The organism is Sphingomonas sp. LH128 (assembly GCF_000293195.2).
In the GTDB taxonomy this organism is placed as follows: Bacteria; Pseudomonadota; Alphaproteobacteria; order Sphingomonadales; family Sphingomonadaceae; genus Novosphingobium; species Novosphingobium resinovorum_A.
Map to the genome: position 1 here is coordinate 1 of NZ_ALVC01000177.1, position 53,945 is coordinate 53,945.

Consider the following 53,945-nt stretch of genomic DNA (forward strand, 5'->3'; position numbering starts at 1 on the left):
ACTTGCGCTTGTTGAACCACTGACGGCGGATGCGGGTCAGCGTCTTATTCGCGGCGGTCTTGTCGAGCGCGATGAAGCGCGTGGTCCAGCGATAGGCGAAATCCTGATGGTTGAGCGCGTCGAGGATTCCGGGCCGCGTGGCGCCCGGAAATCCCATTACCGTTACCGTGCGAAGATGACTATCGCCCAGCATCGGTTCGATGCCGCCAGACAGCGGCGTATCGACCAACAGGCCGTCCAGATACATCGGCGTGTCGGGCGTGGCGACGGGATGCCGCTTGGTCGAAATGCAGCCGTGCAGGAAGGTCAGCGTCTCGCGGTCGTCCAGCGCGCGGACCTCCGGCATGATGCCGGTCAGAAGATCCGATAGCCGCTCGGTTTCCGCGATGAAGGCGCGCAACTCCTGCCGCCAGTCACGCCCCTCTTGTGGAACATCCCGCTCCAATAGCGCGCGTTCCGCCCGGCTGACCTGATCGGCGGGCGGCAGGTAGCAGATGGTCAGATGATAGCGGCTCTCGAAATGCTGGCCCTTGCGGCCGTCGAAATTCGCCCGCCGTTCCTCCTCCACCAGCCAGGACGCGGGATCGAGAAAGGCGCTTTCAGGATAGTCCAGCGCCTCGATCCGCTCGGCATCGAAGAACAGCGCCCAGCCGCTCCCCAGCCTACGAAGGGCATTATTGGCGCGAGCGCAGACCGAAATCAGTTCGGCTTCGGTCGCGGATTCCAGGTCGGGTCCGCGAAAACGGAAGGTGCGCTGGAACGAGCCGTCCTTGTTCAAAACCACGCCCGGCGCGACCAGCGCCGCCCAGGGCAGATGATCGGCCAGCCGATCGGCGGCATTGCGATATTCGTGCAAGTTCAGCATGTGAGGTATTCCCGCTGGCGAAGGTGACGGGCGATCACGGACGCGAAATCCGGGTCGCGCTTGGCGGCGAACACCGCGAGGCTGTGTCCGGCGAGCCAGAGCAAAAGCCCGGCAATCCATTGCTGGAGACCCAGCCCCATCGCGGCGGCCAGCGTGCCGTTCAGGATCGCGATGCCGCGCGGCGCGCCGCCCAGCAGAATCGGCTCGGTGAGCGCACGGTGAAGCGGCACCTCGAAGCCGTCGATATGGCCGGCGCCATAGCCGCCCGACGCGATGGAACTGGTTCCCGCCATCAGACCAGCGCTCCCCCGCCGAAGCTGAAGAAGCTGAGGAAGAAGCTGGACGCGGCAAAGGCGATGCTGAGACCGAACACGATCTGGATCAGCTTGCGGAAACCGCCGCTCGTCTCGCCGAAGGCCAGCGCCAGGCCGGTGGTGATAATGATGATGACGGCGACGATCTTGGCGACCGGACCCTGAACGGATTCGAGCACCTGTTGCAGCGGCTCTTCCCAGGGCATGCCCGATCCCGACGCCAAGGCGGAAGCCGGTATCAGCACGGAGGCGGTGGCGAGAAACAGCAGCCGGTCGCGGGAGCGACGGGCGGCAGACGTGATTGTGGTGTTCATGGGGTCAATCTCCTGAGCTGGTGGGGATGGCGAGGTCGGTGACGGCGTAATCGCCGTCGCTGTCGAGACCGCGGACCTCGGCCACGCTCTCGATCCTGCGGCCGGTTCCCCGGCCGGAGATGAACACCACCATGTCGATCGCGTCCGCGATCAGGCGGCGGGGCACGGTAACGACGCCCTCGGACACAAGCTGCTCGATCCGGTAGAGCGCGGATCGCGCGCTATTGGCGTGGACGGTGGCGATGCCGCCCGGATGCCCGGTGTTCCAGGCTTTGAGCATGTCGAGCGCTTCCGGCCCGCGCACCTCGCCGACGATGATCCGGTCCGGGCGCAGGCGCAGCGTAGAGCGGACAAGATCGGTCATGCCGACGACGCCGTGTTTGGTCCTGAGCGCGACGGTATCGGGCGCGGCGCATTGAAGCTCGCGCGTGTCCTCGATGATGATGACGCGCTCGTCGAGCGTCGCCATCTCATTCAAAAGCGCGTTGGCCAGCGTGGTCTTGCCGGATGACGTTCCGCCCGCGACCAGGATGTTCCTGCGATCGACCACGGCCATCGACAGCGTCAGCGCGACTTCGGCGCGCATGATGCCGTCCGCCACATAATCAATGAGCCGATGGATGCGCGCCGCTGGCTTCCTGATCGAAAAACAGGGCGCGGCCGATACAGGTGGCAACAGCCCCTCGAACCGTTCGCCGCCTTCGGGAAGCTCGGCGCTGACGATCGGCGCACCGGCATGGACCTCGGCGCGGACATGGGAGGCGACAAGCCGGATGATGCGTTCGGCTTCGGCCGCTTCCAGCCGCGCACCGGTATCGACGCGGCCTTGCCCCAGCCGGTCCAGCCGAAGCGCGCCGTCCGGGTTCACCATGATCTCGATGACAAGGGGGTCGGCCAGCGCAGCCGCGATCTGCGGCCCCATCGCCGTTCGCAGCATGGCGTGGCGGCGGCCCTGCGCTGTCGCATTGACAAAACCGCTCATGGGCGGGCCTCGCTCGCATGCGTGAGAGGCTTGGGGCCTGCGACCATCTGGCGGCCGATCTGCGCTATGAACCTGTCGAAGCGATCACGGCCAATGGCTCGCGCGGCGGCGTCAGGTTCGGGAAGCTGCGCGGTCAGGCAATGTTGCTGGTGGACGAAGAGCGAGAGGCTTTCCAACAGAACCTGAACGTCGCGATTGAGGCGGCCAAGCTGGAGGCTCATTCGATCCAGCCGTCCGCCGAAACGGTCGTCCAGTTCGTGACTGCCCTGCCGGGTCACCCAGGCGTCAAGCGCGGCCACCAATATGTCGGAGCGCGCGACGCCGGGCTTGGCGGCCATTTCTTCCAGCCGCTCGGCCAGCTTCGGCTCAAGGAAAAGCTGATAACGTATCTTGTCGCGGTTCCGCATCACCTGTCCCCTCCAAAGCTGGGAAGGATGTCGCTGCCGCGCTGCTTGCCCTCGTTCATCGCGACGGCGCGGGCGACATTGCTGAGGCTGGTCATCGCGCGCCGGTCGGCGGCCGGATCGCTGTCGTCATCGTCGCCGGGCGCGGCGTCCTGCTCGCGCTCGACCGGCTTTTGGGCCTGTTCTTCGGGAAGGCCGGGATGGCGCTGCTGCTGCAAACCGCCTTCCGCTTCTTCATCGAAGGCCGCGCCTTCCGCTTCGGCGGCGGCGGTCAGTCCTTCATGCAGGCCGCGCACTTCGCTGCCCCAGTCGTCGGGGCGCGGGCTGGGACGATCGACATAGACGCCATCGCCGCTGTCGAGGCTGGGCGGCGGCAGCACGCGCGACGTGAAGTTGCGGTCCTCGAAGTAGCGCAGTTTCTTCGCCCGGATCGGCGCGAGGCCGGAGACAAGCACAAGCTCGTCGGCGGACGGTAGCTGCATGACCTCGCCGGGGGTCAGCAGCGGGCGAGCGGTCTCCTGACGGCTGACCATGACGTGTGACAGCCACGGCGCGAGGCGATGGCCCGCATAGTTGCGCTGCGCGCGCAATTCGGTGGCAGTGCCAAGCGCATCGCTGATCCGCTTGGCGGTCCGCTCGTCGTTCGAGCTGAACGCGATGCGGACGTGGCAGTTGTCGAGGATGGCGTTGTTCTCGCCATAAGCCTTCGAAATCTGGTTGAGCGACTGCGCGATCAAATAGGCGCGGATGCCGTAGCCGGCCATGAAGGCGAGCGCCGTCTCGAAGAAGTCCAGACGGCCGAGCGCCGGAAACTCGTCCAGCATCATCAGCAGTTGATGCTTGCGGCTTTTCTTCGGATCGCCTTCGAGCCGTTCGGTCAGGCGGCGGCCGATCTGGTTCAGGATCAGGCGGACCAGCGGCTTGGTGCGCGAAATGTCCGACGGCGGAATGACCAGGTAGAGCGATACCGGCGACTTGGCATCGACAAGATCGGCAATGCGCCAGTCGCAGGCCGCCGTGGTCTGTGCCACCGTGGGGTCACGGTAGAGACCAAGGAATGACATCGCGGTGGAAAGGACGCCCGACCTTTCGTTCTCGGACTTGTTCAGCACCTCGCGCGCCGCGCTGGCGACGACCGGATGGACCTGCGGATGCTCTTTCGTCCCGAGATGATTGGTTGCCATCATCCGGCGCAGCGTGTGGGCGAAACTCCGCTGGGGATCGGACAGGAAGGTGGCGACGCGCGCCAGCGTCTTTTCTTCCTCCGCGTAGAGAACGTGGAGGATCGCCCCTACCAGCAGCGAATGGCTCGTCTTTTCCCAGTGCGAACGACGCTCCAGCGCCCCTTCGGGGTCGACCAAAATGTCCGCGATATTCTGAACGTCGCGGACCTCATCGGGGCCTTTGCGAACTTCTAGCAGCGGATTGTAGCGCGCCGAACGCGGATCGGTCGGGTTGAACAACAGGCAATGCGAGAAGCGCGAGCGCCAGCCGGCGGTCAGTGTCCAGTTCTCGCCCTTGATGTCGTGAACGACCGCGCTGCCGGTCCAGGAAAGCAAGGTTGGCACGACCAGCCCGACGCCCTTGCCGCTCCTTGTCGGCGCGAAAGCCATGACATGCTCCGGCCCGTCATGGCGCAGATAGTCGGCGCGATAGCGGCCGAGGAAGACGCCCGCGTCATGGAACAGGCCCGCCTTGGAGATCTCGGTGCGCGAAGCCCAGCGCGAGGAACCATAGGTGGTGACATTGCGGTTCTGCCGCGCGCGCCAGAGCGAACCGATGATCGCCGCCGCGCAGCCGAGAAAGCCGCTGGCCCCGGCCAGCATCCCGGCCTTGTCGAACACCTGCGGGGCATAGGCCTCGAAATGATACCACCAGCGGAACAGGTCCCAGGGCCGATAAATCGGAATGTCGAGGACGATGATCCAGGGCAGGCCAAGCTGCGCCTGATAGCCAAGCATCGACGCGGCCCATTGCGTTGCGGCCCACACGCCCAGGATGACGATGGCGAAAACGACGAAAATCTGCCCGACGAGCAGTTTGGTGGGGGTCATGATGCTGGCTCCGACTCGCGGGCCGCGACAGGCGGCGCGAACGAAGCGAAAGCTGGGTCAGATCAGGGATCCGACGTGATACCCCTGATGGTCCTCAAACATCCTCGAATGTCCCTCCCGGTCCTCGTAGCGAGGACGCGAAACTATGGGCGGAAGGACAATTCGCGCGCGCTGATCGGCAAGTCGGTCTTCGCATCGTAGAGGATGATCCCTGTCGAATCGGCTGATACATCGACCGTCAGCGTCACCGGGCGACGCGCGCCGATCACTGACGCGATCAGCCTGCGCGCAAAGCGCCAATGCGCCTCATCGGCGCATTCAGGCAGGTTCACCGTGATGCGGAAATCATAGCCTGCGATCGTTCCGCTATCGGCGGTTAGGTCGGCGCAAAAACCGATCAGCTTTATGCTGACGATCCGGCCAGCAGCGGGCATGTCTGCCTCGCCATAGCCGAAGGCAGCGCGCAGTATCCGGCTAATCTGCTCGATGTCCCGCTGAGCTTTGCACGGAAGATGATCCACGCGTCTCCGAACGGCGGCGGGATCGTAACCATCGTCAAGGAAGTCCGGTAGTTCGCCCATGGCAAGCCCCCGACCAGACAATTGCAACCAAATTGGGTCAATCGGAAGATACGATGTGCAAAAGCTCCGAACTCCCGCGCGCCAAACGCGGGAGCCGCCGGAGCTGGTAACATGCCAACGACATGCGCCGCCGTTTGTGGCTTAGCTGCTGCCCGGCTCGCGACGCGAGGGTATCCTTTTTTGGCCAGGTATTGGCAAGAAAGGAGTCGGTCATGTCGAAGAAGATCGTGGCGCCGTCCTATGTAGCGGCGATGGAGCGGGCGGAGGCCGATCCTTCGGCGGCCCGCTTCTGGGTAGGTCTCGATATCGGGTTCAAGAGCACGGCGGTCTGCGTTCTCGATTGCGACGGCGCGATTGTTCACCAGGTCTCGATGAAGAGTAACGCCACCGAGATGGGGCGGTATCTTCGCAAGAACTTCAAGTCGCATGTGACGCTGATCGGGATGGAGACCGGCAGCCTGTCCCCGCATCTGGCGACCGAGCTGCGCGCGCAGGGCTTCCAGGTGGCGGTGCTCGATGCGCGGCAGGTGCATCGGGTGCTGTCGGTCAAGCGGAACAAAACCGACACGAACGACGCGCGCGGCATTGCCGAGATCACGCGGACGGGCCGGGCCTATCTGACCGAGGTCTACGTCAAGTCGAACCTGTGCTTCGAGATCAGAGCCTATCTCACCATGCGCGACCGTCTGGTGAAGCAGCGGCGTGAGACCGAGGCGATGATCCGCGGTCTGGTGCGGGTCTATGGCGGGCGGATCGAGGGCGGAACGGAGACCGCGGCCAGCTATCGTAGCCGCGCCATCGACCAGATGTGCCTGATCGCCGATACTGAAGGCGTGGATCTGCGGCCGCGCGTCCTGCCGCTGCTCGACCTGTGCGAAGGCTTCTACGTCGAGGCCAACCGCATCGAGCGCGAGCTGGAACTGGTGGCCGCGTCGAACCCGGTCTGCAAGCGGTTCATGGAGATCCCCGGCGTCGGCACGATCACCGCCGTGTCGTTCTACAGCGCGATCGAGGACCCGACGCGCTTCCGGCATGTCGACGACGTCGCGGCCTATCTCGGCCTGACCCCGCGCGTCTACCAGTCGAGCGAGAGCCTGACACATGGCGGCATCAGCAAGATGGGCAACCAGCTCACCCGCACGCATCTGGTCGGCGCCGCGACCGTCATGCTGGCGAACACCCGCTCGTTCAGCACGCTCAAGGACTGGGGCCTCAAGCTCAGCAAGCGGATCGGCTTCAACAAGGCGAAGGTCGCGCTCGCACGGAAGCTGGCGATCATCATGTTCAGCCTGTGGCGCGACGGCACCCACTTCATGGCCAAGGCGGCCGACGTGCCGGCGCATCGGGCGCTGATGCAGAGCAGGCTGTCGGCATAGGCGCAGGATCACACCAGGTTCGCCGCACAATGGCGGCGAAACAGTCCTCCCGGGAGGCGGAGGGATCGGAGACTTCGGGTCTAAAGGTGAGGTGGCGACAACCTCGTGACGTTTGTTGAAGCTCCACCCTTTGCAAGTGAATGCCCATACTGCGGCAGGCGATCGGCCCAACGGCCAGCCAAGGCGCTCGACCGCGAAGAGACTGTTGCACTCCGGGACGGATGATGTGGACTTGCAATGATCGACGGAGAAGCAGATCATGAGATAGCCTAACAAGCCCCGGATATCCTCCACCGAGGGGCAGCAGCTAGAGACTTTAACCCGAAAGTCTGGACATGCACGACAGCACCCCGGAAATCGAGATTTCCGAGTTGCTTCGTTGGCGGGGTTACCAGTCCCGGCGCTGCCCTTTGCGCAGCGCGGAACCAGCCTAACAGGCTCGCGCCGTCAGACCAAGACAACCGGTCGCCATATCGCCAGTGGCCAAATTCGGTGAAAACACACACGTTCCTACATTGCTTAAAGATCAGGCGCCCCATCTCGCCAGCATTGCGGACATCTCGTGGCGAGCGCCGTCTGTCATGAACTCCCAACCGTTCAGCTGAGCTATAAAATTATGTTTTTGAGGGTCTTCTTGAGATTTTGGTCAATCATGAAGGTCTTCTTAGAATTGCCTATCTTACGTTCACTCAACGTAGACGAATCATTCGGAGATGACGGATCCGAGCTGATCGGCTAGGCATGCCTTCCATCGGTGATTTTGAATCGGCGTGCTTTGAGGGGGTTAAGTTTGGCTGGTCACGAGGAAAACGGGGCGCGTAGCGTACCGGCGTTGCGTTTCAAGCAATGGCTGGATGACTGGAATGCCTACGATTTCAGCGAGAGCGCACATAGGCGCCGGCCGCCTGAGCACCTTTACATGTTCTCTATGGCCGCATCCGAGCTGCGGAAGCTCTGCGACGTCTATAAACGAGAGCGCGAGGGCGCGGAGGCCGAAGGTATTCAGCGGCTTCGCGATGCATCGCGCACCGGTCGGATTCAGCGTTATGTGCGTTTCGGCTATCCCTACGGAGACCTGAAGCCACCTCAGCAAACGGAAGAGACCCTTCCGCTCCGAAAGCCAGGATGGTTGCCCACGGCGATCGTCATCAACATCCTGGTAGACGGCGATGAGCGCCGCGGCCGAACCCTGCAAAATGAGCATATCGTCTCAATTACGGAGGAAGATGGTGCGCGTTGCTCGCTCAATCTTCCTGATAACACAGATTTCGGAGAAGACGGTCTCGCGCCGTTCGAAGTCATCGATGGCCAGCACCGTCTTTGGGCATTCGATGCCGACAAAGACAATCTCGCCATTCCGGATGATTTTGAGCTTCCTGTGGTGGCATTCCACGGTCTTGATATCGCTTGGCAAGCCTACCTTTTCTGGTCGATCAACGTCTCGCCCAAGCGGATCAACCCCAGCCACGCATTTGACCTTTATCCTTTACTGCGCACGCAGGATTGGCTCGATCGCGTCGGCGAACTCACCGTCTATCGCGAAGCACGGGCGCAGGAGCTCACCGAGTTGGTCTATTCCCATCCCAAGAGTCCTTGGCAGGGGCGGATCAACATGCTGGGCGAGCGCGGCGCCGGCGGTGTCAGCCAGGCGGCGTGGGTTCGCGCCCTGCTCACCACGTTTTTGAGCACAGGCCGTGGCCAGGGTCGTCCCGGCCTGTTCCAATCCAACTTGGGCGAAGACGGCGAACCTTTGGAATGGACCCGCCCGCAACAGGCGGCTTTTCTGATCCAGACATGGATCGATCTTCGTGAGGCGATCGAGCGAAACAACACCCAGTTCTGGATCCGCGCTTATAAAAAGGACGCCGTCCGAGCCTTTACCGACAAATCCTCCTGGCTGAATCAGGATCAGGGGGTCCGGGCGGTTCTGACAGTCGTGAATGACATTTTCTACGACTCTGCGGCGCAATGGCGCTTGGATAGATGGCTTTTCCCTGAGCATAGTGAGAACGAAACCTCTCCCGAAGAGGTAGACGCGGCCCTCACCAGCATAGCCAACGCGCCCTTTCGCGCTCGGATGGTCGAACTTGCAAACGGCCTCGCGTGCTTCGATTGGCGGTCCCTCGAAGGACCGGAAGTCAAGGGTGACGAAGATGTCGAGGTGCGTAAGCGGTCCTATCGCGGCAGCGGTGGCTATGCCGCTCTACGGGAGGATGTGTTACGAACGATCGCGGAAGACGACACTACAGTTGGTCGTGTAGCCTCTGATCTTCTAGCTGCGAATGGCTAGAATGAGTATCATTCCCGGTGTGCTCAACACCGCAGATCGCGGCCATTTGCTCGGTGCTTTGGCTTCGTTCGCCAATAAAGTCCCGGATCAATGGTGCCCGACCGGGCATCCCGCAAGCGATGGTCAACTGCCTGACTGGCGGACGTTGCCTTCTGTCCCTGCGGCGCAGGCTATTGAAGCGGTAGCTGCCGCAGGCCCAAATCATTGCATCGATGGCTGGAGCTACGCCTCCCGCGCCTTGTCGGCAGTCCTCGCGGGAGATGGACATGCCGCCCGCCATTTGGCTTATTACGCCCAGTTGCGCGCAGGTCTTAGCATTCTGTCAAATCTCGGCGTCGGTATCTTCAATCGTACCAATTTCGTCGTTACGGCCGCTGGAGCCATCGTCCGGTTGGATACATCTGCCCCGCGACGTCCGAATGGTCCGGGCATGGGCACCCATGACATCGTGTGGGAGGCTTTGAAGGAATGGGCTCTTGGTGCCCACACGTCCCGCACATTTCTTGAACTGGTCAAGATACGCGGCACATCTCTGAAGGAATGCCTCGACGCGATCTGGCCAGGCATTCCCGCGACGGGTGCCGCGACGACCCTCATAGAGGCTTGGGGCGTCGATCTGCGGCGCGGCAAAGACGAACACAAACATCGCAATATCTCCAGCTACTCACCCCAGGCGATGAACCCGCTGGGAGCGATTGCGCCTGATGGGCTGCGGTTCGTGCAAGGCTTCTGGAACCTGTTTGAGCCCACATCAGGATCGAGCTTCGATAATCTCGACCGATTTCTTCTGCGATCGCTTCTGCTCAAGCAGCACCGGACGATCTCCAATAATCAGGATTATGCCAACGGCGCGATCGCATCACGCTATCATGAACTTCCGGCGGCGATCCGTGGTCTCGCTTCTGTAGAATTTCTGACCAACGCCCAGCAACCACGAAATCCAGAACTTTTGCAGAGAGCGAACACCAGGACTCAGCCCGCGCAAGCTACTGAAATGCTCGCCAGAGCATTCCTGCTTCTTCGGGCGGCGACGGCGTTTACGCATACATCCCTTGTGGAAGCTGGCGTGAGTTGCGCCGGTGGTGATCTACGTCCCTGGATCGATCCGTGGGCGGAGGCTCGTGGGTTCTGGTCACCTGCAAATCCGCTCGCCGATCCAATAGATCTTTGGGCGGATGTCGAACTCGCGATGATCGATTTTCTCGACTCCATCGATCCTGAGCCGACATCAATGAACGACTGGATGGTGCGGAGCGCCAAGGGTCTCCCTACGGTCTACGAAGCCGAGCGTGTTGGTGTTTGGAGTCTGTGCGCATGATGTATTATTTGGCTCCAGCCCGCGAAGACCACCGAGATGACTGAACCATTCCTAAAATGGGCAGGTGGCAAGCGCTGGCTCGCCAATTCGAACCAGCTCCCCCGCCCCGCGACATTCGAGCGCTACATCGAACCGTTTCTGGGTGGCGCCGCGATCTTTTTCCATTTGCGCCCAGAACAGGCCATTCTGTCAGACATCAATTCTGAGCTGATCGAGCTTTACTGCGTCATCCGCGATCATCCCGAAGATCTGATGGGGCTGATGCGAACCCACCATGATGCACACAGCCAGGATTACTACTACGAGGTTCGAGCTTCTATTCCCGAAGCCGCGATCGAAAGAGCGGCGCGGACGATGTATCTCAACCGGACGTGCTGGAATGGCCTGTATCGCGTAAATCTCAAGGGCGTATTCAACGTGCCGATAGGGACAAAGTCCACCGTGGTCTTCGACCATGATGACTTTGCCGGTATATCGGAGCGGCTACGTGCCGCAGAAATTCGCTGCTGTGACTTTGAAGAAACCGTTTCAGAGGCGCAACAGGGGGATTTTCTGTTTGTCGATCCGCCCTATACCGTTCGCCACAACATGAATGGCTTCATCAAATATAATGAGAATCTGTTCAGTTGGAACGACCAGATTCGGCTTCGTGATGCCGTGGCCGACGCGATCGAACGGGGTGCGGCCGTCGTTGTCACGAATGCCGATCATGACTCCGTTCGCGAGTTGTACGAAGATGTCTGCGATTATCGCTCTGTGGCTAGGGCGAGCGTCTTAGCCAGCGAAACCGCGCGAAGAGGGCAAACGACCGAGGCGCTGTTTTCAGCAAATATCTAATTTAGCATCATCCCACACTGCTTTAGAGTTCACCAGCTTTGCTCTCAGGCGGCATCAATTACGTGCGACTTGCCGCCGGCCCATTTGAGACCGAGGCTAGTTATAGGGCTTTGAGCTCCTGTTCGACTCGGGGCGCTACCTCGCTCCTAAGCCAGTCGACAAATTCAAGGTCCTCGTCGGTATATGTGCGAAGCGAGTTTTTGTGCGCCGCAATATTCCGGATCTCCGAGAATTTCGCGATCCAAGCGGTGTGGTACTTTTTGCTACCCTTCTTCTCGCCAGGCAGCGCCACGTTGAATGTGGGTTCGAAGAAGAGCCAGTTGTCGGATGCCTCGACGATCTCTTTGAGGTCGATGATATCCAAGTATGCTTCTTTCGGTTTGCGTCGGCTGGCTGAGTCCGCGAGCTGCTTCTTATAGGCATTTTCTAGCACGCGGCGGTTAGTCACGCCGAGTTCCCAGTAGGCCGGTTCGCCGGAGTCAGTCCGTCGCTCGCCATAACGGGATTTGAGGATTTTGATGACGCAGTCCATCAGCGTCTCGGAAAACGCCATAATAAAGCGGTTCGCTTCATCGATGACGTTGGACTCTTTCTGCGCCATGTAGCGCTTAAATTCTTCGGAACCGAAGTCCGGATTCTCTCCAATGATCAGCTCACAAAGATTATAGAGATACTCTTTGACGCCGCCCTCGCCGAACTTGCGGGAGTAATTCTCTTTCACCTCTTCGTCGCCCGCATCGCGAAAATAGTCGAATATCGGCTTAGCAAGGTCGATCAGTTCCTGGATAAAATCGTCTTCTGAAAGCGTCAGGAAATCGATGCTCTTCTTGTGCGCGAGATAGCTGATGATCTCGGGGATCAGCATGAGGTGCGCACGGATGCCTGGGTTCACACACACGAACGCGGCGCGTCCTGCCTCCCAGCGCTGCGGGTTGGCTAACCGCAACGCTTCGAAATAGCCGTTTAGGATTCGACGTGCGCGCTCGATCGTTTCATCGTCTGTGCCGCCCGAAAAGGCGGCCGGGGCGATCGCGCCATGAACGACACGACCAAGCAGACCCGAACGGTTGATGCCGTTTACCGCCTCGGAAATCGTGAGATTTTGGCTCGGTGTCGGCGGGACGTCCGGCATTGCGAACCGAAGAGACAGGGGACTGCTCTTATCGATGTTTAGCCTTCGCACGACCGCCGACGCCAAGGCCGAAAGTGCTGTCTTTGGATCGGCGTCACCCATCCGCAAGTCGGCGAGCAACGCGACGAGCAGGCCTTTAGGAACGCTCTTCTGCTTATGGTTAATGGTGATGAAGAGGTCTGCTTCTTTGAATGTGTCCATCTTGTCGAAGGCGAGCACGAAGAGGCTCTGATCGAGATATTTGTCACTCAGGCCTGAATATCCGTACAGCCGGTGCTGGCCGTCGATGATCCACGCCGAGCGGTAGACGGACGGCAACGTCAACCAGCCAAACTTGGTGCTGGGGTCCGTATTGTCCTTGTTATTGATAAGGTCGAACCGGGGAGAATCCACGAAATTGATGAGCAGGTTGGTGGGAAAGAAGCCGCCCTTCTCGCTGATGAACTCGCCAATTTCCTTGACGCGGCTGGAGGAAACCATGCGTTGATAGGCGGGCCGCCCGTCGGGATGGTTCAGCGCCTGGTGGTTGACGAACGCTATCTTGAGGAGGTTGCGTGCAGAGATCACGAACGAATAGAATTTTTGGCCGCCGAGAGTGCCGCGGATCGCGGGCACTTTCGTCCCGGTCATGGCGGGGATCTTCTGCCCCTTCAGGAACTCGCCCAAGATTTGATAGCGGCCAGCTGGTCCCATGTGTTTGAGGAACGCTTCGAAGTAATTTAGCTCGTTCTCCGTAACGATGTAGATACCGGCGTCCCGCGCCCGCTCGATATCAGGCTCGCTCCAGATTATGTTGGAGGTCACGTAAAGCCAAATCAGCTTTGGCTTCGGCTTGCTGCCGTAGTGAGTAAATATAGCCTGACGTATGTATTGCTGAAGCGCGACGGTTTCGCCGATGTCCTTCTGGAGGGATCGGCGGCCGCGATCCGTGCGCGATTTACATTCGATGATGACAGCAGTCTCGGCATCGCAGGCAAAGGCGTCGATCTGCTTCGAGCCGACCGAACCTGCTGCCCGGCGAAATTTGATGGTGAAGCCCGTCTCGTTTATTTCGTCATAGCCCATCAGGTGGAGAAGGCTCCACGCCCGGTCCTCAAGCATCTGATCGTGAGGCTTGATCTGTTTGATGCGGGTAAGCCGCTTGCCCGCGCGAGACACTGCCCAGCCTTTAGCAAGCATCTCGTCTACGTCAGCCGGATGGACAGACCGCTCGTTCACTGCCGATCGACGGCGGCGATAGGCAGAAAGCTGCGACGCGCGATCAGACAGTAGTCCGTCGAACAGCGGGAAATCACTGGTCACCTCAACCGACGGCACGGTCTCATCTTCCGCCGCGACTCGTTTGACATCCTCAGCTGAACCCAACGCGTTTTCCCCCGTCTCCTGCCCTTAAAGCATACAGGCTCGATCAGAATTTTCCAGATTTTGCAAGTGCGACGTAACTTGCGACGATATCGACCTGAACGCACGGCAGCTTCGCCCGAACCGTGATCCGATCCTGCCGTTCCGGAGTGTCCTAGTCCCAGTCATTATACCTCACGAAATCGACGGCCCGCGCTGGCGTCCGATGGCCCAGTTGATGCTGTCGCCGCGCATGATGCCGGACACCTGTTTCTCAAGGTGGTGATCCAGCACCGGCCGCCATGGGACCAGTGTGAACTCCCGACTCTTCTCGATCAGCGCATATCGTCCCGACGCCAGGTCCACGGGACGGCGATAAATGCCCTCAATCCGTTCGCCCGCCTTGGCTTCGGCATAGGACAGCCCCAGCTCATCCGATAGCTGACCGGCAACGCGGTTCAATTCGCGCCGTCGCAATATCGCCAGCAGGTTCGCGCGATAGACGATGCGGCCCTGTTCCTCCTCCGCCAGCCCTTCGGCCATGAGCCATTGCCGCCGCTGGGCGAGTGCCGCGCGCACCTCCCGTCCGAACCCGGCATCGCGTAGCGGTTCGGGATCGGCGGCGACAAGCTCCCGGTCAAGCCAGGTCGCGCCGTCGCTCCCAACCTGCCGGTCCAGCGGCATCGCAGACAGCGTATCGACAATCACGGGGGCATCCTTCGCACGCCCTGTCTCATAGGCAGCCGCCTTCTCCAAATGATCGGGGGCAATGATCCATGTTCCGTCCGGCTCGCGCTCAATGCCGCCGCCGCTTCGGGCCATCGCTTTCCGCATCGCCTCCAGCCGCCGGACATGAGTTTGCGCGAACGCCTCCCGCGCCGTGGGATCGTGGCGCAAATGAATGTCGATGCTGTAGCGCCCGCCATTGGCCACTGCGATCTCGGCAACGGTGCGATCGGCGGCGCGCGCCTCGATCGGCTTGGGGGCAATCCGCACCACCGCGCCAGTCGGGACAAAATCCGTCGCCTCGCCCTTGCCTATATCGACATAATGGCTGCGACCGTCCGTGCTATCGACGATGAGATAATGGCGGTCTTCATGTTCGTCCGATAGCCCGCGCTCAACGACGCGCCCGACGATCGGGTTCATGCTGGCCGGATCGGCAATGGCGTAATCGGCGGCCGCCCGCTCAAGACCATGTTCGGTGAAGGCGCGCTGCATGGTGCGGATGATGTCACCGCGCTCGCCCATGCGTTTCAAGGTGCCGTCCAGGCCTTCGGCCAGTTGCCACCGGCCCAGCGCGATCTCGTCGGCAAGACCAAGCCGCCCCAGCTTTTGCAGACGGCCTGCGCGGAGCGACTGATAGAAGGGATCGCGGTCGGCGGCATCCACCAACCGGCCCGCGTCCATGTCGCGCAGCAAAAGCCGGTCGATGCTGGTCAGACGTTCCTGCTCGATCTCGTTTTGCAGCCGGTCCGCGATCTCCATGTCCGTGCGCGGTCCCAGGTCGAGCGACACCAGTTCGGCCGCGCGCTCGCGGATACCGCCGGTCAGATACTCGCCGCCGATCACCAGATCCTGCCCGCGTTCGTCCTTCCCGCGCACGACGATATGGGTATGCGGGTGGCCGGTGTTGAAATGATCGACGGCAACCCAATCGAGCCGCGTCCCCAAGTCCTGCTCCATCTGCGTCATCAAACGGCGGGTGAGCGATTTGAGGTCGTCATAGTTCTGGCCGTCCTCCGGCGACACGATGAAGCGGAATTGATGGCGGTCGCCGTCGCAGCGTTCGAGAAACGCCTTGCCATCGGCCTTGTCCTGCTCGGCCGAATAGAGCCGCCCCGGTTCGCCCTCGCGGGTCACGCCGTCACGCTGGATATAGCGCAGGTGCGCGCGGGCCGCGCCCATGCTGTTCGGCTTGTTGAACTTGGCGATCCGGTATTTGACCATGACGCGCCGCTGGCGAAAGCCGGAGAAGCGATCACGGCTGGCGAGTTGGCGCCCGGCCACCGTGCCGCGCGCGATCCGGGTTCCGTTGAAGGACCGGCCCGACCGCCGCGCGCCGCCCGCGAGCATTCGGGCCTGAAGCACACGTTGAAGATAGGTGCGGCCCTTCCGACTTCCGCCCGCGCGCGGCTTGCCAAGATCGGGGGTAAAATCCTCGTCATCGCTCATGGCGGCCGCCCGCCAGATCGGCAGGGCATGTCGCCGCGCTCCCCGGCGACCTGTCTCCCGCACGCTCCAATACTATCAAGGGCTTGGGGCACCCCTGTCTCGCGGTCGTGCTTGCCTGTCTCGTGAAATAACGATGTGCAGACAATGACTTGATCCCGCCTGCGGGATCGAGCTTTAATCTTGCACTTCGCGTTCTGTCCGCTTCAAAACGCCCCGACCCACGCAAATCCGCCATCCGTGAGCAGCACGACAGCAGGAGCAACGCGCCGATCGCGTCACTCCTGCCTGCCGTGTGGCCTATCAGCCCGTTGCCGTTTCCAACCTCGCCAGCTCGACCAGGGCGGCCTGCAACTCGACCTCGATCTGCCGGATTTCGGTCGCGTCGTTGATGCTCCGAAGCTCGGCGCGCAGTTCTTCGATATGCTGTTCGAGAGCCATGATTTCCTCCTGCTCGTAAAAGACAGGAGGGCGCCCCCGGCATGGAGCGGGCCGGGTCAAGGACCGCGAAGCGGCCGCGCCAGCGGCGATGGGGGTGCCGATTTTGTCGTTGCCGGAGTGGAGCGCAGCGGAGCGGAGGCGGCGGCAAAATTGGGGGCACTATCGTCCTTGAGGCGGTCCGATCCATGCCGGATACTGGGTTGCCTTGAGCGGATATTTCCCTTTCCATCCGCACGGCGCCCCTCATCGCTCGCCTCCAGATGGATCGTTCAAAGGCACGAACAGCCCGCTCGATGCTGGCTGTTCCGGTGCGTTTCGCACATCGCCATCGACGATTTCGGTATGGCTGTTCGGGGTGGATTTCGCATTGCCCGGTGCATTATTTGCATGGCCGAGCGTGAAGAACAGGCGCGTTCCCGACAGCATCGCGGGCGGCATGGACGGCGTTGCCGGTGCCCGCGCAAGCTGGGCGATATAGCCGCGTGTCTCGCCCGCAAGCGGTCGGCCAGTGCGCAAATGTTCGGCATAGCGGCGCGGGCCGGCATTATAGGCGGCGAACAATCCGGGATAGCCGAAGCCGTCATGCATGGCGCGCAAGTAGGCCGTGCCCGCCAGGATATTGTCGCGCGGATCGTGCGGATCGGGACCAAGACCATGGTCGCGCCGCATCTGCGCCCATGTGCCGGGCATCAGCTGCATGAGGCCCATCGCGCCCGCATGACTGGTGATCGGCCGGCCACCCCGATGCGTTTGCCCTGCGCTTTCGGCCTGCATGACGGCGTCGATCCACGCTTGCGGCACACCGAAACGCAGGGAAGCTTCGGCGATATAGGGCCGCCAGCGTTCGACGGCGGGCGATGCCGAAAACGCAGGCTTCGATGTCGGCGGCGCATCACCGGCAGCGACGCCCATCGGCGCGGCGAACACCATCAAGGCGACTGCGAAGCGGGTCAGCGCAGCCATAAGGGTGTCGCCTTCCCGATCGTAGCGGCCTCATCGACCGGCCCGAAATAGCGCCCGTCGAACGAGTCCGGTGCGTCCATCAGCAGGAATAGGCGCCCGCCGCGCAAATGCTCGCAGCCCGTCCACCACGGGAGCGGACGCCCTTGGCTGTCAGCCACGCGCCGTTCGCCGATCCATCGCCCATTGACGAATATCTCCTGCCCCAGCGCGCAAACCTCGTCGCCATCGCGGGCCGCGACACGTTTCAGCAACGGCACATTGGCGGGCAGATAATGGCGCTGCGCGGCAAGCTGGCGGACGGATGCGGGCGTGACTGCCAGCACCATGTCGCCGATGCGGATGCGCGCATCGGGATGGATGCGCCAGAAGCCTATGGGCGCACTGGCCGAGGCATTCCAGACCACGCGCGGCGCGGGCAGCACGGCGAAATCGAGCGTGGCGGCGAGGCCGAGCATGGCGAGGCCGAGGCCGCCCGCGATGAGGATCGGAGTGCGGCGAAGGCGTGACGCGCGCGCCAGCGGCGGTTGCCAGTCGAGCAGCGGAAAGGATGGGCGCTTATCCATTGCGCTTCCCCTTGCGGCCATTTTCGCGGGACCATTGCTCCAGCTCGTCGATATGATAGCGGACCTGTCCGCCGTGCCGCCGATAGGGCGGTCCCTTGCCTTTCCACCGCATGTTGGTGAGCGTCTTGACCTGTAGGCCAAGGAAATAGGCGGCCTGTTTGGCGGTCAGGAACGGGCTTCCCTTGCGCGCCTGGCTCGCCCGGATATTCTCGTCTTCCATGGGGCTATCCTCCTGATGCGCGGACGGCGGGGGACCGTCAGCGACCGGCAAGGACAGTGCGGGACGGCCGTATCGCGCGGCAGGGTCGAAGGCGCGGCCATCGCTTTTCGACCCGAAGGAAAGCCCCCGCGCCGGGCGCGGCGCGGGGGCGAAAGCGGCGCTGCGTTCAGGCAGCCTCGTTGACGATCAGCGCCAGCACATCGTCATCGTCCTGCCCGGCGGCGCGGCCGAGATTGGCGAAGATCGGCCAGGGCGCGATCTGCGGATGGAAGATGCGCAGCGAGATATAGGGCTTGCCGGTCTCGCGGTTCTTCTTGATCCACCCGCCGCCGATGTCGTTGGGGCCGCTCCAGATGCGGAAGTCGGGCTGCTTTTCGCCCCGCTTGTCGGGGTTGGGCATGATCTCGATGCCGAGCGGATTGCGGCGACCGAGAAGGCCGATGGAGCCGCGCATTTCGTTGGTTTCCGGGTTGCGCGAGACGATACCGAGAGTGGACATGGGGATTTCCTTTCGCTTGCTCGCCGGAGCCGATCCCCGGCGATGCGGACCGGAAATGGGCTGACCGGGACGCCCGCACCCGAAGGGCCGGAGCGACAAGCGAAGGACCGGGATGCGCGGCTATTTTGGAGCGAAGCGGGCGCGAGGAGCCGCGTTCACGCGGCGGGGAAAATAGCCGCGGCACGCCCGGTTGTGGTCGGCCGGGGCCGCCCATAGGTCCACCAGCAGCAGCCGGGTTCGCGCTTCCGGCGCTTAGGGCAAAGGCAAATTCCTGCACCATATCGAGCCTGACCGCCGACCTGACCGCGATATGCGAAGAACAGGATACGATCGCCGCGCCATCCTCGCCATCGTGGCGCCCTCATCTGACAGCCGAGGGAGATACCGCTTGCCGATGCCCGGACCGCTAGCCCGTGCGACATAGGCGCTGGTTCAACAGCCCCGCGATCCTATCGCCCGTCTCGCCGCTCTCGCCACCGACGCGCTGGCCAATTTCGCGTGAGGCCACGCCAATTTGGACGACACCACCAAGGCCCGGCGCGTCATGCCTGTATCAGGTGACGATGCCCAGCTTCGCGCGCGGCTTCCGGGCTGGCCCGACGGCTTTCGACGGTGTCACGGCGCGCGGTTTCCGGCCCAGCCCGAGCTTCTTCGCCACCGCGCTCCGCGCTTCCGAATAGCCGGGCGCGACCATCGGATAGGAGGCAGGCAGCTTGTAGCGGGCGCGATATTCGTCGGGCGTCAGGCCGTGCGCGCCGAGATGGCGCTTGAGGCTGCGATAGGGCTTGCCGTCGATCATCGAGACGATGCGGTCGCGGTCGGCCAGCGACTTGCGCACCGTGACGGCCGGAACATGCTCCGGTTCTGCCGCGACTGACGCGGCGTCTGCGCCGCCGAGCGCGGCCAGGGCCGCATGGGTGGAGGCGATGAGGCCCGCGACATCGTCGCTGCGAACCGCGTTGTTCGATACGAAAGCCGACACAATATCGACGGTGAGCGTCGTCAGGAGGTCGCGGTGCTCGTCGGCCATGAAAGAAATGCTCCGGGAGGGATAGTCGATCGCCTATGCGATGCGGGGACGGCCCCTGAATTTCAACTATAGCGGATGAGCGCAACAGAAAAACGCCGCCCGCGCAGTCCCGAAGGGCGCGCGGGCGGCGACGATTTTTTCAGGCGATGAAGGGGCGGCAGGGCCGCCCCTTCGGGTTCGTCACGCCGCGATGGCGTAGGGTTCGGGTCGCGCGGCGGGATCGGGCGGCGCGATCTCCACCGGCTGCGGTGGCGGCACTTTCCTGAAATCCCGCTCGATCTGCTTCCATTTCGCCAGCGTCGGAAACGGGCGCGCGGTATAGCTCGTAGCGGGGAAACGGAGCCATTTGGGCGTCCACCCTTCCACCTTGGGCCGCTGGCTCGCACCCGCAAGATGGTCGCGGATGATGGCTTTCTGCGTCTTGACCTTCTCGGTGAGATTGCCGTCCGCGACTTTCTTGCCCGCCACCTCGCGAAGCATGGCACTAGCCACCTGCCGGTCGCGGATCAGGTCGAACAGCACATCGTCGGGGGTCCAGAGGGTCGCCATATCCACCTTGAGATAGCTGCCCACGGCCTCGACCACGGCGCTGCCCGCCTCCATCGTTTCGCCCATGACGATGGAGATGACGGCGAGGACATCGGCGTCGGCAAGCGCCAGCAGCCGCGCGAACACCGCCGCCGTTCCCTCACTCTTGCCGTTGCCGCCCGCGACGGTCGGTTCCTCGGGCGAGAAGTCCAGCAGCTTGAGAACCGCGCGGCGCTTCTCGTCGAAGCGGGCCTCTGCCGCGCTCGCCTCGACGCTTTCGGTGATCGCCTCGTTGCGGCAAAAGGGCTTCTCAACCTTGACCGACCATAGCGGCGAGCCGGTGATGGCATGGGCCGCCATCAAGCGCAGCGCGACCGAGGGATGGTCGGCCAGCCCGGCGCGCGCGGCGGCGTGGCGGTGCAGGTCGATATAGGTCTGCAAGGGTCCGGTGGTTTCCGGGCGGGCGTTTTGCGCCGCCTGCCGGTCGGCCTCGGTGGTCGCCCCCTTCGCTTCCGCGCTACGCGCCTTGCGGGCGTCCTTGCCCGACAGCCAGCCCTCATGGACTTCCACCTCGCCATTGTGGCGCACGGAAATATAGACCTTGCCGCCCTTGGCCTTGGGGGTCTTTTCATGCTCGTAGCTGTAGAAATAGCTGCCGGGTTCCATGATCTCGACATCGGCCCATCCGTCCGCGAGATAGGCGTCCCGCTTCGCCGCAAGCGCCTCGTTCTGCGCGGTCCAGAAGCTGTCCGCGTCAGCGAAAAACCCGTCCTGTTCGAACAGGTCGCCGACGATCTTGCCGCCATAGTCGCCAAGCGGGAAGATCGCCGCCTTGACCGAAATGGACTCGCCGCCCAGCAGCCATGCTTTCAGCCGGTCGCCGGTCGGCGCGCGCTGCTCGGGATCGTCCAGCAGCGCCAGCCAGTCCTTTTGCTGCGCCTTGCTGGCGAGGGTCAGATGACGGATGGTCGCGGTGTTGATCTCGCCCTTGCGGTAGAGTCCCCGGATACGCGGCAGCAGATTGCCGAGCGCGAGGACGCGGCGGACATGGAGGTCGGTGAGGCCGAAGGTCTGGCCGATCTGTTCGACCGTGCGCCCTTCCTTCTGGATCAGCCGGGTCAGCGTCTCCCATTGCGATACCTCGTCGGGATCGAGGCGCTGGATATTCTCGATCAGCGAGGCTTCGAGCGCGGCGGCGTCATCGCCTTCCTCAAGGATCGCGCAAGGCAGCGGGCCGTGGTCGATCCCTTCGGACAGGGCGATGCTATTGGCGTGGGTGCGGCGGCGTCCGGCGACGATGCCAAACATGCCGGGCTGGCCTTCAAGCTCGCCGGGGCGCACGACCAGCGGCACGATGACGCCGCGTTCGCGGATCGACGGGAGAATGTCGGACACGTCCGGGTTCTTCTCGGCGTGACGCATGTTGGTCTTGCTGACGAACAACTTGCCAGCATCGATATTTGCGAGTTTCATGTGGTTCACTCCTGCTTGGGGTGGACCGGCTTCATCCGTCGATCTTGCAAGGGTTGCGGATGGAGCCGGGAATTGCGCGGGAAAGAGCCGCGCGGCTCATCCGTGCGGATTGCGCGGAATCTCGGGATTGCGGGGTGTGCGAAGCTGACGCGCTCGCGCCACGGTCGAAAGCAAGGCTTCGGCCTCGGTGATGCGGCCCGCGATCCGCGCGGCCTCGGCATAGGCCGACAGCGGAAAACGCGCCGTGAAATAGAGGTCGCGCTCGATGCCAAGCCCACCGGGTAGGCGGACGGCCTCGATCTCGGCTAAATCGAAATAGCCCAGTTCCGGGCTTCCGAACCCAAGGTCGGCCAGGCCGAACAAGGTCCGATCATCGTCATCCAGTTCGGTCGCCAGCCATGTCGCCGCGCCACAGGGATTGAACAGCTTCACCACCGGAAACGGGTCGGGTTCGCGTCTGCCCTCTGCCTGCGCGGCGTGGGTGGCGATGGCGTTGGCGCGCAAGACGGCGCGCAGTTCGGGGGTCAGGAGGATCATGCCGCGATCTTCCGTTCCTGATCCTCGCCAAAGGCGAGGATATAGTCCGCCGCCTTGCTCGCCTGACTGGCGGCGCGGAAGATGGCGCGATTATCCTCGCGCAAAACCTCCAGCCACGATCCGAGATAATCGGAATGGCGGACGGTCGGGACGATGCCCAAGGCGGCGCAGATGAAGGCGGCGCTGATTTCCGCGCACAATTCCTCGCGCGCATAGGGCTTCGATCCGAAGCGGCCCGACAGGTCGCGGTTCAGCCGGTGCTTCGCGCCCGAATGATGGGAGAGTTCGTGGAAGACGGTGCGGTAATAGTTGATCTGGTCGCGGAAGGCGGGCTGCGGCGGCACCTGAATATAATCGGGACCGGGGGCATAGAAGGCCTTATCCCCGCCGATGCGGATATCCGCGCCGGTCGCCGCGATCAGGGCTTCGGCATGGGGGATGATCTCGCGTTCGGGAAGCGGCGCGGGATCGCTCGCCAGCCCTTCGCGCAAGCCCTCGCACTGCGCGACGTTGAACACGGTGAAGCGTTTGAGGAACGGCACCGCCTTGGCGTCCTCGCCGCTGGTGGCGGCGCGGGCCTTCTCGGCTTCGGGAATGAAGCGGTCGGCATAGACGACGGTGGTGCCGCGCTCGCCCTTGCGGACGTTGCCGCCCGCTTCCAATGCCTGTTTGAAGGTGAGCCAATGCTGCGAGGGGTGGCCGCCCTCGATGGCCGCGCCCCATAGCAACAGCACATTCACGCCGGAATAACGCCGCCCGGTCAGCGCATTGCACGGCAGATCGGGTCCGCGCGCCGCGCTCGCATCCCACGGCTGCACCCAAGGGAAGCGGCCCGCTTCCAGTTCGGAAATGATCTTGCACGTCACCTCGTCATAGAGATTGACGCGGGGGTTCGCCTCCCTATCGCCAACCTCCCCGCGCGCGCGGCGCTTGCCGGAAATACCCATAGCTAGCCTCCTTCACTGGCCCAAAACCGACCGCAAACCCGCCGGGCGTGGGGGGTGGGCGGCAGGAGCGACCAGAGAGGCCCGCATGAAGCGGCGGGCGGCACCCGAAGGGGCGCAACGCAGTGGAGCAGCCGGAAGCGCAGCGGACGGCTTGCCGCCCGGCGCGGCGGGCCTAGCAGGGCGCGCCGACCACCCTCCGCGCCCAAGGGGATGCCAACAAAGCAACGCCGGGGCGCGGAACGCGCGCCCGGCCACATCCGGGAGCAAGGCTCCCGGCCTGCGTCATGCGATCGTGACCGCCAGGCCGGGACAGCGAAGCTGGCCCGGTGGAGCTTGGCGACGAAGGAGCCTAGCGCAATAGAGCGCGGTCGTCCGCGCCAGCGGGCGAGACGCCCGGTCCGTGCCGCACCTAGCGCAGCAGATGCTTCCACCCGCCGCCCACCAGCATATCGGCGGTCCTGAGCAGCCTTTTCACATGGGTGCGCAGATAGTCGGACGCGCCGAGCCAGTCGCGCCGCACGAGCCGTTCGCCATGGATGACGGCGGCGATGTCGCGGTGGCTCGCGCCGGCCTGACGGCCATCCCATGCCTGCAAGGCCAGAGCCCAGCGCCGCGCCCGCCGTTCCGGCGGAAACAGCGTCGCGGGAAAGCGCCCGAGGCGGCACAAGGCGGTCAGACGGCGCAGGGTCAGCAGCTTGGCCTCCACGTCGATGCCGTCCGGAACATGATAGACGAGCCGCACCGGCCCGGCGAGCAAGGTGCCCGAGCGAACAGCGATGCGGATGCAGCGGGGACCCTCGGCGATCAGCAGATGCTCGCCGCCGCGATGGCGCAGCACCACGGCGGGATGGCGCAAGGCGTGCAGATGGAAACCGTCGCCGGTGCCGTGCGGCGCGGGAACGGCATCGACGGCGAGGACCGGGGCATGCTGGTCTCCGCACCAGAAGACATGTCCGGCGAAACCGGCGACGTCGTCGAGCACAGCGAGCGGCAGCAGCGGGCCGAACCGCCGTCGTTTGACGCTCAGCACATAGAGCGGCGGCATGGCGCGCCGCATGGTCCAGCTGGTGCGGCGGAGCATGACGGGTTCGCGGCCGAGCGAACGGCGCAGCCATTCCCAAGCCCAGGTCGCCCGGTCGTAGCCCAGCAGGCGGTCGTAGCGCGCGCGGTCGCGCCATGCGGATGCGGCATCCGCCCGGATGATCGTCATGATCGTCTCCATTGTGGGCCGCTCCGGCGCTATCGCTCGAAGGGCGGCGCGGCGGGTCCGGGCGAAGCGGCACGAGGGGCCGGCAGAAGGACGCACGCCTGACTGTGCGCCGGTATAGACGATCAGCGCGAGGGCCGCTGTCGGATCTCGGGGGCGATTGTCAAAATCGCGCGGCAATCATCTGCCGACGCCCCTGAACGCCGGCCCATGATAGAAGAATCGCAAGGATAGACGAGGACCGCCGGCAGCGCCGGCGGTCAGCCAACATCAGCCGTTGACCTTGTCCTTCAGGGCCTTGGCGGGCTTGAACGCGATCTTGGTGGATGCCTTGATGGTCATCGACTCACCGGTGCTCGGATTGCGGCCATCGCGGGCCGGGCTCTTCTTCGTCGCGAACTTGCCGAAGCCAGCAATAGCCACCTCGTCGCCCCTAGCGGCGGCGTCGCCGATCGCGCCGAACAGGAAGTCGACGGCCTTCTTCGCATCCGCTTTGGTCAGGCCCTGCGCGGCGGCGAGGGCGTCAACAAGATCATTTCCAGTCATGCTTTACTCTTTACAGTGAGGGTTGAGGATTGTCGGCCATAGACCGCCGCCGCCGTCATTGCACCGTGGCATCAGCCGCCGGCCAGCGGCTTCGTGGCGGGGTCTCGCCGATCTAGTGGTGGGTGTGCGGGCGCGAACCGGGCTGGCCCTCGAGGTTGAGGCGATTGACGCCGCCGCGTTCGGGAAGTCCGAGCGGATCGGTCACCGGGCGGTCCTGACCCGGCGGCGGCTGAAGCCGCCGATTGGCGTCATCGAGCGCTGGAGAACCATCCCTTGCCGCAGGCGGTGCGGGCGGAAGCTCGATCAAGACCCGCAAGGGGAGCAGCATGTCTTTGGGAGGACGGCTCGGCATGGACTCTCCGACGAGGAGCGCGTTGAGATCGGCATTGGCCTGCGCATCCGCGAACGGAGCGTGATCGATCCGCGAAACCGTGCCGTCGGCATCGATCCAGATCTTCAGGACAAAGGGCCGGGTCGGCTGATCCAAGGCTGGTCGGGTCGCATCGAGAGAGGCGCGCAGCCGCGCCGCCGTTTCCGTGCCGGCTTCGAGCTGCCGCGTCACCGCCACGGTCGCGATCTCGGCATAGCGCACCCATTCGGCCGGTGCGGCGGCGGGATCGACGGACGTGGAGGATGGCTTTTCAGCCTGAGCGGGCGCGGCGGCGGCTAGGCCGGCACCGGCCAGGGTCGCCGTCCAGCGCGCGATGCGACCGAAGAAGGACAGAGAGGGTTTGCGTGTCATCAGGATCATCCGAGAAGAAAAGAACAGGCCATCAGCCGATCCGGCCAGACCGCGAACCACAAGCGAGACATCGGGTCATCGGCATGATCTCATACCATCTGCCGCATCGTCATCACCGGCCCGGCCGTCGGCATGGCGATCCCGGCCAGATGGGTATCGACGATGCGGACAGCCTCGGCGTGAATGACCCCGATATAAAGAAGCGCAAACATCGCGGTCAGCGCCACACCGACGATGAACCCCGCCAGCAGCAGCAAGGCGATCGTCAGCATGGTGCTTCTCCCGTTTTAGCGTTGCGTGGACGCAGCGGGCTGCTGGGCCGCCTGCTGGACCGGCAGCCGCTCGCGCTCGAAGCTGATGGTCTGGATGCGCCCGTCGAGCGCGCGCACGACATCGGCGGTCAGATCGTTCGCGAAATTGCCGCCGAGCGCCGCGCCGCGGTCGAACAGCAGACCGCATTTCTTCTGCCCATAGACCTGCGCGATCATCGGCTGGGCCTCGTTGGCGATGCGCTCGAGCGCCTTGGCGCGGGTGGCCTCGATCTCGCGACTGGTATGGACGGCCTTCTGCTGGAGCGCCTGCCAACGCACAGCAAGGGCCTCGCGCTTCTGCTTGTTGACGGCATTCTCAGGCTGGCCTTCGAGCGCCTTCACCTCATTCTCGAGCGGGGTGCGCTGGCCATCGACCTCGGACTGCGCCGCGCGGGTGAGTTCGGCAAGCCGCGCCGACGCAGCCTTGCCGACCGCGGCATTGGCGAAGATCGCTTCACGCGACAGCAGGCAGACGCCGGGCACGACGGGACCGCCGAGCGGCTGGGACGCCGGCTGGCTCTGGGGCTGCGCGGCCGGTGCCGGGGCGCCGCCGATCACCTGCGCGGAGGCGGTGGCGACGCAGCCGATGCCGGCGAGGGGGAAGGCGGAAAAGAGGAAACGGGTGGCTGTCATGGGTCAGGCTTTCCTGGATTTGGCTGGCGCTGTGGATTCGGCGGCACTGTCTGCGGAGAGGTCTGCGGTCGCCGCCGCCGCGGCTGGATCGCTCGAAGCATCCGTGGGTGACGTTTGCATGACGGGCGCATCACCGGCGATGAGGCGCGCCTGGCGGCCCAGGAGCGTGTTGAACCGCTCCAGCGAGGCTAGGTGATGATGGACGAGGCCGAGAACGCCCTGGCGGTGCCAGGCAAGGACCGTCGCATTGTCGAGAGCCGCGAATTTCTCGGTATCGACGATCTGGAAGCCGTCGAGGCCGAGCTTGCGCCCGTCCGGCAGGGTGGCGTCGGCCCGACGGTCGATCAGCAGGCCCTTCTCCCTGAGCGCCGTCGCGAACAGTGCGGTCAGTTCGGCATCGCGGCCGAAGGCCACGCAGAACTCCAGCGCCTGGGCGGTAAGTTCGCTGGGCTGGCCATCGGCGAACAGCGGCGCGCCTTCGCTCCCGCCTTGCGCCACGCGGTCCGAGCCGCTGTCGATTGCGAGCTGCACGCCGCGCGGCTCGTCCGTCGCGACGAAGGCGAAGGGATAGCGCCGCACATAGGCGGGGACATAGTCCTCAGAGGTCCAGCACCCGTCCGCGACGAACAGGTTGCGCCGCTCGAGGCCGAGCACGGCGATTGGCTGCGCGCCATCGGCAGCGAAAACGATCGGATAGCTGCGCGCGGCGGCCGGGATCTCGCTGGCCACGATAGGCACGAACGGCGTCTCGCGAGCGAAGGACGCATCCCCCGCCGTGAGCCGCCAGTCGCCATGGACCTGCGAATTGAGCGGCTGCACCGCCTTGTAGAACAGAGGCAGCAGCGGCTGGTCCGCCGCCGGGGCGGCTTGGGAAACAGGATCGGTCATAATCTACTCACTCAAGATGTGTGTGTGGTCCGGGATGGCGTGGGAGACGCCATCCCGGTGGGCACGCCGCTTTTCGGCGGCGCACATTTGGTCAGGGGTTTTCGCCGAAGCCTAGGAAGCGGACATCCACGAGGCTCGGTATCTCGGTCCGGACCTGCGGCCGCGCCCGTTCGGCGAGCTGGGCCGCCTGATTGGCGACGGCGCTGACGGTAGAACTGGCCGCGGTCAGTGCCCCGGTGTTGACCGAGACTGCCGCCGGGATTCCGGTCGCCTCGCCCTGGACCTTGATGTTGGAGGCATTGAGCACCTGGAGCGCGGCAAGGTTGATGTTGCCCGATATCCGGATACCCGCTTCGCCCGCATCGATCGTGCCGAGCGGCGCGATCAGATCGATGTCGCCCGGCGCGACCTCCGGGACCGGGTTGAGCGTTGCGATGCCCGCGCCGCTCGATGGGGCGGTGGGCGCGAGTGCAACATTGCCGTAGCGATCATAGACGATCTTCGGGGGCGCATAGATGACGGTGCCGCCCGCGCCGCGCCCCGCGTTGATATCCCCCTGCGCCGACCACATCGTAATGTCACCGCCAAAGGTCGTGAAAACCCGAGAAAGACCTAGCAGCACGCTTTGTTGCGCGAAGACATCAATATTGCCGTTGCCCTGCGTCAAAAGGCCGGTGCTGGCAGGAGGGATGAAGGTGGAAGTGCCCAGCGTGACGCCGCCGCCCGGCGTTAGCAGCGTGATGTCTCCCCCGAAATCGGTGTGCACCCCGGCTGATTCCAGGAGGATTATGGAACCGGACCTGACGATCTCATTTCCATTGGCATCAAGACGAGGGAACAGCGTGTCGATCGCATTGCGACCTCGCAGATAGGAACCAAACCGAGATCCGGCGGCGTCATTATATTCACGTCCGGATTGCCGCAGTTCCTGAAAATATACCTGGTTGAGAAAGATGTGCTGCAGCTCTGGCGCCAGAGCTAGAAAATAGGGAAGCGCGCCTGCCGCATTTCCTTCGAAGCCAAAGCGCCTGCGCAGCCACGTCAGCAGTTCCTCTTCATAGCTGTGCGCCACCTTGCCGGGCTGATTCGCCAGTGAACTTCCCGCTTCGGCACGATTTTCCGGGTCCAGATAGAGCGTTGCCAATGCCTCATAGGATGGTGCTCCCGCCCCGCCGACGCCTGCCATCAGGGTGATCTGGGCACCCGGGCGCTCGTCTCCTGCTATCAGTGGTCCACGGCTGGCGAACCGAGGCAGATGATCGCCATTGTTCTTGGCGTTCAAGTAGATATTTCGTCCCGCGGAAATCTCGACCACGCCGGGTCCGTAGGCTTCCACTTCCGTGTTCAGAATGTCCCGCCCGGCCCTTATGATCGAAATGTCGTTCGCATCATTGTTGAGCAAGATCAGATCGGTAATGATGTCTCGCCCTGCCCACATCCGTACCGGCTGCGACACGGTATAGCTATTCTGGAATTCTCCGGCCTCCCCAATCGCGACCACTCCGGCCGATCCGCTGTTCAGGACGATATCGCCAGTCACCGAATAGAAATCGATGTTGTTGTCGGATCGCTGATGAAGGTTCGTGGCCGTCCCCGTCCCGAAACCAAAATAGTCGCCGATCAGCTTGTAGGTCCGGTTCCCGTTCGAGATCACATCCCAGGACGAAACGTCGTAGCTGGGGCTGAAGTACCAGATCGGATCGAACGGCGTCGCGACGTCCGCCGTATCGGCAGAGGTCATGTTCGCGCGCCCGTAGAGACCGGACCATGCCAACAGCCCGAGCGCGCCGCCGGTCGCCGGAGCGAGCAGGAGGTCGCTGCTTATCGATCCCCGGGTCGCGGCGAACGCAATCGTTCCAGGGTCGACTCCGATGCCCCCGCCAGAAAGATCGACATGCGACTGACGTATGTCGCCGCCCAGGGCGAGCAGGCGGATCGCGCTTCGGTCCGTCCAAAGGCTGAATCCGGCAGCGGCAGCCCCCGATGCGCCATCCTTCTCCGCCGCGGTCTTCATCCCATAGAGCGTGGTGGACTGCGAGAGACCAGGATTGGTGCCTGTTGCGACCACCAGATCGCCGCGCGATACGACATCGGCCGTCGCATCGCCGAGTTCAATCCTGATCGGCGTATAGCCATAGCGTTGGCCCGGTTCGGCATAGTTGGGCGCGCGCGGGTCCATCTGCGATACAGCCAGACCATAGGCGGCATCGTGAGTAAGGCCGAAAGATCCGGCGGACGCCACAATCGCGCCGCGCAGATTGGTCAGCGATCCGCCGGCGGCGCGCTGGTTCGCGTCTGTCGGATCAAAACGGGCGTTGAATCGGCCGCCTATTCTTAATGTCAGATCGCCGCCACCTGTCTGGCTCAGCGAGCCATCAGCATCGACCCGTCCGGTTGAGGCGACCGCAAGGTGCAGACCGTTCATCGCGTTAGTGGCGTCAGCCGCCAGCAATCCGGCATCGCCTTCTATGGATAGGCTGAGATTGCCGCCGCCCAGCGTACCGATGCCGGTGAAGCCCGCCACCGCAATTCCTTCGTCATAGACGGAAGAACCATAAGGCGAATATTGCCCGAAATTGATCCCCCATGCCGCGCGCTGGCCAAGAGCCTCACCTCCTTGCCGCCAAAGCCATGCTGAACTGTTGACCCTTGGATTCAAGGTGGAACTATATATGCTCTCGGGGATCATATCGATTTTTTGGGTGGCATCGCCGCGCACCGAAACCCTCAAGTCGCCGCCATTTTCCGCGAAGAACATCCGCTGCGCGTTAAACGTGGCCTCATAGGCGTAGCCATTATAGCCAAGGACGGAGGTCGGATCGAGCGCGTTTGGCGCGCGCGCGACCGACCAGGCTTCCGTCTCCGCCGACTGCGTTCCCGCCGTATAGACCCCAAACAACGTATCCTGACGATAGTCGCCGCCGGCCATGATTTCCAAAAAGCCGGTGCCTGTGCGGACCACCGAGGGCGCCTGGACCAGCGGCGAGCCGGCATAATGCAGATCGCTCATTATCACGCTGCCCCGGCCACTCAGACTGACAGCGCGCGTGTCTGCAGCCGCCAGTTCGGCGCCGCCTACCAGTCGCATCGCCCATGATGACATACCGGGATCCAGCATCGGCGCTATCGCCCACAACCGACCCTGAGTGCCATCTGCATTGATCGGGCGGGACGGGATAAACGGGGAGCTGGCATAGGCGACATTGCTACCCTTCGGGATCAGCGCGCCCGACGGCAATACCGTGTCGATATCAAGTATGACGCCATAATCGGGCAGCACATCCAGCGGCGTCCCGGCAGTCCAGGTCGTCCGGGCGGCATAGATAAAGCCGAGCGACGTGTCGAACCCCTTGGTCAAGACCGAGCCGGCAGGCAGCGTCTGGAAGGTTTCGAAGCGATACCCCGCCGGATAGAGGATATCGCCCGTTTCCGTCAGAATGTCGGCATTGATCACGGCGCCTTCACTGAACGATCCATTCAGCACGGTGATGGGTTGAGGGGCGATGCCGGGAGCCAACTGCGTGAAGTCGCCGGTGGTTATGTCGAAATTCAGCACGCTGATGTCTGCAAGGCTGATCGTCGTCGATCCCCCGGCCAGAATAACACCGGCGACCGGCATGATCAGATCATCCGTCAGCACGCCCGAGGACAGCAACTGGCCCCAATTGCTGTCGTCCGGCGTTGAAGGCGGTGGCGCGAACCCATCGGTCAGACTGCCGCGGATCGCGAGGTCGCCAGTGGCCCGCAGAAGAAGCAGGCCTGTCTCCCCCGAACCGCGCCGTGCCGGGTCCGCATCCGGCCCATATCTGTAGCCCGACAGATCGATGTCGCCGGTGACCGTCAGATCACCACCAGCAATTTCCACGCCTGGCCGCAAATGCAACGCCGCTCCCAAGGGCGCCAGTCCACCGAGGCGCGCCGAAACCCGTTCATTTCCCAAAGCCGCATCGATGAAGGCAACGCTGTCGCGATGGATAGTGTCCATATATGCTTGATTGATTTCTCCGCTTTCGGGGCGGTAGGTGCGCATCGCGTTCACTGCGACACTGGCTGCGCCGCGAACCACGGCGCCCTCGGCGGCTTGGAATGCGATATCGTCAGCACCCAAGCGGCTGACGTTAATTTCCACTTGGCCCCGCGCAATATTGTCGGCGGATCGCAGGTCCATCACCGCGCCTTCGCTCAGTGCAACGCCGCCGTCCGTAGATGATAGCTCGATATGGCCACGGTTGGTTGCGTCGATGGCTTCGCGCCGGCCATCGCGTTGCAATTCGGTGCCGTGGACATCCAGAATTGCCCGAGAGGACAGCGTCAGATCGTCACGAGCCGCGAGGCGGATAGTGCCCACCCGGCGGCCCGATGCGTCAATCCGCCCGTCAACCTTCAGCGACCCGCCATTGACCGCAATATCGACCTGACTGGCCCGGACTTCGTCGCCGATCGTCAAGTCGCCGCTGCCCAGAACGAAATTGCGCTCCCCAAAAAAGCCACCATCCGACAAGTTGCGATTGAAAGCCGCGAAATCACGCAGTCTTTCCGCCGAGAGACTGAATTTCCCGCCCGTCTTGTCACTTCCGCCAGAGCCCCGAATCGTGCCGAGCAGATCAACCAGCCCCTGTGGGGCAAGAAGCCGGATCGTTCCGGCATCGGCATCGGAAGCAGAGACGTTCATGATCGAGCCGGCCGATTGGCTGATATTGCCCGCATGGCTGAGCAGAACGATCTCCCCGCCCGGCGTCGCAACGGTCTTGTCAAAAAATCGGACTTTCTGCCCCGTCACATCAAGCGCAGCCTGGCTGCCCAGAGTGACGTTATTCTGCGCATTGACGGCAAGGCGTCCGCTGGTCAGGACAACGGGGGTATCGATCGTGACGTTGGTGGCAGACAGCCGAATTTCAGCCCCAATCGTATCGAGCGCCGCCATGCTCGCGGCAGGCGTATCGCCAGCCATGCCTACCGAGAGATCGCCGCCGGCACGAAGCGAGAGGAATGCGCCGCTTTCGGCGGTCAGCAGCGAGGTCGTGATCGAAAGATCGCCGCCCGAATAGGTGGCTGCATCGACGCCACCGCGATAAACCGACAGCGTGCCGCGGCTGTTGGCGGTCAATCGATCACGCGCGGCCAGTTCCACTCTGTCAAAGCCAAGCGCTAGCCGGTCCAGCGTCGCCTGATCCTGCTGAGGTGTATCGGCATCATAGCCAAACATTATGCTGTCGGCTTCCAGTACCAGCCGGCCCGAACCCGTACCGGCGCCGCCGGGGACCAAGGGGGCTGGTGGCGCGCTGGTCATCACGGGCAGACTCACGCCGCTGCCGGTCCGGTTGAAACCGGAACCCAGCGACTGGCCCGACCACACGAGGGTATCGACGCTGATCTGGGCGGTATCGGTCGTAGCGCCCCAACCGTAAATAGCCGGCGTAATCAGCACCAGCGACATCGGGGTGTTGTCGCGGCTTTTCAGATCGAGCGTGAAGTCCCCCGCAAAGCTGAGCGCGCCGCTGGCGTTGAGAACCAGCTTTTCCAGGCCATCCACGCCACTGGCCAGCGCCTCCAGCTTTTGCACGCTCAACTTCGCGCCACTACCCTTCCCGCTGAATGGCGAGCCATCAGCAAGGACCGTTTCATCACCAATATTGATGATGTCGTTCGCAAAGGTCAGATAGCGTGCCTTGAGTTCGGCATCGCCCAGAACCGTATCGCCCGATGTCGCGAAGCCGATCGATCCGTCCGCACGCAGTCTGGCGCCATCATCGATTCGAATCCCGCCATCGGGAGCGACCGTTGTCGACAACCCGACGTCGATCCGCCCGCCACCCACCGTCAGCACGGAAAAATCGGCGCTTCTGATGGGATAAGCGGTATCGCTGAGCGCACCGCCGATGGTGCCCGACCCATTGATGGTGGCGCCTGTTTCCAAGGCGATATTTGTCCCGACCAGCAGAACGTCGCCGGCGGTGATCGTCACGCCCTCGCGCACGACCACATCATAGGGCGCCGGCTTGAACTTGTGGCCCAGCCGGACTTCCCAACCCGCAGGCGCGCCGTCGATGAACACCTGGTTTAGATCGTAGCTGGCGCCAAGGACCAGAGTGCCGGAGCCAAGCCGCGCCACATCCGCTTGCGACAGGGAAATCATGTCGGTTGCCGCGGCTTGGTCATCGCGGCGGACTTCAATCGCTCCGCCGGTGACGAAAATCCCGCCGCTGCGCCCGCCGTCCGACCCATTCAGGCGAATGTCACCCTTGAAATCGAAGGTTGTGCCGGTGGGCAGAAGATTGAACTGGACTGTCTGCGCATCCAGTTCGACCCGAGGTTTCGGCGCGCCGAACAAATTTGCCTGCGTCGCCGCAAATGCCGCATAGCTGGTCTCGTCATAGCGAGACAGGGTGCGAACCGCATCTGCAGGTGTCAGCACGAAGCTGGTGGGCAGAGCGTCCCGCAGGCCGGCGACCGGACTCCCTAGATAGCCCTGACTGACGAACGAGCCGCTATGCTGGGCGACATTGTCGGAATCAACGGCAGACGAAGTGCCAAGTTCAATGCGGTACGCGCCCGGTAGCAAAGCGTAGATGGATGGAAGCAGGACGTAGGTTCCTGCCGGCAGGTTTCCGGTCTTCCGGGTCAACGTGATGGTCTGGCCGACACGCGGGTCGCCCGCTCCGACATCTGGCGCAATGGGCGCATATGCTGCGCTTCCGGTTGGAACAATCGCATAAATCCCATCGCCACCATTGGTGCCATAGGCCGGATTGGCGGACGACAAGGCCTGCCGCAGGATATCAACCGATCCGCCGCGACCGCTGACAAAGCCCGCGCCCAACAGTTGGCCGCCGCCTGACAGATCGATTACCGAACCGGCTTCGGCCGCGACGCTACTGTTGCCGAATATAATGCCCAGCGGTTTTATCTCGCCGTTCGGCGATGCAACCTGAACGTCGAGCGGGTCGGAGAACTCCACGACCCCACCATTATAGCGATATTCAATACCGTCGCTGACACCGCCATAGGGCATGGTCAATCCGGTGGCACTCGTTGAGGTGATGCTGCCGGCACGCAAGGTGATGGCAGTGCTTTCTGTCCCCCAGAGAACGTCGGGCACGTCACGGCCCATGAACAATATTCCGCCCAGCGGTGCACGGATGATGCCGCCTTGATCGATCCTATCGGCCGCCAGGACCATCTGCCCGAATGCCGAAAAAGGCACCGCAGGATTCGTCCCATTGCCACGGATTGTCAGCGTTTTCAGCGTCGGATCGGGATTGCGCCAATTATAGCCCAGCCGAATGACGCCTTTGGCCATTGTGGTGGGATAGATTTGGGCTGCGATCAGGTTCGTGTCGCTGCCGGTCGTCAGTTGACCGTCCGTAAAGCGGATATCCGTTCGGCTGGTAAGGGTAACATCGGCAAAGCCTGGAATGTCGAACGTCCCCGCGTCGTGGCCGACCATCACCTGACCGGAAATGTCGATCAGGTCCGCAGATATGGCAAGACGTCCGGCATTGACGGAGGAGGTAGTGTAGAGAAGCCGATCGCTATTGTTCGTCCGCAGGCCGGAAATGCGCTCGTTCTCGCCGGTGTTTGGCGGCACCCATCCATCCAGATGGGTATAGGCCGCCGACAGGTTGACCGTCGCCGGTGTCTCGGGCTGCGCGATGGACAGGATACCGCGCCGCAGGATCAGGCTTTGCGGCAGGTTCAGACGGATGTCGCCTTCAAAGGCGAAAACGTCGCGGCTCAGCAAATCGAGCGCACCAAAGCCGCCCGCCACCACCTCCTCTGCGCTGATCCGGGCGACGCCGTCGGGTAGATCGAGCCCGACGATACCCGGGGCGGCAGCCGCTGGAAAATCCGCCGCCGCGCGCGTTTGCGCGATGGTCAGAACCTTATAGCCGTAATGATCGTAATTAATGTCATTTTCCAGCACGATGTTCAGCACACCACCGGCCGCCCCATCGCCCCCGGCACGGGCGATCATCGTACCGTTGTTGAAGATGCTGCGCTGCGTACCGATCTCTATCCGGCCGCCGTCTCCTGCGAGCTCTACCGGGCGAAACGCACCTGCGGCGACATCGCCCAGGGACAGGTCCACGGTCAACGCCGCGCCGGATGCCGCCAACACCGCACCATCCTGGATCAGGATCGGAACATTGGATGCGCGCACCAGATCGCGACGATCGACCCTGGCATAATTTTCGACGCCTAGCTGAATCGAGCCGCCATTTTGGGCAATCCCGAACCTTCTACCCGAAAGGCTTGTGCCGGCCGCGCTTACGCCTGACACATCGAGCTGTGCTTTCGGGCCGATCCAGATCGATGCACCGGCTGGAATGGCGATCGGCTCTGCCTTTACCGGCACCAAAGGATCGCGATAGCGAATGACATCGTCGGAAAATTGCGGATCGAGCACCGCTTCGGTGACCGCCGTTATGGTTCCGCCACGGGCGACCAAATCGCCCTCCAGCAGTTGCGCGCCCTGCGCCGCGATGCGGATTTTGCGGCCAGGGTCGACTTCTATCCGCGATCCCAAGCCAAGACGCACGTCAGCTGCGCGCAGTGACAGATCGGCGCCCGCGCGCTGGACCATGGTGCCCGAAGCGATATCGGCCTGAAAAACTGGCGGAGTCCAAAGTTGAAGGGCGTCGAGCGGATCGGCTCCGGTTTTCCATCCGCGACTGTCCTCCGTCAGGCGCAGCACCGGCACTTCGACGCGCAGGCTCGTTCCGTCAGCCAATTGCAGGCCGGCCCGGCTGCTGATCGCATAATTGGAAAAACCGCGATTCAGCAGGTCGCTGGACAAGGTAGCCGCCGGTTCAAACAGCACAGGCTGGCCGAAAACCATGCCAGCGGGAACGGTATCGCCGGCACGATAGCTATAATCGAAACCAAGTCTGCCGCCGGGTGCCACGGTAACGGGAATTGCGTTGACGAGCGGCAGCCCCTCCGGGAAAACCGACGACGGAAGCACAAGGCCGCCCAATGTCTGGTCCCCCCGCGCATTGATAATCTCATAGACAGTCGCGCCTGCAGGAACAGTGCTGCCGCCATAGAAGCTGCCCCGATCGGTGTTGACGGCCAGCCCGTCCGTCACCGCCCAGTCCCCCGTGGTCACGATGGCGAATGTTGTCGGAACGGTGCCCGCGGGGAGCGGAATGTCGAGCGGGGTCGTCTTCACCGAAAGAGTGATACCGTTCGGTAGAACGACATCGCCTTTCAGAACGGCATCTTCCGAAAGGATCAGGGCGGTGGGTGCCTGTGTCCCGGCGGGCAGCACGCCTGTTGCCAAGCCGGCCAACCTGTCATTGGAACCGAAGATCGTCGTGACTGGCGAATGCAGGGTAAGCTTGCCGCCGCCTTCGACGCCCCACGCCCTGATTTCGCCGTCCATGGTCAGCCGGGTGCCTGATGGATTGGGGGCCGTGCTGACGACGGCGCCCGGGTTGGCGCCGTCGAGCGCTCCTGCGATCAGCGTTACGTCGCCGCCGCGCCCCCCGACCAGCTCCGCCGACTGGCTGAGCGTCGCACCCGAGGTCACGTCGACCAGGCTTCCCGCATCGAGCCTGACCGACCCCCGGACCATCCGAACCGAAAGCGTGCCGCCATCGATATGCGCTAGGCTATAGCGCCCGTCGTTCTGGTTCGTCCAAATGCCGCGCAAATCCATGGTCGCGCCATCATGCAGACGAAATATGCCTGTTTCTTCACCCGCCAACACGATGCCGGAATCGGTGGAGGGATCTGAGCTCGAAACGCGGGCGACATTGCTGATATCGACGCTACCTCCGCGCGCGCGTATCGTGGCGCTGACGTCGATGGTGGAGGCGGCCAGCTTGATCGCGCCACCATCGGCAACCGCAAGATCGGATGTGATGGCAAACGGCCCGGAAACGGCGATATCCAGTCGCCCCAGACCAAAGCTGCTTAACCGGCCAGAATCCAGAAGCACGCTGTTCTGAAAATTGTCGGAGATGGCCTCGTCCCAGGACAACTGGCCTGTGCCCGAGACAAAGCTCCCAATCTCGGCGCGACTGTCAAGAGCGCCGGCTTGGCCAAAGGATCCCTGACGCCCGATAGTCAAACCACCGGCCTGTGCAACTTGCGCCTGTCCTAGCTTGAAGCCGTCGCGGACGTCGTCCGGTCTGGCCTCGATCTGTCGTTGCCCAGTGACGACATCTCCAAGAATCTCGCCGTCGAACAGGATCGTCGGCGCGCCCAAGATCAGACGTCCCGCATCTCGGCCAACGCTGTAGCCTTCCGACCAGCGGCGGGAGGATCGCGCACCGCCGAGCGGGTGCGACCAGACCTGGGTATATTGCTCGCCCCAACGCTCATGGCTGCGGACATAGGCGTCTCCCCAAGCGAGCATCTTCATGTAAGCGGGCGCGGTAGCGAGATCGTAGAGCTTGCCATCAGCGCCGAGCACCCGCGTCGAACGGACCCAGCCGGCCTGATAGTCGAGGCTACCGCCCGAAATGTCGAAGATTGCTCCCTTTTGTGCTACAATCTCTTTCGCGGCGAGAGTGATGGTGCCACCGATGGAGGCCCATTCGCCGATCGTGCGCGGCCTGTTGGCCAATGCCCCGCTCAGTTCCAGCAGGCCGCCCTTCGTATACCAGCGGTCGCCGTCATAGCCGCCGGTGCCATCGGGCAGCATCACAAGGTCACGAACATCCACCCATATATCCTGGCTTTTGATATTGCCATTTTCGCGATTGGGTGCGCTGTCACGCAGTTCATTGCCCTGCACGTTCACCCTGATCGAGTTGGAGGCCATGTCCATGGCGATGCCCATCACGCCCGAGACGTCTATCCTCGCGTCATTTTCGACTGTGATGCGCCCATTGTCGGCTTGTACTACCACTTGGCCGCCTTGCGCGTTGGTCTGCGAACCGCCGCTAAACAGGACCTTTCCGCCACTGACGATTTCTATACGCGACTGATCCAGCCGGTCAGAAAGCGAGCCCAGATTGTCGAACTGCCCATTGGAAAGGCCAGCGCGCAAGGCATCCATTTTCCGGGATTGCGAAATTAGACTGTCTCGCTGCCCGTCGAGCGCGGTATCCTCGCTCTCCAGTTCGGGCAGGACAATAGTGAGGCTATCCGGACCTAACTCCACCGAGCCTTCGGCATCGTCGGCCGAATTCAGCAGATGGATCGTGCCACGCTGGTTGACCGAGGTGGTAGCGAGCGCCACGCCGTCCTGGCTGATCTTGCGGCCGGTAAGCGTGACGTCGCCCTGCACCGCTTCGATCACGCCGGTGTTGGTGACAGTGCCGCTATCCGAGTCCGCGCCGATGGTGGCGCGCGCTTCGTTGCCGCGCGTGGTCGAGGACTGATTTTCCTCAGTGCCATAACCTTTGCGGATCAGGAAATCGTCGCCTGCCGCGAGCAGGGTCTGACCTCGGGGCGTGGCGATAGAGCCGGCGTTGGTGACCTCGGTGCCCAGCAGCAGCACATAGCCGCCGCCCGCGGTGACGGAGTCCGGGCTATGGGTCTTGATCTGCGCGCCGGCTTCGACCGTGATCTTGCCGCCGGCATTGGTGAAGCTGGGGAGATAGCTGCCGTCCGACAGGCTCGAGTAGATGCCGCTGTTCAGGAACTGGCTGTCGGTGATGTTGGCGGCGGCGGCGGCGAGGTTTTTGACGTTGATGGTCGATGCGCCGCCGAACAGAATGCCGTTCTGGTTGAGGATGAGCACGGTTCCCTTGGCATTGACGCTGCCGTGGATCTGGGAGGGGCTCGCGTCGCGCACGCGGTTGAGCACGACCCAGTCGGCGCTTTGCTGGTTGAACGTGAGGTCGGTTTCGCGTCCGACGTTGAAGCTGTCCCAAGTGAGGATGGCTTTGCTCTCGGTCTGGTCGATCGTGACATTGGTGCGACCGTCCTTGCCTGCGCTTTGCACCGGCCCATTGGCGCCAACCCACAGGCTCTGATCGATCTCGATCTCCGGCGCGGCCTGAAGCCCGCCCGGTCCGATGCCGTTAGGGATATTGTTGATCGCCTGCTGCGCGGCGATACGTGCTTGGACCTGTGCGTCCTGCATCTGGGTGCGGGTCTGCGCCGCGCGGCGGAACGCCTCGAGCGCGCGCTGGGTCGCGCTGTTGGTCTGGGTTTGGCGGATCGCTTCATCCTGTGCGGCGCGTGCGGCCGCTGCCGTCGGATCGGCGCCCGCGCCGCGCGCGCCTCGGCCCCATCCGCCGCCCGAACGGTCCTGCGCCTCGGCGACACCGGTGAGCAGCATGGCCGAGAGCGAAGCCCCGATCAGGAGCCGGGTGCGGATGTTGCAGTTGCTGATCATATCTTGTTCTCCGGCAGGCTGGTCGCGGTCCGGATGCCCTCGGGCATGGCCGCATCATGTTCGTGTGAAAGGTCGGTGTGATGGCCGCGCCGCTGGTCCAGCGCCGGCCTGGAACTGGAGGGTCTGAAGCTGGTCATCGTCATGGCCTTGGCGCCCGTGGCGGGCGCGTCGTGGGCCGCTCGGAATGGACCGAGTTGCCGAACGCACTGCCCATGCGCAGGCGGGTCGCGGTCTGGTTGGCGACGCCGAGTTGGGCATCGGGCGAGCCGGCCTTGGGAACCGGCGCGTCGATCCCGGCGCGGGTCTGCTCCTGTGCAATCCGCGCCGCAACCGTGAGCCTTTGGGTGGCGCAGTCGAGATGACCGGCACGATCGCCGGCAATGTCGACGATGACGCACGGGCCTTGCGGCGGCGTTCCGCCGATCGTGCGCGGCGTCGATGGCTCCGCCTTCGCCTCGACCCGCAGGGGCGGCAGTTCGAGAACCGCTGGCGGAGCCTCGGGCGCCGGAACATCCTGCGCGCGCACGGCCTGCGATCCGATGGTCAGGAACAGCCCGGCCAGGACAAGGACGCGGGCACGCGAAAAAGGGATTAACCGCGTGACCGCGTCAGGTGCCAGTGGACATATGGACCGCTGCGGGGAGTGAAGTCGCAGTGGCCCGTTTCCGGTGCTTTGCCGCCGGAACTGGGAGAAGCGCGGCGCACCATGACTCGTGACCCGGCTCCGCCCACGGAGGCATGCGGTGGACGAAGCCGGGTGCGGGCGCCCGTCTGCTCGTGCGATCGAGCGCAGCCGGGCGGTCACGAAGAGGAGCGTCGCGGTGGACATGGGATAATCCGCTCCTTCGCCTCAGAACTTGGTCATGAGGTCGATAAAGCCGCGATCGACGCTGAACGGCGCGGAAGCGATCTCTTCGGCGCTGAGCCAGCGCAGGCCGATGATCGTGTTCTTGGCGATCCCGTAATTGCCGCCGATCTGCCAGCCGCGATTGTTGGTGCCGCCAATGTGGAAGTCGCTGTCGGCGAACGCATCGAGCACCGCGTCGCTTTCGAGCCGGCGATAGGCGACATAAGCGTTCCAGTCGCCGCGCTTCGCCTGCCAGTCGCCCAGAAGGTTGAGGTTCATCACCGTGCCGACCGTCAGGCGTGCCTGCCAGCCCTGGTTGCCACCTTCATAGCGGCCGGGCTTGGAAATCACGTTCTTGGGATCGGTCGGCGTCGGATCGGGATAGAGGGTGTCCGGCCCGAGATTGTTGAGCGCGGTGCCGACCCAGCCCTGGCCGTCCTGCAAGGTGCCGCGGATCGCCTTGCCGTCCCAGCCGAGGTTGCGGACATAGTCGCCCTCGAGGCGCACGCCGAACCCGCTCGCCGTCTTATAGTCGAGCTGGCCGCGCACATGCAGGATCTCGAATTTCGAGGCATAGCCAAAATATTGCGGCTCAGGCGAGATGGTCGGGTTGATCGGATTGGGCACGATGTCCCTAAGCGGGGTCATCGTGTTGCCGAACTGCTGGAACGCCGGGCGCAGCGCGTCAGTCGAGCAGACCAGCTCATAATAATAGCAGGGGTCCGACAGCTTCCCCTGCACATTGTCGAAGTGATAATAGGCGCCGGCGAGCTTGATGCCGATGTCGCTGGTCGGCTTGAACTCGACACCCGCTTGCGCCGCGAACAGATAGCGGTCCTGGCTCTTATACGGCCGGCCGCGCGGCACGTTGTTCTCGACCTGCGCGTTCTGGCTGCCGAAGTTCAAATCGGTGTTAAAGATCGGGAACGCGCCCGCCGTGCCGAACAGGCGGAAGCTGTCATTGACCGAGGCGCTGGCCGACACCGCGACACCGTCGAAGTTCATGTCATTGTCGAAGATCAGGTCCGACGACCAGAAGGGGTTGGCGAACCGGCCGACGTCGATCGCCACGTCCTTGACCGGGGTCAGACGGATCGAGGCGCGGTCGACCCAGAGCTGGTACTTGCCGGTGCCGTCGGCGCCCAGTGTCTGATTGGTCGATACCGGGCCATTGTCGGCGCCGGTGGCCACACGGATATCGGCGCTGATCCAGTCGGTGATCTGCGCCTTGACGCCGAGACGGGCACGCAGGCGGAAGCGGTTCCGGTTCTCCAGCGTGTTGACATAGGGCGCGCCGATGAAGTCGGGGTTGAACGTGTTGACGTCGAACGGATCGCCATGGTTGAGCTTGGCGTAATCCCAGAAGATGTCGCCATTGTCCTTGTCGTAGCGGCGCATCTCGCCGCGCACACGCACATCGCCATAAAGCTGGATGCGGCGGGTCCATTCGGGCGTCTCGCCCGGTTTCGACCAGCCCTCGGCCTGCGCCTGACTGCCAAGCTCGGCACGAACCTGCTGTGCGATCTGTTCGCGCACCACCGGCGACACATAGGTCACGGTCTGGGTGCCGTCGGCGGCGACGCCAGCCTGCGGGATCGGGGCGCGCGCCGGGGCCGGTTCGACCACTTCGGCTTGCGCCACGATCGTGTTGGCATCGTCCTGCGTGATCACGCCCTTGGCGACGAGCAGCTGGAGGATCTTCTCGCCGTCGACGCGGCGCTCCTGCGCGAGCGCCGGCGAGGCAAGCAGTGTGGCGCCGGCGGCGCACGCCATCAGCGCGGCGCGCTTCGTGCGCTTGTTGGTTGTGATACTGGTCATGATAATCCCCTTCGGAAGGCTGGTGTTCGAATGTCGGGCGGTCATGCGATCAGCCTCCCGAACGGGTGGAAAGGTCGATCCGCATCACCGGCAGGCCGGCCGGCGGCGCCTGGCACGAGGCCCCGGCGAGCAGCTCGCGGATCTGGGCGGCGCGGCGTTCGTCGACGCCCGAGACACGGACATTGGCGAACCGGCCGTCGGGCGACATCGTCACGGTGAGCGTTGCGTTATAGCGTCCGCGCGACAGCTCGCGGTCGCGCTGCGCCGCAGCCCGGATGCAGCCGAGCGCGACATTGGCATAGGCGCGGAACGCATCGCCGGTGCCGCCGCCCGGACGTCCGCCGATCCGCGTGCCGCCGCCATTGCCCACGGCGAGGCCATAGCTGCTGGGGCCGGCGCCCTCACGCGCGGTGAGCGCGCTGTCGCCGGGCGCCGGATCGTTGTTCGCCTGTGGCGGTGGTGGGGTATCCTGCGGCTGCTCGATCGGCGGGGCGATGGTCGGCTCGGGCGGCTGTTCGACTACCTCCGGCTTGGGCGGCGGTGGTGGAGGTGGCGGCGGCGGCAGGATCACCGCTGTCGTCTTAATCTCGTTCGGGCGGTCGGAGACCGACTGCCAGCTGAGCATGTTCCAGGCGACCCCGATCACTAGGCCGACTCCGACCACCATCAGCACACGGCCGAAGGTGACGGGTGATTTCCTGCGGCGCGGTCCCTCGGGCACCATGAAGGATGCGGCCGCCATCACAGCGCCCCCATCGATGCACAGCGCTCATGCTTGAGGCCATCGATGAACAGACGCGCGCCGGTCCAGTCGGAATTCCAGCCGAACAGGTTGAGACCGAGACGAGCCGCCTCCAGCATCATGTCGAGTCCGCTTGATCGGATGTGGTGCCCACCGCGACCGGTAGGGCACGCGCCGACCCGAGCAGGACCATGATCGTCGCGATCAGTAGCAGGAGGAGCACCAGCAGGAGCCAGCCCCGTCCGCTGCGCCGCCACCAGGGCTTGCGGAAGCTGTGCCGTGACGGGCGCAAGGCTGGACGTCGATCGGCAAATCGGCTTCGCCAACGGGGCCAGGAGAACATCGATCATCGTCCCCTCCCGGTTCACTGACTGCCGCCGGGCGCCGAAGCGGGCGGGCGGGTGGACGCCATGCCCAGCGAGGGGACGCCGACCTTGGAACAGAGGTCGAGGACCTGCATGACCTTGTCGTACTGGACCGCCCGGTCACCGCGCAGGATGACCGCGAGGTCGGGTGTGGCGGCGATCGATGAGCGCAGCTGGCTCTCCAGCTCGCTCATCGACACCGGGATCGCGTCGATCGATACCGTGCCGTCGTTGCTGACCGCGATGACCCGGCTCTTTTGCGCCTCCAGCGTCTTGGCCGAGGAGGCGGACGGCAGGTCCACCTTGATCCCCTGCACCGCCGCCGTCGTCATCAGGATGAAGATGATCAGCAGCACCAGCACCACGTCGACGAACGGGGTGATGTTGATCTCGTTATACGGCTTCTTCGGACCGCCTACCTGGATACCCATGGCCTGATCTCCTTATCTCGGGGTCAGGCCGCTTGCGCCGCGGCAGGAACATCCTGCCACGTCTCGGCGATGCGCTTCTCCAGCTCGTCCACGAAGATATCGTGGTCGGCGGTGATCTCCTCGATGCGGCTGAGCAGATAATTGTAGCCGAACAGCGCCGGGATCGCGGCCGCAAGGCCAGCGACCGTCGCGAGGAGCGCGGCGGCGATGCCCGGCGCAATGGCGTTGATGTTCACTTCGCCAGCAGCAGCGACCGAGGCGAACGTGATCATCACGCCGAGCACCGTGCCGAGCAGGCCGATGAACGGTCCGCCCGAGATGGCGATGGTCAAGAGCACCAGCCGCGCGTTGAGCTTCTGGCCCTCGCGGACGCGCCCTGCGTCGAGCGCCGAGCGGATCGCCGCGATCGACTGGGCGCGGATCGCGAAGCGGCTGCCGGTGGCCCGGCCTTCCTTGAGGCGTTCGGTCAGTTCCCTGCGGCCGATATTGTAGAGACGGCCAAGCGTGGAGTCCGCCGCCGTGGCGCCCGGATCGAAGGCGGGCAGCCCATCATGGTCGCCGGCACGGCGTGCCTGGGCATTGTAGGCGTCGAGGAACGCCTCGTTCGCCGAGCGCACCTTGCCTATCAGCAGGCCCTTGGTGATCATGATCGCGATGGCGACCAGCAGCATGAACGCGCAGATCAGGATCACCACCCAGGCATCGAACGTCAGCGCCTTGAACAGCACCCCGAAATGGCCGCTGCCGCCGGTCTCGACCTGCTGCGCGGTATCGGCAACGACTAGCTTCGACGTCTGGCCTTCGCTGCCGGCAGCAAGCTGGAATGCGCTCTGAGGAAGCGCGGAGCCCGCGACGCGCAGTTCATCCAGTTCGCCCGCAAAGCCCTGACCGAGGACGGGAGCACCGCTGCCGGCCGCCAGCGCCCCGGTCACTTCACCGGCAGGCTGGCCATTGATGTAGAGCACGGACTTGCTGCCGTCGTTGACCAGCGCGACATTGGCCCAGGCGTCGGCGCCGAGCGCGGCACCGGCCGAGCGGTTGCCGCCCTGATCGATGAACAGCTGGCCGCCCTGCGCAACGAGGCTGACGCTGCCGGGCAGCGCGAAGATCGTGCCGTCGCCCTTGGGCTTGACCCAGAAGCTGATGCTGAGCGGCCCGTTGGCGAACGCGGACGCGGGCAGCGTGACCGGCGTGGTCCCGTCGAGAACGAGACTGCTACCGATCAGACCCGCAGCGTTGCGACCCGCGGATCCTGCGGCGTTGTTGCCGTTCGACGTGGCGTCCTTCGCCGCGCCTTCGTCGTTGAAGTGATAGACCAGACGGTAGTCAGGACCGAAGGTGCCCGCGACATCCTGCGCGGCGGCGGCCTTCTGATTGCCGTAATAGGCATAGATCGCCGAGGCCTGGCCGGGTGCAAGCCCCTGGACATCGACCCAGATCAGCGCCTGCTCTTCCTTCGGCGCCCACTTCTCGATGTGGAACTTGAGCGGGGTCCGGTCATCGCCCGCGACGAACCGCAGGTCGGAGCCATCGGCTTTCACATCCTTGAAGCTGAAATTGCCGCTGTGCAGACGGATCAGCACCGGCGCGCGGGCAACCTCGCCGGTCACGCCAGCGGCCTGCGTATTGAGGTTGATCTTGGTGCGGTAGCTGTAGTCCGCCTCCCACCAGGCATGAGCGGGCGTGGCGGCGGTCAGCGCGGCGATAGCGATACCACCCGCGACCGCACCCTTTTTGAGACGTGCAAAGACTGACATGATTTAAAATTCCCCCTGGATGCGGAAGCGGACGAAGATGTCGCCGGACTCGGACGCCGAGCCGGACTTGAGCGGAACACCGGCGTCGATCGCACCGGTCAGATGATTGAAGAGCTTGATGCGGCCGCCGAGGCCGGCACTGGACAGCCAGGTGTTGCGGGTCGCGATCTGGCTTTCGAGCGGCTGATGGATGCCGACATAACCGCTGTCGACAAAGGCGTGGAACCGCAGTTCGTTGATGAGGTCTGTGCCGAGCAGCTTGGCGAGATCGGGCGATCTGAGTTCGGTCTGATAGGCAAAGCCATAATCGCCGATCGCCTCGGACTCGTAATAGCCGCGCACCGAGGACATGCCGCCAAGGCTGAAGCCTTCGTTGCTGATCAGCGGATCGGGCGACCATTGGCCGGTCAGCCGCGCATTGAGCTGGAGATCGGGACCGAAATTGCGCGTGGTCTCGGCATCGAGCTTGAGCGCGATGAAGCTCTGGCGCGCCATATAGCGCTTGGCGTCGAACCGCGCCCAGCTGTCGCCAAGACCCCGGATGCCGAAGGTCCCCGAGAGCGTGATGTTGCTGGTCGCGTGTTCGCCCGACCAGTCGCCGCGCCATGAGGCGATGAGCGGCGCATAGCGGATCGGCGCGCTGGCCCGGTCGGAGCCGAGCAGCACATCTTCCTTGAAGTCCTTGTAATCCATGCCGATGGTCAGGCTGTGATAGAAGCCCTCGCGCGATCCCAGCGACCGGATCAGGCGGAAGCCGCCCATCTTGCCGCGCCCGATGACGCTGGTGCCGCCGACCACCGCGATGTCGCTGTCCGAATAGACGCCGTAGAGCAGCAGCTGCGTGCCGGTCCCCAAGCGCATCAGATAATTGCCCGAGAACACCGTGCCGTCATCGGTCCGGCGCGGCGCGGTCTGCGCCGAGAGGGAGAGGCTGTCGCCGCGGCCCCACATATTGTCGTAGCGGAGCGTCGCCGAGGCGCGCAGGTCGCTGGTCGCGGCACTGGAGAAGTTGTTCAGCTCGGCCGAGGCATGGAAAGGCGAGTTTTCCTCGACCTTCAGCACCACGTCGAGCGTGCCCGGCGCTTCGCCGGCTCGCAGCTCCGGGGTGACGCGGCGGGTGGGGTTACTGTTCAGCGCGACGACATCGCGCTGGAAGGCAGGGAGATTGGGGGTGGTGCCGACCGCGACCGACGGCGCCTTGGCGCGGATCGCGTCGGCGTTCTTCGTGTCGCCCTCGACCAGCAGCCGGCCTACCGCCTGCGGCTGCACCTGTAATTGCAGCACGCCGCCATCCACCGACTGCTCGGGAATGAACACCGAGACCGCGACATAGCCCTTGTCTTCATAGAGCTTCTGCAAGGCCGCTCGCGCCGCCTCGACATCCGCCTCGCCCTTGCCCGGACCCATGAACGGCAGGATCGCGCGCTCCACATCGTCCGGTTGGAGGACGGTGTTGCCCTTCACCTGAAAGGCCATGATGTCGAAGCTGGCAGCAGGCGCCGGCGCTTGTGGAGACTGAGGCGCGGCGTCAGCCGAAACGCCGAACGCGCCGGGCGAAGCCGGCGAAGGCGCAACGGCGGCTTCCTGCCCCAAGGCCGGCGCAGCCGACATGCCCAGCATCAGACCGATCACGGCACCGCTCGGCGACAAACGCCAATACTTCTTGTCTAACCTCAAAATCTTCACCCCCTGCCGCAAGCGCCATCACGGCGACAGCACCGGAGGCGAACGGTTACAAATCTTGCGAGGCAGTTTGGCTTACGCACCGATGCTGCAATGCAGCAGCCCGCCTCCGAGATGCTCTTGCAAGCCAAGACTTCTCATCTCAACTAAAAATGAGAGTGACCAGGGTGCTATCGCGCGCATTATCCGCCAAATGACAGATAAGGTTTAAGTTATGTGACAATCATCAATGGCGATGATAGATATTCTGTATGCGAATCATCATCGATATGGAAAATTTTACTAAGGAAATCGTGATTTTATCGGGCGCAGAAATGATATTTGCTTTGAATATATATCAAAGCAATCAACATTTATCTTTACCCCCGGTTCGGGGAATTTTATCAGCCCCGCACGGCGCGAGCGCGCGTCCTGCTGGGTCCTTCACCAAATCTACGCTGATAGGCTCGCGCGAACGCGCTCCCGGAAGGGAATCGGATGTCGGTTGCCAACTGCGAAATGGAGCGACTTTCATGTGGGCCGTTCAGGCGATCATGCACCCAGTCCAAGCGGGCTTCCTGCACGAAGCGCGTCATCGGCATGCCATAGCAATCGCGGAAATTGCGCTGCAGCGCGGCCATGGTGATTCCCGTGACGCGCGCCAGTTCCTGTTCGGAGCAATCGCCGAGCGGATCGGCGCTGACATAGGCGATGACGCGCTGAACCGAACGAGCAACCGGCAGGACAGTTGCGGAATACGGCGCCAAGGCCGCAGCGAGGCCGGCGTACAGGTCGGCCTCCAGGCACTGCCGAAGGGCGGCATCCATATCGCCGCGCATACTAAGACAGGCGGTCAGTCGAGCGAGGGCCTTTTGGAAGCCGCTCGACTGCTCAAGAGCGAAAGCGAAATCCACCGCGGCGAGACGGCAAGGCTGACGGATCCGAGCCGCCGCGGCGATCTGGACGGGGACGCGCGGGAAATGAAGCAGCAGCACGCGGGCATCGGCCGGACCCAGGCAGCTTACGGCCTCTTTCCGCGCGGCGAGGAACGCGGAACCGGCGGCGATCCGCTCCTGTCCGCCCTGCGCCGTAACGACAACGGCCTCGTCGAGCGGCATGAGCAGATGTGCCCGGCGAGCACTGGCGGTCAGCTTGATAGGCCGGTGGGACGCGAAGCAGCGAATCTCGGCATCGATCGCACCGACGCTCGCGCGCTTCGCGACCAGCGACGGGTCCGTACGCGCCGCCATGGCATCCCCAAGCCGGCGCTCAAAGCCCGGCTCGACGATGTCGACATCGGCATGGTCACGATCCAATGCGAGATGCATTCAAAGTCTCCTCACTGTTGGAGACAGGTCCCCAAAAGCGAAGCGAATCATTTTTCTTCGATCGACGATGATCCCGCATCTTTCCGGTGCGCCCCATTGCGCGCCGCGGCTGTCATCAAGAGGCTACAAAAGGCGACTAACTGCCACGTCCGGATGGACAGGGCATGAAAGCGGCAGGCTTCACCACGGACGGATCAACGCGGTTTTCCGCACTATGCCTTTCAGCCGCATTGCATGTCGCAGCGGGATTTGCGCTGTTTTTCACCTCCTCTTTCGGCGTACCCCAACGCCAGAAACCGACCTCGGATCGCGGCGAACCGCTGGTCGTCGAATTGATCCCGCTCGATCATGCAGGCCTTTCTTCCGATTATGGTGAGGGCAAAGCCACCGGAGAAAGGAGGAATGACCAGCGCGGCCAGAGGGGGAAATCGGACGGCGTCGTGCCGACGGCCTTGGAAGAAAGACCGACCGGCAGCACGGGCAAGGCCGAACTGCGGGACAGCTCCGCGTCGCCGGCAGGCGCTGACGCGCCTTCGATTCCTCCCACCGAGATGCTCGCCTTTCGCGCGCAGCTTCAAGCGCATCTGGCCCGCTACCGCATCTATCCGGCCGCTGCGCACAAAGCCGGCAAGGAAGGCATCGTCCAGGTCCGTTTTTTGATGAACCATGACGGCAACCTGATCGATGCCTGGATCGAGAGCAGTTCGGGCAATGCGGACATCGATGGCGAAGCCCTCGCGTCGCTCCGGCGCGCCCGACCGCTGCCAACGCCGCCGCGCGGATGGCCGGATCGCATCGACATCAGCCTGCCGATCACCTTCCGGATCGGGTGAGGCCGAATGGAATGCGGCGTTCGTGGCGAAACAGAGTCCGGCGGGGAGCGGCCTTGCTGATGCTCTCTGCCCTCGCCCCCGTGAACGGACTCGCGCCTCCCGCATGGGCGGACGAAACGCGTGATGAACAGGTCTACACCATCCCGGCCCAACCTCTCGCGCAGGCCCTTACCGCCTTTGCCCGGGAAAGCGGCGTGGACATCTTCTACGAGACCGGCCTTGCCAGCGGACGACGCTCCGCGCCGATCAAGGGCCGCTACAGTGTCACCATAGCGTTGCGCCTGATGCTCGAAGGCACGGGTCTCCAGGCACGGTTCACCGACCGCCAATCCGCCTATGTGTATCTACCGTCATCATCGTCGGAATTGGACGTTGCCGCAGGCCGCCCATCCGGCAGACCGATAAGCCCGACGCTCCAGCTCGACATGGCGGAGGTACGCGCGCCCCGGATGATCGGCAGGCCCGTCACGCCGTCCTTCGACGCCTATGCCCACCGGGCCGTCCGCGAAATTCGGGGCATACTCAATGCCGGCGGTGGCTTGAAAGGCACCGACTTCAACGTCGCGGTCCTCGTCCGCCTCGACAGCAGCGGGCGGATCGAGACGGTCGCGCTCGCGTCGGAGAGCCGGGATCGACAGCCCGAACGGGAGGCGGAAATCCGTAGCCGCCTCGTCGGACACAGGCTCTCGCAGCCGCCCCCGGAAGGTTTCATCTCCCCGTTCCGGTTCGAGATTCGCCCGGTCCGGACGGCGAGGCCGTAACAGGTCATGCTCAAGACCACCCGGATATTGCTGCGTGAAGCCCTCGCTGCCCGATATCGGCATTTGCGCGACCGCCTCGCCGTCCGCCTCGGTTCGCGCGACCTTGCCGGCGAAGCCCTGCATGAGACATGGATTCGTCTGGGTGATGGCCCGGACCTTGCCCCGGTCGCCGATTCCGATGCCTATCTCTATCGGGCAGCGCTCAACACCGCTTCCAACATCAGCGCCTCCGAGCGCCGTCACGTCCTGAATATGGTGGAGATACACGATATTATCGACATGCCCGATCCTACGCCGGATCAAGAGCGTGTCGTTATCGCTCGCAGCGAAATCGCAATGCTGCGCCGGCTCTTGAAGCAGTTGCCCAAACGCCAGCGCGCCATATTCATCGCCAATTTCACAGGCGAGGCAACCACGGCCGAACTCGCGGCACGCTACGGCGTCACCATACGCACGATCCAGATCGAGCTGCGCGATGCCGTGCTGCACTGCGCGCTGCAAATGGACCGGAAGAATCTATTCGCTAACGGCGCGTTCCGCCTGTCTAGAAAGTAGGAGCAAGGCGAATGTTGGCCGACCCCCAGAGCAGGTACGGGAACCATTGCGCACGATGACGCAGGACATGACCATCGAAGACGGAAAGGATCGGCTGCTCATCGAAGCGGCCGAATGGCTCATTCAAATCTCATCCGGCGAAGCGACGCGGGATGATGCGGAGGAACTCGCCCGCTGGCGCGCCCAGAGCACGGATCATGACGATGCTTTTCGCAAGGTTGCGAGCATCCATACGCTGACCCGCGCCATGACCGACGACAAGGGACCGGTACTCGATCGGCGCGCTGTCCTGACGGGCGGTTCGGTTCTTGCGGCGGTTGTCGGCGCATTCGGCATCGTCCGTCCACCGCTGTCGCTCTGGCCCTCGCTCGCCGAGCTGATGGCCGACCATCGAACCGCCGCAGGCGAGCGCTATGCTTTCAAGCCCGTCGCCGGCGTCGAGGTCGAGATGAACAGCCGAACCAGCCTATCGCTGGCCGATGCCGGGCGGGGCATCACGCTGATCAGCGGCGAAGCTTTCGTCTCGGCACATTTGCCGGACGGCCTGTTCTCGGTGGAAACCGCCGCCAGCAAGATGACGACGCGTTCGGCCGCGTTCAATGTCAGGAGCCTGAGCGGGATTGTCACCGTCGCCTGCACCAGAGGCTCCGTCGATTGTCAGGTGTCCGGCGCGAGAGAGCAGATTAGCGCGGGTGAGCAACTTGCGATTGCTGCCGACGGCGATCGATCCCGGACGCGGATCGATCCCGGCAAGATGGCGGCATGGCGGCAAGGCCTGCTGATTTTCGAGGGGACGCCGCTTGCCGACGTGGTCGAGCAGATCAATCTCTATCGCCCAGGCCGCATCATGCTGACCGATGCCGCGCTGGGACGACGACCGGTCAATGGTGTTTTCCATACGAACCGCATCGAGAACACGGTCGCGCAGATCCAGCAAGCACTCGGATTGCAGATCCGGCATTTGCCGGGCGGCGTTCTTCTCATGGGCTGACGATGCGATTTGTTTCAAATTTATGACGAAAATGGTTTCGCTTCCCCTGCCCACGCCTGTCTCTCTTTTTGGAGGGCAGTGTGTTGGATTGCGATTGTTCTGCCAGATTCAAGGAGTTCCACGGTCAGGCGCACACCGGCGCGATCGATGCTCATAGCCGGGCCGATGCGCTTCGTCCGGTCGAGTTGATAGACTTCAGAACCGCACGAGATTCCCGGAGCTTTTCGTTTTCCGACAGGCTGAGCCACGGCGACATTCACATTTCCCGAGGGCAGCTTTCGCCCAATGAAGGCTCACTGATCGGCGCAGCGCAGCCAACGCTCGCCATTCATCTCGGTGATGCTTTCGACATGGAATGGTGTGCGCCGGGCAGTGACCGGCTCCAGACGACACGAGTCGAGCCAGGGCATATCCATATCAATCCTGGCGATACACCCTTCTATCAGCGATGGACCTCGTATCCCCGTCTGCTCGTCATTGCATTCGATCAGGCGATGATCTCCGCCATTGCGGAGGAGATATTCGGAACCCCTTTGGTGACGTTGCGAACGGAAGTCGGCATCGCCGATCCGGCCATCACGGCCGCCATTCCGATTTGGCTGCGTGAGATGGATCACGGCTGTCCCGGCAGAGCACTTTTCGTCGAGAGTCTGGCCAACGCCACAGCCGTTCATTTGCTGCGCAACTACAGCAGCCATTGCGTTGGACCTGCGCCCATGCCGATCAAGGGTGGGCTGGGCGCGCAACGCCTTCGGCGCGTGAGCGACTATATCGAGGCCCATATCGATACCGATCTTTCCGTCGCCAGGCTGGCGCACGTCGCGGGTCTCAGGCCGCACCATTTCGGTCAGGCATTTCGCACGACTGTCGGAATTTCACCACACCGCTATGTCGTCGCTCGTCGAATCGAGCGCGCCAAAGCCCTTCTGCTTTCAACCCGGATGGACATCACGGAAGTGGCCCTGGCTGTTGGCTTTGCCAGCCATAGCCACTTCGCCAGCAATTTCCGGCGAGCTATCGGGATACCGCCTTCACGCTTTCGGATCGAACGGACCTGAAAACAATTTCGACTGGCGGCCTCGGAAACTGCATCATGCTGCACGCAGCCATCCCCAGTCGTCGCGGCGGATTTCCTCCATCCTCACCCGCAGATCGCCGCTGGGAGCCGAACACAAAGTTCTATAGGATACCGCGAAGGCCGACCAATTTCTAACGTCTCGCAGCAGCTCGTACCGCTCCCAATTGTCTCAAATTTCGAGTCATTTGCGAGCCAAGAAGCAGCCGTTCACGAAATCATGAGAACGGCTCCTGCCTTGCCAGGCTGGCGATTGCCACCGAGCAGTGGCCCAGTGCGCCTATAAGGTTCTACTGAGAATTAAATTACTATAATTTCTTGTCTTTTTCGGCTTCCGACTTGCCTGTAAGCTCGATTTGCACCTTGTGGATTGCGCCCGGAAACGGACCATTGGCCGCATAGTCCGTGGATACAGGCGCACCGGTGTCGATGCCGATGTCCATAGTCTCGCCCTGGCCCGCATCCTTGACGTCGGCATAATCGAGATGGCCGCACCCTGCCTCGGCACCATTCACGGTCATGCACATCGTACCGCCCGCTTTGCCGGCTCCGTCCGGAGTGAATGCGAACCCGATGTTCGAAGCGCCACGACCAAGGGCGATCTTGCCGACGATCTCGGCCTGATCCTGCGGGCGCTGCGTATAGGCCTGACGCACAACGGGCACGCCGTCGCGCAGATAGAACGCCCAACCGCCAAAGCGGCTGCCGCGCGCCAGGATCGGCGCGGTGGCGCGCTCGACGTCGAGCGTCACGTCGGCGGAGATGGTGAATGCACGGCTGCGGAAGCTGGGCGCCTGGTTCTCGCTGATGCTCAAGTTCCCGCCCCAGTACGCAAACGAGGTGCGCCCCGAGGCATAGTGGGCATGCGAGGCGCCGAGCCGCGACTTCGCGAGGTTGTCGTCGAGCGGCAGCACGTGGTTGCGCCGCGCCTCCTCCAGCCACAACGCCTGCATCTGCGCCAGCTTGGCGGGATTGGC

The 53,945-nt window shown here is 63.5% G+C and carries 42 protein-coding genes and 2 pseudogenes; 9 read left to right on the forward strand and 35 right to left on the reverse strand.

Annotated elements, in window-relative coordinates; translation table 11 throughout:
• The 7 genes and pseudogenes from LH128_RS15010 to LH128_RS15040 all read right to left on the reverse strand — a co-directional run.
• Positions 1-865, reverse strand: a pseudogene (locus LH128_RS15010) (conjugal transfer protein TrbE); the annotation flags it as partial.
• Entirely contained in the window at positions 859-1,158 is a 300-nt protein-coding gene (locus tag LH128_RS15015; RefSeq protein ID WP_008830500.1) for a VirB3 family type IV secretion system protein, read from the reverse strand. The gene LH128_RS15015 and the pseudogene LH128_RS15010, both read right to left, overlap by 7 nt.
• Positions 1,158-1,493: a TrbC/VirB2 family protein gene (locus tag LH128_RS15020; protein WP_008830501.1), complete on the reverse strand. Its 336-nt coding sequence runs from the start codon at positions 1,491-1,493 to the stop codon at positions 1,158-1,160. The genes LH128_RS15015 and LH128_RS15020 overlap by 1 nt, the downstream gene beginning before the upstream one ends.
• A 4-nt stretch (positions 1,494-1,497) precedes the next feature.
• Positions 1,498-2,475 carry a P-type conjugative transfer ATPase TrbB gene (trbB, locus tag LH128_RS15025; protein ID WP_008830502.1) on the reverse strand — a complete coding sequence of 326 codons (978 nt, stop codon included), beginning with the start codon at positions 2,473-2,475 and terminating at the stop codon, positions 1,498-1,500.
• A complete protein-coding gene (locus LH128_RS15030; protein WP_008830503.1) occupies positions 2,472-2,882 on the reverse strand; it encodes a hypothetical protein in 411 nt (136 codons plus the stop codon). Before LH128_RS15030 ends, trbB begins: the two co-directional genes overlap by 4 nt.
• Complete coding sequence (locus LH128_RS15035) at positions 2,882-4,933, reverse strand: conjugal transfer protein TraG (RefSeq protein ID WP_008830504.1); 2,052 nt, start codon at positions 4,931-4,933, stop codon at positions 2,882-2,884. Before LH128_RS15035 ends, LH128_RS15030 begins: the two co-directional genes overlap by 1 nt.
• Positions 4,934-5,076: 143 nt before the next feature.
• Positions 5,077-5,514 carry a hypothetical protein gene (locus tag LH128_RS15040; protein ID WP_008830505.1) on the reverse strand — a complete coding sequence of 146 codons (438 nt, stop codon included), beginning with the start codon at positions 5,512-5,514 and terminating at the stop codon, positions 5,077-5,079.
• Positions 5,515-5,726: 212 nt separating this feature from the next.
• Here LH128_RS15040 and LH128_RS15045 point away from each other — a divergent pair, with 212 nt between their 5' ends.
• The 4 genes from LH128_RS15045 to LH128_RS15060 all read left to right on the forward strand — a co-directional run bounded on the left by LH128_RS15045 (position 5,727) and on the right by LH128_RS15060 (position 11,335).
• Positions 5,727-6,890, forward strand: a complete 1,164-nt coding sequence (locus tag LH128_RS15045) for an IS110 family transposase (protein WP_008830506.1) — start codon at positions 5,727-5,729, stop codon at positions 6,888-6,890.
• A 790-nt stretch (positions 6,891-7,680) separates the two neighbouring features.
• On the forward strand, positions 7,681-9,180 hold the full coding sequence (locus LH128_RS15050) for a DGQHR domain-containing protein (protein ID WP_172705058.1): 1,500 nt from the start codon (positions 7,681-7,683) through the stop codon (positions 9,178-9,180).
• A 1-nt stretch (position 9,181) separates the two neighbouring features.
• The gene (locus tag LH128_RS15055) at positions 9,182-10,498 is read left to right on the forward strand and encodes a hypothetical protein (RefSeq protein ID WP_172705059.1); all 1,317 of its coding nucleotides are present in this window, start codon (positions 9,182-9,184) and stop codon (positions 10,496-10,498) included.
• Positions 10,499-10,534: 36 nt separating this feature from the next.
• Positions 10,535-11,335, forward strand: coding sequence for a DNA adenine methylase (locus LH128_RS15060; protein WP_008830509.1), 801 nt, complete (start codon positions 10,535-10,537; stop codon positions 11,333-11,335).
• Between the two features lie 100 nt (positions 11,336-11,435).
• Here LH128_RS15060 and LH128_RS15065 read toward each other — a convergent pair whose 3' ends face one another.
• The 27 genes from LH128_RS15065 to LH128_RS15180 all read right to left on the reverse strand — a co-directional run bounded on the left by LH128_RS15065 (position 11,436) and on the right by LH128_RS15180 (position 48,753).
• Positions 11,436-13,832 carry a DGQHR domain-containing protein gene (locus LH128_RS15065; RefSeq protein WP_172705060.1) on the reverse strand — a complete coding sequence of 799 codons (2,397 nt, stop codon included), beginning with the start codon at positions 13,830-13,832 and terminating at the stop codon, positions 11,436-11,438.
• 171 nt (positions 13,833-14,003) lie between these two features.
• Positions 14,004-15,983 (reverse strand): relaxase/mobilization nuclease RlxS, encoded by a 1,980-nt coding sequence (rlxS, locus tag LH128_RS15070; RefSeq protein WP_008830511.1) that lies wholly within the window; start codon positions 15,981-15,983, stop codon positions 14,004-14,006.
• Positions 15,984-16,283: 300 nt separating this feature from the next.
• Positions 16,284-16,421: a hypothetical protein gene (locus tag LH128_RS33445; RefSeq protein ID WP_008830512.1), complete on the reverse strand. Its 138-nt coding sequence runs from the start codon at positions 16,419-16,421 to the stop codon at positions 16,284-16,286.
• Positions 16,422-16,664: 243 nt separating this feature from the next.
• The gene (locus LH128_RS15075) at positions 16,665-17,384 is read right to left on the reverse strand and encodes a lytic transglycosylase domain-containing protein (RefSeq protein ID WP_008830513.1); all 720 of its coding nucleotides are present in this window, start codon (positions 17,382-17,384) and stop codon (positions 16,665-16,667) included.
• On the reverse strand, positions 17,372-17,947 hold the full coding sequence (locus LH128_RS15080; protein ID WP_008830514.1) for a S26 family signal peptidase: 576 nt from the start codon (positions 17,945-17,947) through the stop codon (positions 17,372-17,374). Before LH128_RS15080 ends, LH128_RS15075 begins: the two co-directional genes overlap by 13 nt.
• Positions 17,940-18,167, reverse strand: a complete 228-nt coding sequence (locus LH128_RS15085) for a helix-turn-helix domain-containing protein (RefSeq protein ID WP_008830515.1) — start codon at positions 18,165-18,167, stop codon at positions 17,940-17,942. Before LH128_RS15085 ends, LH128_RS15080 begins: the two co-directional genes overlap by 8 nt.
• Positions 18,168-18,333: 166 nt before the next feature.
• Entirely contained in the window at positions 18,334-18,666 is a 333-nt protein-coding gene (locus LH128_RS15090) for a DUF736 family protein (protein ID WP_008830516.1), read from the reverse strand.
• 553 nt (positions 18,667-19,219) lie between these two features.
• The gene (locus LH128_RS15095; protein WP_008830517.1) at positions 19,220-19,696 is read right to left on the reverse strand and encodes a MucR family transcriptional regulator; all 477 of its coding nucleotides are present in this window, start codon (positions 19,694-19,696) and stop codon (positions 19,220-19,222) included.
• Positions 19,697-19,876: 180 nt separating this feature from the next.
• Positions 19,877-21,697, reverse strand: coding sequence for a ParB/RepB/Spo0J family partition protein (locus LH128_RS15100; protein WP_008830518.1), 1,821 nt, complete (start codon positions 21,695-21,697; stop codon positions 19,877-19,879).
• A 96-nt stretch (positions 21,698-21,793) separates the two neighbouring features.
• A complete protein-coding gene (locus LH128_RS15105) occupies positions 21,794-22,234 on the reverse strand; it encodes a DUF2958 domain-containing protein (RefSeq protein ID WP_008830519.1) in 441 nt (146 codons plus the stop codon).
• Entirely contained in the window at positions 22,231-23,181 is a 951-nt protein-coding gene (locus LH128_RS15110) for an ArdC family protein (protein WP_008830520.1), read from the reverse strand. The genes LH128_RS15105 and LH128_RS15110 overlap by 4 nt, the downstream gene beginning before the upstream one ends.
• A gap of 409 nt (positions 23,182-23,590) precedes the next feature.
• Positions 23,591-24,391, reverse strand: coding sequence for a DUF2285 domain-containing protein (locus LH128_RS31420; RefSeq protein WP_172705061.1), 801 nt, complete (start codon positions 24,389-24,391; stop codon positions 23,591-23,593).
• A 267-nt stretch (positions 24,392-24,658) separates the two neighbouring features.
• Complete coding sequence (locus LH128_RS15120; RefSeq protein WP_008830522.1) at positions 24,659-24,934, reverse strand: HU family DNA-binding protein; 276 nt, start codon at positions 24,932-24,934, stop codon at positions 24,659-24,661.
• 112 nt (positions 24,935-25,046) lie between these two features.
• Complete coding sequence (locus tag LH128_RS15125) at positions 25,047-25,676, reverse strand: hypothetical protein (RefSeq protein WP_202196481.1); 630 nt, start codon at positions 25,674-25,676, stop codon at positions 25,047-25,049.
• Positions 25,677-25,765: 89 nt separating this feature from the next.
• Positions 25,766-25,948, reverse strand: coding sequence for a hypothetical protein (locus LH128_RS15130; RefSeq protein ID WP_008830524.1), 183 nt, complete (start codon positions 25,946-25,948; stop codon positions 25,766-25,768).
• Between the two features lie 15 nt (positions 25,949-25,963).
• Positions 25,964-26,620: an OmpH family outer membrane protein gene (locus tag LH128_RS15135; RefSeq protein WP_008830525.1), complete on the reverse strand. Its 657-nt coding sequence runs from the start codon at positions 26,618-26,620 to the stop codon at positions 25,964-25,966.
• Positions 26,621-26,623: 3 nt separating this feature from the next.
• Positions 26,624-27,508, reverse strand: a complete 885-nt coding sequence (locus tag LH128_RS15140) for a SapC family protein (protein WP_008830526.1) — start codon at positions 27,506-27,508, stop codon at positions 26,624-26,626.
• Positions 27,509-27,599: 91 nt separating this feature from the next.
• On the reverse strand, positions 27,600-39,803 hold the full coding sequence (locus LH128_RS15145) for a filamentous haemagglutinin family protein (RefSeq protein WP_008830527.1): 12,204 nt from the start codon (positions 39,801-39,803) through the stop codon (positions 27,600-27,602).
• Entirely contained in the window at positions 39,800-39,940 is a 141-nt protein-coding gene (locus tag LH128_RS33450; protein WP_172705062.1) for a hypothetical protein, read from the reverse strand. The genes LH128_RS15145 and LH128_RS33450 overlap by 4 nt, the downstream gene beginning before the upstream one ends.
• Positions 39,941-39,942: 2 nt before the next feature.
• Entirely contained in the window at positions 39,943-40,329 is a 387-nt protein-coding gene (locus LH128_RS33455) for a hypothetical protein (RefSeq protein ID WP_172705063.1), read from the reverse strand.
• Positions 40,330-40,653: 324 nt separating this feature from the next.
• A complete protein-coding gene (locus tag LH128_RS15155; RefSeq protein WP_037519591.1) occupies positions 40,654-42,468 on the reverse strand; it encodes a putative porin in 1,815 nt (604 codons plus the stop codon).
• Between the two features lie 49 nt (positions 42,469-42,517).
• Positions 42,518-43,210, reverse strand: coding sequence for a hypothetical protein (locus LH128_RS31425; protein WP_008830530.1), 693 nt, complete (start codon positions 43,208-43,210; stop codon positions 42,518-42,520).
• Positions 43,210-43,560, reverse strand: coding sequence for a hypothetical protein (locus tag LH128_RS33460; RefSeq protein WP_172705064.1), 351 nt, complete (start codon positions 43,558-43,560; stop codon positions 43,210-43,212). The genes LH128_RS31425 and LH128_RS33460 overlap by 1 nt, the downstream gene beginning before the upstream one ends.
• A 14-nt stretch (positions 43,561-43,574) precedes the next feature.
• The gene (locus tag LH128_RS15165) at positions 43,575-44,006 is read right to left on the reverse strand and encodes an ExbD/TolR family protein (RefSeq protein WP_008830531.1); all 432 of its coding nucleotides are present in this window, start codon (positions 44,004-44,006) and stop codon (positions 43,575-43,577) included.
• A 23-nt stretch (positions 44,007-44,029) separates the two neighbouring features.
• The gene (locus LH128_RS15170) at positions 44,030-45,763 is read right to left on the reverse strand and encodes a DUF2341 domain-containing protein (RefSeq protein WP_008830532.1); all 1,734 of its coding nucleotides are present in this window, start codon (positions 45,761-45,763) and stop codon (positions 44,030-44,032) included.
• Positions 45,764-45,766: 3 nt separating this feature from the next.
• Positions 45,767-47,395: a ShlB/FhaC/HecB family hemolysin secretion/activation protein gene (locus LH128_RS15175; protein ID WP_327195174.1), complete on the reverse strand. Its 1,629-nt coding sequence runs from the start codon at positions 47,393-47,395 to the stop codon at positions 45,767-45,769.
• Between the two features lie 434 nt (positions 47,396-47,829).
• Positions 47,830-48,753 carry a helix-turn-helix domain-containing protein gene (locus LH128_RS15180; RefSeq protein ID WP_008830534.1) on the reverse strand — a complete coding sequence of 308 codons (924 nt, stop codon included), beginning with the start codon at positions 48,751-48,753 and terminating at the stop codon, positions 47,830-47,832.
• A gap of 164 nt (positions 48,754-48,917) precedes the next feature.
• Here LH128_RS15180 and LH128_RS31430 point away from each other — a divergent pair, with 164 nt between their 5' ends.
• The 5 genes from LH128_RS31430 to LH128_RS32200 all read left to right on the forward strand — a co-directional run bounded on the left by LH128_RS31430 (position 48,918) and on the right by LH128_RS32200 (position 52,951).
• A complete protein-coding gene (locus LH128_RS31430) occupies positions 48,918-49,586 on the forward strand; it encodes an energy transducer TonB family protein (protein WP_008830535.1) in 669 nt (222 codons plus the stop codon).
• Between the two features lie 59 nt (positions 49,587-49,645).
• Positions 49,646-50,347, forward strand: a complete 702-nt coding sequence (locus LH128_RS15190) for an STN domain-containing protein (protein ID WP_008830536.1) — start codon at positions 49,646-49,648, stop codon at positions 50,345-50,347.
• Between the two features lie 63 nt (positions 50,348-50,410).
• Positions 50,411-50,902 (forward strand): RNA polymerase sigma factor, encoded by a 492-nt coding sequence (locus tag LH128_RS15195; RefSeq protein WP_327195175.1) that lies wholly within the window; start codon positions 50,411-50,413, stop codon positions 50,900-50,902.
• A gap of 55 nt (positions 50,903-50,957) precedes the next feature.
• Complete coding sequence (locus LH128_RS15200; protein WP_008830538.1) at positions 50,958-51,893, forward strand: FecR family protein; 936 nt, start codon at positions 50,958-50,960, stop codon at positions 51,891-51,893.
• Between the two features lie 80 nt (positions 51,894-51,973).
• Positions 51,974-52,951 carry a helix-turn-helix domain-containing protein gene (locus LH128_RS32200; protein ID WP_172705067.1) on the forward strand — a complete coding sequence of 326 codons (978 nt, stop codon included), beginning with the start codon at positions 51,974-51,976 and terminating at the stop codon, positions 52,949-52,951.
• A 325-nt stretch (positions 52,952-53,276) separates the two neighbouring features.
• On the opposite strand, the pseudogene LH128_RS15210 reads toward LH128_RS32200, so the two are convergent.
• A pseudogene (locus LH128_RS15210) lies at positions 53,277-53,945 on the reverse strand (arylsulfatase); the annotation flags it as partial.

Bases quoted from the DNA above. Each gene is read 5' to 3' on its own strand.
- LH128_RS15015 (WP_008830500.1), bottom strand. From the start codon at position 1,158: ATGGCGGGAACCAGTTCCATCGCGTCGGGCGGCTATGGCGCCGGCCAT.
- LH128_RS15020 (WP_008830501.1), bottom strand. From the start codon at position 1,493: ATGAACACCACAATCACGTCTGCCGCCCGTCGCTCCCGCGACCGGCTG.
- trbB (WP_008830502.1), bottom strand. From the start codon at position 2,475: ATGAGCGGTTTTGTCAATGCGACAGCGCAGGGCCGCCGCCACGCCATG.
- LH128_RS15030 (WP_008830503.1), bottom strand. From the start codon at position 2,882: ATGCGGAACCGCGACAAGATACGTTATCAGCTTTTCCTTGAGCCGAAG.
- LH128_RS15035 (WP_008830504.1), bottom strand. From the start codon at position 4,933: ATGACCCCCACCAAACTGCTCGTCGGGCAGATTTTCGTCGTTTTCGCC.
- LH128_RS15040 (WP_008830505.1), bottom strand. From the start codon at position 5,514: ATGGGCGAACTACCGGACTTCCTTGACGATGGTTACGATCCCGCCGCC.
- LH128_RS15045 (WP_008830506.1), top strand. From the start codon at position 5,727: ATGTCGAAGAAGATCGTGGCGCCGTCCTATGTAGCGGCGATGGAGCGG.
- LH128_RS15055 (WP_172705059.1), top strand. From the start codon at position 9,182: ATGAGTATCATTCCCGGTGTGCTCAACACCGCAGATCGCGGCCATTTG.
- LH128_RS15060 (WP_008830509.1), top strand. From the start codon at position 10,535: ATGACTGAACCATTCCTAAAATGGGCAGGTGGCAAGCGCTGGCTCGCC.
- rlxS (WP_008830511.1), bottom strand. From the start codon at position 15,983: ATGAGCGATGACGAGGATTTTACCCCCGATCTTGGCAAGCCGCGCGCG.
- LH128_RS33445 (WP_008830512.1), bottom strand. From the start codon at position 16,421: ATGGCTCTCGAACAGCATATCGAAGAACTGCGCGCCGAGCTTCGGAGC.
- LH128_RS15075 (WP_008830513.1), bottom strand. From the start codon at position 17,384: ATGGCTGCGCTGACCCGCTTCGCAGTCGCCTTGATGGTGTTCGCCGCG.
- LH128_RS15080 (WP_008830514.1), bottom strand. From the start codon at position 17,947: ATGGATAAGCGCCCATCCTTTCCGCTGCTCGACTGGCAACCGCCGCTG.
- LH128_RS15085 (WP_008830515.1), bottom strand. From the start codon at position 18,167: ATGGAAGACGAGAATATCCGGGCGAGCCAGGCGCGCAAGGGAAGCCCG.
- LH128_RS15090 (WP_008830516.1), bottom strand. From the start codon at position 18,666: ATGTCCACTCTCGGTATCGTCTCGCGCAACCCGGAAACCAACGAAATG.
- LH128_RS15095 (WP_008830517.1), bottom strand. From the start codon at position 19,696: ATGGCCGACGAGCACCGCGACCTCCTGACGACGCTCACCGTCGATATT.
- LH128_RS15100 (WP_008830518.1), bottom strand. From the start codon at position 21,697: ATGAAACTCGCAAATATCGATGCTGGCAAGTTGTTCGTCAGCAAGACC.
- LH128_RS15105 (WP_008830519.1), bottom strand. From the start codon at position 22,234: ATGATCCTCCTGACCCCCGAACTGCGCGCCGTCTTGCGCGCCAACGCC.
- LH128_RS15110 (WP_008830520.1), bottom strand. From the start codon at position 23,181: ATGGGTATTTCCGGCAAGCGCCGCGCGCGCGGGGAGGTTGGCGATAGG.
- LH128_RS31420 (WP_172705061.1), bottom strand. From the start codon at position 24,391: ATGACGATCATCCGGGCGGATGCCGCATCCGCATGGCGCGACCGCGCG.
- LH128_RS15120 (WP_008830522.1), bottom strand. From the start codon at position 24,934: ATGACTGGAAATGATCTTGTTGACGCCCTCGCCGCCGCGCAGGGCCTG.
- LH128_RS15125 (WP_202196481.1), bottom strand. From the start codon at position 25,676: ATGACACGCAAACCCTCTCTGTCCTTCTTCGGTCGCATCGCGCGCTGG.
- LH128_RS15130 (WP_008830524.1), bottom strand. From the start codon at position 25,948: ATGCTGACGATCGCCTTGCTGCTGCTGGCGGGGTTCATCGTCGGTGTG.
- LH128_RS15135 (WP_008830525.1), bottom strand. From the start codon at position 26,620: ATGACAGCCACCCGTTTCCTCTTTTCCGCCTTCCCCCTCGCCGGCATC.
- LH128_RS15140 (WP_008830526.1), bottom strand. From the start codon at position 27,508: ATGACCGATCCTGTTTCCCAAGCCGCCCCGGCGGCGGACCAGCCGCTG.
- LH128_RS15145 (WP_008830527.1), bottom strand. From the start codon at position 39,803: ATGATCAGCAACTGCAACATCCGCACCCGGCTCCTGATCGGGGCTTCG.
- LH128_RS33450 (WP_172705062.1), bottom strand. From the start codon at position 39,940: ATGACCAGCTTCAGACCCTCCAGTTCCAGGCCGGCGCTGGACCAGCGG.
- LH128_RS15155 (WP_037519591.1), bottom strand. From the start codon at position 42,468: ATGACCAGTATCACAACCAACAAGCGCACGAAGCGCGCCGCGCTGATG.
- LH128_RS31425 (WP_008830530.1), bottom strand. From the start codon at position 43,210: ATGGCGGCCGCATCCTTCATGGTGCCCGAGGGACCGCGCCGCAGGAAA.
- LH128_RS33460 (WP_172705064.1), bottom strand. From the start codon at position 43,560: ATGATCGATGTTCTCCTGGCCCCGTTGGCGAAGCCGATTTGCCGATCG.
- LH128_RS15165 (WP_008830531.1), bottom strand. From the start codon at position 44,006: ATGGGTATCCAGGTAGGCGGTCCGAAGAAGCCGTATAACGAGATCAAC.
- LH128_RS15170 (WP_008830532.1), bottom strand. From the start codon at position 45,763: ATGTCAGTCTTTGCACGTCTCAAAAAGGGTGCGGTCGCGGGTGGTATC.
- LH128_RS15180 (WP_008830534.1), bottom strand. From the start codon at position 48,753: ATGCATCTCGCATTGGATCGTGACCATGCCGATGTCGACATCGTCGAG.
- LH128_RS31430 (WP_008830535.1), top strand. From the start codon at position 48,918: ATGAAAGCGGCAGGCTTCACCACGGACGGATCAACGCGGTTTTCCGCA.
- LH128_RS15190 (WP_008830536.1), top strand. From the start codon at position 49,646: ATGCTCTCTGCCCTCGCCCCCGTGAACGGACTCGCGCCTCCCGCATGG.
- LH128_RS15200 (WP_008830538.1), top strand. From the start codon at position 50,958: ATGACGCAGGACATGACCATCGAAGACGGAAAGGATCGGCTGCTCATC.